The organism is Arthrobacter sp. 2MCAF15, from assembly GCF_052115605.1.
Lineage (GTDB): Bacteria > Actinomycetota > Actinomycetes > Actinomycetales > Micrococcaceae > Arthrobacter.
In genome coordinates this window covers 55,772-113,442 of sequence record NZ_JBFRGZ010000007.1, presented here as the reverse complement: position 1 = coordinate 113,442, position 57,671 = coordinate 55,772, and the positions used below count along the sequence as shown (strand labels likewise).

Sequence of the window (57,671 nt, the reverse complement as noted above, 5' to 3'; positions counted from 1 at the left end):
TTTTCGCTGCCGGCGACGTCATTGACCCGACCTACCGCCAGGCGATCACTGCGTCGGGTTCCGGCTGTGTTGCGGCTCTCGACGTCGAGCACTACCTCGCAGATTTCCACGCCTAAACGGCGCGCAGCAAACCACCGAAGAGAGAGACAAGGGTTATGAGCAACGCAAAAGACGTAACTGACGCAAGCTTCAGCACTGACGTGCTGGCCTCCGACAAGCCTGTCATCGTCGATTTCTGGGCCGAATGGTGCGGCCCCTGCCGCAAGCTTGGACCGATCCTTGATGAGATTTCGGTCGAGTACAGCGAAAAGGTCGATGTGGTCAAGGTGAATGTTGACGACAACCCGGCCATCGCCGCCGAATACGGCATCACCTCTATCCCGGCCGTCTACCTGTTCCAGGGCGGCGAGGTCAAGAGCACGGTGATCGGCGCCCGGCCCAAGCAGTTCTTCGAAAAGGAATTCGCGGACGTCCTGTCCTAGGTCCAGCTTGTAGTCAGCCCGCTGTGGGCTGACTAAAAGTGGCCCCTGCTTCTCGCGGGGGCCACTTTTTTGTTGTGCTCCAGTGCCCCGCAGAGAGGAGTGGTCGGGTACTGGTGGGCCCGAGGTCGCTTGTCGATCCCACCGGGCCAAATTGCAAGCGACGAAGGTTGCCCTTGGAGATGGTTTTCTGTAGGCCGACCATTCTCGCTGAGCGATCGAATTTTGCGTTGAGGGAGGCTCCGATCCACCATCTTTTTCTGTTGGTCGGGCAACGGACTTCCTTGATTACATGGCCTGTCGGCGTGTTTCACGTGAAACATGATTCAGTCCCCGAATTTTCGCGGCTTGTGACATCCTGGACGGTCAACGGAGCACTTGTATCGGATACTGATTGGCTGCCGGCACGAGATCGTGCTCCGATCAGCAAACCGGTGGTTTCCGGCAGTCGAGGTCTCTTCGCGGAATCCGGGCGGATCTGGGTCGAATTGGGCTAGAAGTGTACTGGCCCCGCGGTGATGGAATACGCGGGATCGGTGCTCGTTTCACGTGAAACATTCACTGCTCACGACTGACTGCATTGGCGGAAGTGGTTGTCGAGCGCTGGGCGTGCCGCTGCTCCGGCAGTGTTTGAAGCAGCGGGCGATGTGACATGTAAGGCCTATCGCCGTGACCTTCGTTTGCACATCGTATGTTTTGCAAGTGATTTCGAGGGCGCCTTTTGTCCGGTTCCTCACTTCGGGATGGAACCGAACTATTGCGAACGCGCCAGCAGCTGATCGACATTCGGTGGTGAGATTCGATCGTGCTTTGAACTTGCAACCGGAGGGCCCTTCGATCCGCACCGCCCAGGCCTGATCGATCTCGGTCCTCCGGCAGGTCTGGGGGAGACTGTATAAGTGAAGTTCAGACCATAAGCGCTTCAATGCGACGACAGTATCCGTCACCACACCGGACGCACGGGCCGAATGGTTGACGATGTTTCACGTGAAACACTGCCACACGGTGGCGGAGAACTGAGAGGGGAATCCACGGACAAGTGCACCTTCTCGGACAGTGGTGGCTACAAAAAAGGGGGCAACGGAGCTTCGACATCCTATGTTTCACGTGAAACAGTCATGCAGTCGGCCGCTAAGCGGCTAGGGACCTCGAATGCAAGTGACAGTTGACTCTTAGATAATCCAGTGGCCATATTCTCTGTTTTGTTGTCCAGCGTATTTGTCGGCCGGGTGGGAAGCTTGGACTCATCAAGCCAATGCCTACCCGTTAGTTCTCCACGACTATCCAGGGGAGAGCTACTCCCGGGGGTGCAACCACGCAGTCCGCGGGAGCGGACACTGACAAAGCCACGACGAAGTGCGGGCGAAGTAGAAACTCATGGCCCGCAGTCGATGTCTCACAGCACTATCTCTCACCTATCCCAGACTCCGTTCCTCCGATTTCCAAGCCCACTTTCAATGCTGCTCCACGGGAGAAGCACGCTGCTCCTCCACGGTTCAGGGGCAGAAAGTTGGCGCTGCTCCGTTTCACGTGAAACATGGCGACCGATTCGGCCCGGCCTGAAGGTAGGCAGGCGCATACACAGGCCGTTGCCGCGGCGCGGCCAGCATCAATCTCTGTCCGGTTCTGGCCGCCGCGGACCAGAGCGAGCCAGGGAGAGTTGGCCCGCAAGCGGAGTCAAAGCGGCCACCCAGGGGGAGCACTCGGCCTGAGCTCAGGCCGCCGCCTACACCTGCGGGCCATCCCACCCTCGGCCAATGCAGGAGCCCTCAGGCCAGGACAACTCCGCACCTGGGCTCAGCAGCAAGAGGCGGACCGTGGGCCGAATCCGTCAGGCAGAACAGTATCGACCGCCGGTTGCTCCTCGGCGTCAGTGTTCCCTTGCATCCCGAAATGCCAGAACCTCTACGGCTTGCGGATCCAGCCCACGAACTCCGGCGTTCGCACTGCTGAAGCAATGTCCACGGCGCTCGGCTCCCTTTCAGTCCATCGCTGATGGGCGACCGGCGGTTGGCCTTCCTTAGTGGTTTGCGAGCAATCACGTTCACTCCGGCTCCCATGATCAGCATTCAGCGTCCGGCTTTCAGCAGTTTGGCCGAACATCGCGCCGCCGGCTCACGCGAGTTCGGGTCGCGATCCTCGTGAGTCTCCGTCTAGATGACCGGTAGTTGGGGGACCGCCTCGACTGCATCTGCCTCGACCGCGGTCCAACGGGTCCGTCCTCCCACCTTGTCGATCACAGTCTGAGCTCCCGTCGACAGCCAGTTCAGCACCGGTTGGTAGATCAAATGCTGGGTCCAGGCTCCCAACCAGTTCAGCAGAGGTTCGTCGATCAAGGGCTGAGCTCACGTCGTCAACCAGTTCAGCAATGACTGGTCGATCAAGTGCCGGGTCCAGCTCTCTCATCCGGTCAGCAACGGTTCGTCTATCAGCGGCGTACTTTCGACCGGACCATCGGGGCATCCTCGTCCCTGGACTAGTTCGCTAGCGGTCCCGTCCCCACTCCGCCTAAGCTCTGTCACGGCCCATGAACCCAGGCTTGCTCCGGCGGTCAATTTGCTCCGGGGCTGATGAAGAGCGCACAGCCCCTGCCGGTTCGTCTCCCGAACAGTGCCCGGAGTTCCTCTGCGGTGGACAGAGACGACCTTGACTCCTCCCCATCTCCCAGTTCACGTCAATCACCCTCGCCGCCGAATGGCACTCTCGAACGGCCCTCCGACAACACAGTCATGGCATCACGTCTTCCTTCGCCCTGCCAATCTTTCACGACCATCTCGGCCCTCGGGAGGGGAGACTACGGATTCCTGCGCGTCCAACCGCGAAGAACCAGGGGCTTCAGAAGCAAAGGGCTGGTGCTCCGCGGTCATCGCCCGGACCATGGCCGCTGCCCACCAGGACGGGAAATTAGGGGTCACGGAGGCCCCTCGCTCATGCAGTCCGGGCGCGTCCAGACGACCGGGACTCTTACCGACTCGCCGATTTCCACCGTGTTCTCCACAGAAGTTATTCACATGGTTATCCACAGGGTCTGAGAGATTATTCACACCCGTTTCGAACTGGCCAGGAGCCGTCAATCGATACCCCCGACGCTGCCTCGCAGGCGAGTGCCCTCGACGACATAAAACGGTCGGAAGAAGACGCTAAGCGTTCGGGCGGTGCCGCGGAGAGAACAGGCCTTAGAGAGCGGGTATTTAACCCTAGGACGGCGATTTGGTACGTACTCTCCGCTGTTTCTACGGTAGCTGGCACAGTGGGGGATCTTGTTTCACGTGAAACATGTCACGGGCAGGGATATCCAACGCTTACGCAATTGCCTCGATCTCGAAGGGACCTCCGGTACGACCGTCGTAGCGGGCCGGAGCCTGTGGGTAATCCACAAAGTTATCCACAGCAATATCCACCGCTGTATCCACCGCCGAAACCGCCCACGTCAGACAGGGGCACGTACCCGAAACGACCCCTGGCGCTCACTCGCTGCTCCGCCCAAACCGCATGTCGCGCGCCCCGGGACATCGAAGTGACAGCTCATTTTTGCAGCGGCGGACCGCAGTCCCCGCACGCACGTCGCCGCTCCAGACGGTGAGGCCGAGATGCGCCCCGTCTGACCGAGCCGCTTCGCAAAGCGGCGTGGGCACCACATCGGTACACAGCCCCAAGGGTCGGAGGCACCAGGAAGATGAGCGGCTTCAACCCCAAGGCCAGACTCATGGATGCCCGCGTCCCGACCCCATGCGGGGACGCTATCTGCGTGGAACCCTCGCAGTGCGACGTCGCTTCAAGCGTCGACCGCTACTCTCGTTGGCATTGTTCGATATGGTCTCGCCGCAGACGGGAGCTGCGACGCGGCCATCAGGAGAGTGGCATCCCCGCCCGCCGCACCGTCGAACAGGCGGCCGCGGAGTACAAGCATTGGACGGGGCGCTGCCCTCGGAAGGGAGCGGATGTGCGCTGCCCTCGGAAGGGGGGCGGATTCGTGCTGCCCTGGGAAGGGGGTGGATGCCGGTATGCCTGCCGGACGCCATTCGCTCGCTCAGTCATCTGAAGGCTCCCTTTGCCTTGCACCGCCAGTCGATGGCCGGTACAGAGGGATCACGCCATCCGCGGCTTTGCCCAGACTGCATAGCGCCTCGAGGCTGATCATCGCACCGACAGGTCAGGTGGCCAACCTCCCAGCCGTCTCGAGAGCAGGTATGACCCCCGTACCTTTCTGCTCAGTGATGAGCACCATCGTTCGGCACGGCGACGGCGCCTACCGTAAGTGCTCAACCAGCGCTGCGGGGGAGGCACACATGCCACGGCTCCTCGAGTCGTCCACCTCCCGGCCGGCTCGGCTTGTCACTGGGGGCATCGTCCGACGCCTCGTTGTGGTCAGAGGTGCCGGCCCCGAGGGTGACCATTCTTGCTCCACGGTCCCACGAGGTCTCGTGGCAAGGAGACCATAGGAGCCATCGTCCAAGGGGAAGGAACGCCGTTCCCCGGTGGTGGGCTGATGCGTAAAGTTCGATCGACGGACTTATGGAACGAACAGGTTCCCGGGACAAGAGTTGCCTAACGAAAGGCGATCGCCGACCCAGCCCGCGAGTCGGGGGACAGGGAGCTACCGAGCAGAACGCGATTGTGGACCCAATCGGGGAGTCGGGGCCTGCAGATCCATCCGGGCGTATCAGCCAGGCGCCAGACGAGTCGCGACACCCCGGACCGTCAAGTGGGTGACCATCTCCCGGGGGCATCGAAGCCGTCCTGGCATCTCCATAGGGGGCTCCCGTCCGGCCCACTAGACCGACGATCAGAGCCAAACGGAGACCTGACCAGGAAGGGTCCCAACATCAAGAACAAGCAGAGTTGGCACATGGCCTCTGGGGCGGTGTGGTGACGGAGGGCTTGCGGCCATGGGCAGGAAGTCGCGGACTGGACGAATGGATTGAAACCTCAGCTCTCGGCGCGTGGTCGATAGTAGTGATTTACGGACGGCGGAGGCTGGCGGATAGCAGGTGGGCGAGAGCTCCGTGTCTTGCTTGTCTCAACTCTGGGCACGTAGACGAGAGTTGCCGGCTTGGGGGCGCGACGGGAAATCAGCGTTCGGCACTGTGGCGAGACTCAGTGTTATTCGTGGGAGTATCGACTCAGGGCACGAGGGCTACAGCCTGGTGTTTTACAGAGGAAGCGTAACGCTGGTGAGTTCTCCCTACTCTGCCAGACCGTAGCACCCACACGCAGGCTCAACCTCATTCGACCAGCGCCTCGAACGCCTACCGTTTGGGTCTGCTCGGCCGGCACACATCAAGCGACTTGCAGGCCTTGGGGGGTCTCCACGGGCGCGTCTCGGCATAAGGGAACGCTGGAGGGCACGCTGGAGGGCACGCACGAGAGGCGAGACGTTGCCCGCTCCATTGCCCTCCAAGACTGACCACACTCCGTGGGCCGCCGGCATGCGCCGCATCCACTGGATCCACTTCGCCCCCTTGCGGTCCACAGGTGCAACGCAATACAGCCAGCGCACTACGACGAAGTGCAGTTCAGTCCAGCTCCATCCAGACCAGACCGGCGCAATGCAGTCGAGAGTCCATTGAACTTCGCTGGACTCTGGACTGTGCTGAATGTATCCAGGTAACGGCGACCGACGCCGTTGTGGAGGGAATCATGGGTCGACTGCGGCGGAATACGCCACAGGGGGAGTGTGCGCACAGGACGTCTACGCATGTCGATTCAGCCGTCCCAAGTTGGTCTACTCTGCTCTGCAGTTGCCCCGCAGGTATCCGCGGAACTGCTGTGGCTATTGATTGGCCTGTCCCGTACCCGCGTCGGCTGGAACGGACGAAGGATGTGTTGTGGAGGGCGCAGGAGTAACCCCGGAAGGCGTGCCATGTCGCCCCAGTTCCCCGGCAGCTTCCACTCTCCTGGGAATAGAACTCCTTTTCGCGACCAGCAGAGGCATGGTTTGCGGTCCAAGGAAGTCGATTTTAAGAGAAGTAGATTTCAAAATCTGCCTCACCGGCCAGAAGTGCGGAGGAGCCTTTCCAGCCGGTTCGCGCCCTCCCGGCTCGATCACTGACAACCGGAGGAAGTCCGTACGCTGACAAGGGCGACTAAGGGCCGGCGGGTCATACGCTCAGAGAGTTCCGCAATCGCATGTTGGGCGGGTCGACTACCCACCTAGTGTCCGCGTCCAAAAGGGTCCGTTAGGCGGGTTCATCCTGCTTGGTTTCACGTGAAACGGGGGCGATCCTGTTTCACGTGAAACATGGATCCTTCAGTTCGGATCGCAGGGACACGACGCCAGGAGTGGCGCCCGGTTACGACAGCAGGGCCCCCGGCGCCGATTTCATACAGTAGTTCCTGGCCGGCAATGGCCTGCTGCAGCTCGCGGCCTACATCGAAGCGTACAGGGACGCAATTGCCCTAGGCGAAGCGATCTGGCCGCACAAGCAGCAAAACCAAGGGCCGCATCCTGTCCCACAGGAAGACCTGGCCCACCTAGTTCAAAAGGCGACCATCCCCAAGGCAGGCGACGCGCCCCCAAGGAGAGCGACCACCCCCGAGGCAGGCGACGCGCCCCCAAGGAGAGCGACCACCCCCGAGGCAGGCGACGCGCCCCCAAGGAGAGCGACCACCCCCAAGGCAGGCGACGCGCCCCCAAGGAGAGCGACCACCCCCAAGGAGAGCGACCACCCCCAAGGCAGGCGACGCGCCCCCAAGGAGAGCGACCACCCCCAAGGCAGGCGTCGGGCCACTCCAATGAGGGCGTTTCGCCCCCATTCACCTCATAGCGCTGCGCCGCAATTGTCTCGCCATGAAGTTGCGCGCACACGTACGAGAGCAGGCCGCGCCCAGGGCGGGATCGCAATCAGTATCCGTGCCGTCAACAGGTCCCGACGGCAGCTTGGGGTTACCTCGCCACCAGCACGAGTTCCGTCCCCAAACTGCAAGGACAACACTGAGACGCGGTTTGCCACCACTATAGAGACCGGGGCATCCCGGCAGCTGGGCCAAGGGCGGGGACAAGCGGAGAGTCCTCCACGGAAATCGGCGATACAGGCGGAACATCGTCAACGGCACACCATCACCACCAGCAAGAGCATGGGCGCCAACAAAAAGGAAGGTCTGTTTCACGTGAAACAGACCCTCCAGGGACTACGAAGCTGTCGGTGACCTAGCTGGGCGTCCCGGGCGTCAGGACATCCATGATGCGGTTCAGGTCCTCGACGCTGGCGAACTCAATGCTGACCCGTCCCTTGCGTGCGCCGAGGGAGATCTTGACATTCGTATCAAGGCGATCGGAGAGCGACGATGCCAGGTAATCCAGGCGCTCGTGGCGGGCGCCCGGTCGCGGGATGTTGTTCTTGGTCGGCGCGGCGGGGCTCTGATACAAAGTCACGGCTTCTTCGGTCGCCCGGACCGACATACCTTCCGAAACAATCTTCTGCGCCAGCCGCTCCATGGCCGCAGCATCCGGGAGTGCCAGCAATGCGCGTGCGTGGCCTGCCGAGATCACGTTTGCGGCAACACGACGCTGGACCAGCGGCGGAAGCTTCAGGAGACGGAGCGTGTTGGACACCTGGGGCCTTGAACGCCCGATCCGGTCCGCAAGCTGTTCGTGTGTGGTCCCGAAATCTTCAAGAAGCTGTTGGTAGGCCGCTGCCTCTTCGAGGGGATTCAGCTGGCTGCGGTGCAGGTTCTCCAGCAGAGCGTCGCGTAGAAGGTCATCATCGGTGGTGTCACGGACAATCGCGGGAATAGTTTCCAGCCCCGCGGCCTGTACTGCCCGCCAGCGGCGTTCACCCATGACGAGCTCGTAGGGCTCGCCACCCTCTTCGGTTGATGTACGGACCACAATTGGCTGGAGGACGCCGATTTCCCGGACAGAGTGCACCAGCTCGGCCATGTCGTCCTCATCGAAGACGGAACGGGGCTGTTTACGGTTGGGGTGGATGTCCGTGACCGGAATTTCGGCAAACCGGACACCGGGCACGTCCACGAGTTCAACGGCGTCTTTGTCGCGCTGCTCGGAAGATGACTCGAACGGCAACTGTTCGTCGGCGTTGGGCTCAGCAGGCTTGGCAGCAGCAGGTGAAGACTTCGGGGCAGCAGTCTTGCGGGCCGGTGCCTTCTTGGACGCAGCCGACCCGGCGCCGGCGCCAGCGCCAGAAGCGCCGTCAGCGCCGACAATCTCGGCGGCACCGTCGGCGCCGTCGGTCACGTCGTCTGCAGGAGCTTCAACAGTCGCAGCAGAGGACGCGCGGGTCTTGGCGGCCGCCTCGGAAACTGAGGCCTCGGGGACAGGAGTGTCCAGGAACGGCTCGGCGTCGGATGTCTTCTTGCGGGCTTCGGGAAAGAACAGATCCACAGGCCTGGATGGGGCGGCACCGTTTCCGGAGGCGCTGGCCGCGGCGGAACTTGGAATGAGTGCGCCAAGTCCACGGCCGAGGCCGCGTCGCTTATCGCTCATGGATAGATCCCTCCAGTGGAAGAGCCGGGATTCACCTGGCTCTGGTTAGTGCAATTCTTGAAAAGATTCTAACGTTCCGCGATTTCCGCTGCGGCTTCCAGATAGGACAGGGCACCGCTGGAAGAAGGGTCATACGTCATGACAGTCTGCTGGTAGCTCGGCGCTTCGGAAATACGGACCGAGCGCGGCACCACGGCACCGAGCACCTGCTGCGGGAAGTGCTCCCGGACCTCGGCTGCCACCTGGGCGGCGAGGTTGGTGCGGCCGTCATACATGGTCAGGAGAATCGTGGAGACAACCAGATCGGCGTTCAGGTGCTTTTGGATCATCTCGATGTTCTTCAGAAGCTGGCTGAGGCCCTCGAGCGCGTAGTACTCGCACTGGATCGGGATGAGGACTTCGCCGGCGGCGCAGAAGGCATTCACCGTCAGGAGTCCAAGGCTCGGCGGGCAGTCAATGAAGATGTAGTCCAGCCGCTCTTCGCCATTCTTGGCGCGCTCCTTGGAATACACATCGATGGCGCGGCGCAGCCGCTGCTCCCGGGCCACCAGGCTGACGAGTTCGATTTCGGCGCCGGCAAGGTGGATGGTGGCGGGAGCACAGATCAGGTTGTCAATGTCCGGGCACGGGGCCACAACGTCCTTCAGCGGGACATCATTGATCAGGACATCGTAGATGCTGTCGACGTCGGCGTGGTGCTCGATTCCCAGGGCAGTCGAGGCGTTGCCCTGCGGATCGATGTCGATCACGAGCACGTTCAGGCCGGCGGCCGCCAAGGCAGCGGCGATGTTTACGGTCGTCGTCGTCTTACCGACGCCGCCCTTCTGGTTGGAAACGGTGAAGATGCGGGTTTTCTCAGGCTTGGGCAACTTCCGGCCGAGCAACCGCTCGCGGCGCTTGTTTTCGTGCGCGAGCTCCCGGGCGATGGGACTGGAATCGTCAATGGAGTCCAGGACGTTGCCCGTGTGGGTAAGAGATGTTTCACGTGAAACACCGGCCATCCCGGAAGCCTTTGCAACCGAAGACGTGTGATTTCCGCCGAAGTCAAAAGCGGCTGAAGGAGCGGCAAACGCCCGTGCGGACCCCAGGGACATAAACGGCGGGATCCGTTGTGTGGAGGCCTCGCTACTGCTCACTATGACACGCTCACTCTCATTCGGCTTTTACTGCCGGTTACTAGCCTAACCTCTTCCCCTCAGACTCCCCGGGCACCGGGGCCGGTGCTAGGCAATCTTTTGAGGCTTGTTCACTACTATTCGGACAACAGTGGTGGGTTCCTCGAGCAGGTCCTCACCCACCACAACCACGGAAGTCTCAATGCCACCCAGCTTTCGGATAACCTTGGCGGCCTTTTCGATTTCCTCGCCGGCGCTGCGTCCCTTGATGGCAACAACTTCGCCCTTACCGGCCAGCAGCGGAATGGTCAAGCCCGCGAGATTGGACAGCGCGGATACCGCACGGGCAGTCACGACGTCGGCGTTCACGAGTCCCACAGCCAGTTCGGCACGGGTGCGCATGATGGTGACGTTCTCGAGGCCGAGATCATCCACAACTTCCTGGAGCCAGATGACACGGCGTTCCAGCGGTTCGATCAGGGTCAGTTCCAGATCCGGCCGGGCGATGGCCAGACACAGGCCGGGCAGTCCGGCCCCGCTGCCGACGTCGGCGACGTGGCTGCCGTGGGCAATCTGGCTCTCGATGACGGCGCAGTTGAGCACGTGCCGGCTCCACAGCCGCGGCACTTCGCGGGGACCAATCAGTCCCCGCTCGGTGCCGGATGTCGCCAGGTGTTCCACGTAGCGCTTAGCCAGGTCCAGGCGGTCACCAAAGATGGACTCTGCTGCTTTGAGTTCCGGAGCGGTAATTTCAACCATCAAGCTAGTCAACGGTTCAGTCTGCGGAAACAACGATGTGCCGGTCTGCGCCTTCGCCTTCGGACTCGCTGACGAGCCCCAAATCGGCGACGGCGTCGTGCACGATTTTGCGCTCATAGGCACTCATCGGAGCCAGGGCAACAGCCTCGCCGGATTCCTTGACCGCGGCGGCGGCGTCTTCGGCAATCTTCTGCAAGTCGCCGGCACGCTCGGCGCGGTAGCCGTTGATGTCCAGCACCAGCCTGGACCGGTTCTCGGTGGCGGACAGGACGGCGAGCCGCGTCAGCTCCTGGAGCGCCTCAAGGACTTCTCCGTCGCGGCCCACAAGGCCTTCCAGCCCGGCTGATTCCTCTTCGGCCACGATCGAGATGTACGTGCGCCCGTTGCGGACCTCGATGTCGATGTCGCCGTCGATGTCAGCGATGTCCAGCAGTTCCTCGAGGTAGTCCGCGGCGACGTCGCCCTCTTCTTCGAGGCGGCTGGCGGTGACGCTCTTGCCGGCGCCGGCCTCCGCACCCTTCGACGAGTCCTGCGACCCGTCCAGGACTGCCTCCTGGGCGTCGTCCCGGTCGTCCTCAAACTCGGCGGAAATAGCGTGTTCGGTGCTCTCGGCGGACATTACTTCCTCTTCCTGTTCTTACGTTGCGGCTGGACGCGCTGGGTCTTGGCTTCCACGGCGGTCGCAGCGGAGGCCTCCGCTGCCTCGGCGTCGGCCTTCTTTCCACCCAGGAGGGGCAGTGCGGGAAGGCCCCTGGCCGCCCGGCGCTCGGCGAGAGCCTTGGCGGCTGGGGAACCCGGCGTCGGCATCCGGCGGATCACGAAGAACTGCTGTCCCATGGTCCAGAGGTTGGTAGTGGTCCAGTAGATCAATACGCCGATGGGGAAGTTGATGCCACCCACGCCGAACACGATCGGCAGGATGTAGAGCATCATTTTCTGCTGGCGCATGAACGGGCTCGCCAGGGCCTCTTCGGACATGTTCTTGGCCATGATCTGCTTTTGCGTGATGAACTGCGAGGCCGTCATGGCCAGGATCATCACGATGGAGAGAATCCACACGGACGTTTGGTTGCCGCCGCCGCCGTGCAGCAGCGATGCCGAGAGCGGGGCACCGAAAATCGTGGACTGGTCGAACTGCACTACCTGCTCGTGGCTCATTGCCCCGATTCCCTCGCCCTTGTTGGCGGCCGCCGTGATGCCCGAAAGTACCTGGAAGAGCGCGAAGAAGAACGGCATCTGGATCAGCATGGGCAGGCAGGCCRAGAAGGGGTTGGTGCCGTGCTTCTTGTACAGGGCCATCTGTTCCTGCGCCATGGCCTGGCGGGACAGCTGGTCGGTCTTGCCCTTGTACTTGTCCTGCATTTTCTTCAGGTCCGGCTGCAGCAGCTGCATTCCACGCTGGGCCTTGATCTGCTTGACGAAGACGGGAATCAGGGCTGCGCGGATCACCAACACCAGCCCGATGATGGCAAAGGTCCACGTCCAGCCACTGGCCGCCGGCATGCCGATGGCGCTCAGCCCGTCGTGGAAGCCCACCATGATGGCTGAGACCAACCATTTGAACGGGGCCAAGAGTGTTCCAAAGATATCCATACGATTCCCTATTCGTCAGGCCGCAGTGCGGCCTTCTCCATCAGGCTGAGCAGCCAAGTACTTGTCCGGATTGTTCAGCACAACAATTGTGGGGGTGTGGTCGGCCGGCCATTCCCGGTGCCCGGCGGGGACATGGTCCACTCCGCCGGCATTCCATGGGTGGCAGCGCAACAGGCGCCTGGTAGCCAGCCAGCTTCCTTTCACGGCTCCGTGCACCGTGATCGCCTCAAGGGCATAGGCCGAGCAGGAGGGAAAGAAGCGGCAGACCTGGCCGTACAAGGGTGAAATCACCTTGCGGTAAGCCATCAGCAGCAGGATGAGGATGTTGCGGGGCAGGTTCCAGACGGCAGTGGCCAGCCGGCTCAGGACCGTTCCGGGCATTGCAACGAGCAGGCGGGGGACGACGGCGGCAGTTGAGTTACGCACGCGGGGTCCCTTCCTGTGTTGTCTCGTAAGAACCTGGTGATGCAGCCTGTGGAAGGCGGTTGCCCAGCCGTTTCATGGTCGTTTCCAACGCGGCGTCATAGTCGGCGAGCAACTGATCCCAGCTGGCCCCCGCCGCGGCGGGCAATGCCCGTACGACGATGGCGAACCCGCTGCCGTATTTCTGCAACGACAATGCACCGGCTTCTCTCAGTCTCCTCTTAACGAGGTTCCTGACAACAGCGTTCCCGACACTCTTGGAAACGATGAATCCGATCCGGCTTGGTTCATCGGCAGCCAGAGCTGCCGCATATAACACTACGTTCCGGCGTCCATTGCGGACACCGGAACGTACAGTTGTTGAAAAATCGGTTGATGTCCGCAGTCGGTTCCTGGTGGCTAGCACCGTTCAACTCGCACAGGGATACAGACCGACGAGTCAGTTATTTAGGCCGACAGTTCGGTGCGGCCCTTGCCACGACGGGCTGCCAGGATGGCACGGCCGGCACGGGTACGCATACGAAGGCGGAAGCCGTGCTTCTTGGCTCGACGGCGGTTATTCGGCTGAAAAGTCCGCTTGCTCACGTTAGTTACTCCAGTGGATCAAAGGTGCGCCCACCCGATCAAGGGGAAGAACTGGCCGACGCTAAGTTTTGGTATGTGCCACTTCCCTCGTAACTCGCACGACGCGGGCGTCGGGAAAGATTCAGATGAGGCGAAAAGCGTACACATGGGACTTCACAACGTTAGGGCTTGCCGCCCTCCAGAGTCAAACCGGCGGGGGTTCGGCAACCTTTCCCCAGCTGTGGCTAACCCACCTGCCAGCCTGTGGATGAAGTGCGTCACGCGCCCCGTTTGAGAACAACAACGGTGTAATTATCCACAGGACTGAACCCAGCTATCTTCTAGCGTTTTCATCCCCTACAGTGTCTCAGTAACCCCTTATCCACGGACTGTGCATAACCCTGTGGATTGAGCCGGGCCGGCGTACAGCTCCGGACCGCGTGGATGCACGTAATGCAGGCCAGCAAGTTTGAGGAACTGATTGATGACAGTAGACGAAGCCAACCAAGCCAACACTGTCGGAAGTTCCTGGCGGCGGGTTGTGAGCCTCCTGGAGAACGACCACCGTGTCTCTCCCCGGCAGCGCGGCTTCGTTATCCTCGCCCAGGCCCAGGGCCTGATCGGTTCCACCCTTCTGGTGGCCGTCCCCAATGAACTCACCCGCGAGGTACTGCAGACCCAGGTCAAGGAAGCGCTCGACGACGCGCTCCGCAGCGTTTTCTCGGACGAGATCCGCTGCGCGATCGACGTCGACACCGATCTGGTGCCCCTGCACACGGAACCCGAACCCGCCGTCGAACTTTCCCTGGCCGCCGACCCCACCGTGGAGCTGAAGCCGCAGCCGATGCTGCCGAGCACCTCCCACGAATTCGGCCGCCTCAATCCGAAGTACGTCTTCGACACCTTCGTGATCGGGTCCTCCAACCGGTTCGCCCATGCGGCGGCCGTGGCTGTGGCCGAAGCGCCGGCCAAGGCATACAACCCGCTGTTCATCTACGGCGACTCAGGACTGGGCAAAACCCATCTGCTGCACGCGATCGGCCACTATGCGCGCCGGCTCTACAGCGGGATCCGGGTCCGCTATGTCAACTCCGAGGAATTCACCAACGACTTCATCAACTCCATCCGCGACGATGAAGGCACCAGCTTCAAGACCACGTACCGCAACGTGGACGTGCTGCTGATCGACGACATCCAGTTCCTGGCCGGCAAGGACCGGACGCTGGAGGAGTTCTTCCACACATTCAATGCCCTGCACAACAACAACAAGCAGGTGGTCATCACCTCGGACCAGCCGCCGAAGCTGCTCGCCGGTTTCGAAGACCGCATGAAGTCGCGCTTCGAGTGGGGCCTGCTGACTGACATCCAGCCGCCCGAACTCGAGACCCGCATCGCGATCCTCCGGAAGAAGGCCCTCAGCGAAGGCCTTTCCGCCCCGGATGATGCCCTGGAATACATCGCCTCGAAGATCTCCAGCAATATCCGCGAGCTTGAGGGCGCCCTCATCCGCGTCACCGCCTTCGCCAGCCTGAACCGGCAGCCCGTCGATGTGGCCCTAGCCGAGATGGTCCTCAAGGACCTCATCACCGACGACGGTGCCCAGGAAATCACCTCGGCCCAGATCCTCACGCAGACAGCCGACTACTTCAAGCTCAGCATGGAAGAGCTCTGCAGCAAGTCGCGCACCCGCACGCTGGTGACGGCGCGGCAGATCGCCATGTACCTGTGCCGGGAACTCACCGATATGTCCCTGCCCAAGATCGGGCAGGAGCTGGGCGGCCGCGACCACACCACCGTGATCCACGCCGACCGCAAGATCCGCGAACTGATGGCCGAGCGCCGGGTCATCTACAACCAGGTGACCGAGCTGACCAACCGGATCAAGCAGCAGCAGCGCAATTCCTGAGCCGTCCCTCGGCGCACTCTTACCTTATTAACAGGGCCCTGTGGACAACCCTGTGGATACTTAAGGGGACAACCGCGGTTAATGGGCTTAAAACCCTTAAGGCGCCTGTGGATCGCCGAATCGGCCGAAAATCTTGTCCCCATCCACACCCTGTTTAAAACCTGCTCCACCCACAATCCATGAACAGGGCTTAACCGCGGATTTCCGAGGCCGGATCGAGTTATCCACAGTTTCCACAGCAGTTATTAACACTACTAATCCCAAGAAAATGAAATTCCCTCAAACAACAATCTCCTTCCCACCCCCGGACAGCGCCCAGGCCCGTTCCGGACCGGCGCAGGAGACCGGCCCCGCGAACAACACTGTTGTAAGCCGGGGATGGGAGAAACGCTCGCCTTGGGGCTAAGCTGTCTGCAGTGCGTCCGTCCCGGACATCTTTTGTGGTTCCCTACCGGGCCATGAGACCCGGGGTGGGCGGGCGATTCCCTTGTTGACGGCTTTCGGCATCCCTGCCGGGGTCCGCGGCAGCTTGAGCAGTTCCAGCTATTTTCAGCACTAACAGAAGCAATGAAAGGCGGCACCCTTCCGTGAAGTTCAGAGTCGAACGGGACGTCCTGGCAGAAGCCGTGACATGGACCGCCCGGTCGTTGTCTCCGCGGCCGCCTGTTCCCGTCCTTTCAGGCCTGCTCCTGAAGGCTGAAGCCGGCACCGTCAGCCTCTCGAGCTTCGATTACGAGACCTCCGCAAGGCTCGAAATCCCTGCTGACATCACCACCGAAGGCACCATCCTGGTCTCCGGCCGGCTGCTCGCGGACATCTGCCGCAGCCTTCCCTCCGCCCCCGTCGAGGTCGAGACCGATGGCAACAAGGTGACACTCACCTGCCGCCGAAGCAGCTTCCACCTAGCCACGATGCCCGAGGCCGAATACCCGCCGCTGCCGGCCCTGCCGACCATCAGCGGCACCGTTCCCGGAGATTCTTTTGCCCAGGCGGTTTCCCAGGTGATCATCGCGGCCAGCAAGGACGACACGCTGCCCATCCTGACCGGCGTGCGGATGGAAATTGAGGACGATCTCATCACCCTCCTGGCCACCGACCGCTACCGCCTGGCCATGCGCGAAGTCCCGTGGAAGCCGGTGACCCCGGGCATTTCCACCAGCGCCCTGGTCAAGGCCAAGACACTGAACGAAGTAGCCAAAACGCTTGGCAGCAGCGGCGACATCAACATCGCCCTGGCCGACGACGACAGCCGGCTGATCGGTTTCGAAAGCGGCGGCAGGACCACCACGTCGCTCCTGGTCGACGGGGACTACCCCAAGATCCGTTCGCTCTTCCCGGATTCCACGCCCATCCATGCCACCGTGCAGACCCAGGAACTGGTGGAGGCCGTGCGCCGCGTCTCGCTCGTGGCCGAGCGAAACACCCCTGTCCGGCTCGCCTTCACGCAGGGCCAGCTGCACCTGGACGCCGGCACCGGCGAGGACGCGCAGGCCTCCGAAGAGCTCGAAGCCCAGTTGTCCGGTGAGGACATCACGGTGGCCTTCAACCCGCACTACCTGATCGAGGGCTTGAGCGTCATCGAAACCAAGTTTGTGCGCTTCTCCTTCACCACCGCTCCCAAACCGGCCATGATCACGGCCCAGCAGGACGCCGAGGGCGAGGACCAGGGCGACTACCGCTACCTCGTCATGCCCGTCCGGCTGCCCAACTAACTCGCAGATAAGGCCGTTTTGAGTCCTCAAAACGGCCCCAGCTGCCAGTCAGTTCGGTGACGTCACCCCCGAAGTACCCCAGCGCAGAAAAGAGTTCATCCAATGCACATCGGACTAATCGGCCTTGGAAAAATGGGCTTCAACATGCGCGAACGCCTGCGCAACGGCGGGGTCGAGGTCACCGGATTTGACCGCAACCCCGACGTCACCGACGTCGCCAGCGTGGACGAACTCATCGCCGCGGTGCCGGCTCCGCGCGTCATCTGGGTCATGGTCCCCTCGGGCGACATCACCGACGCCGTGATCACCGAACTCGGCAACAAGCTCGACGCCGGCGACCTCGTGATCGACGGCGGCAACTCCCGGTTCACCGAGGACCAGAAGCACGGCGCCGCGCTGGCCGAAAAGGGCATCCGCTTCGCGGATTGCGGCGTATCCGGCGGAGTCTGGGGCCTCCAGAACGGCTACGGCCTCATGGCCGGCGGCGATGCCGCGGATATCGAGCGGGCCCTGCCGGTTTTCGACGCACTCCGTCCCGCCGGTGAGCGGGCCGACAGCTTTGTGCACGTGGGCGGCATCGGCGCGGGCCACTACGCCAAGATGGTCCACAACGGGATCGAATACGGCCTGATGCAGGCCTACGCCGAGGGGTACGAACTCTTGGCCGCCAAGGAAATCGTCGCTGATCTTCCCGGGACGTTCCGGGCCTGGCAGAAGGGCACGGTTGTCCGGTCCTGGCTCCTGGACCTCATGGTCAAGGCCCTCGACGAGGATCCCGGACTGGAATCGATCTCCGACTATGTCGAGGATTCCGGCGAGGGCCGCTGGACCGTCGAGGAGGCGATTGCCAACGCCGTGCCCGCACCGGCGATCACGGCTGCGCTGTTCGCCAGGTTCTCCTCCCGCGAGGACAACTCGCCCGCCATGAAGATGGTGTCCGCGCTGCGCCACCAGTTCGGCGGCCACGCGACACGGCCGGCCAAGTAATTCTGCCGGGCCAATTGATCTTGCGTGTGAAGTCCTGAATCCCGCGTGTACCTAGAAAAACTCTCGCTCACAGATTTCCGTAGCTACGCCCAGGTCGATCTCAGTTTTGAGCCCGGGGTCACCGTCCTGGTGGGCTCCAACGGCATCGGCAAGACCAACCTGATGGAAGCGATCGGCTATCTGGCCACGCTCAACTCGCACCGGGTCAGCACGGACGCGCCGCTGCTGCGGTTTGGTGCCGAACGGGCCATGATCCGGGCCAAGCTGGTCCGTGGCGAGCAGTCCACCGTGCTGGAACTGGAAATCAATGCGGCGCGGGCCAACCGGGGACGGATCAACCGGAGCAATCCTGTCCGCGCCAGGGACCTGCTCGGCATCTGCCAGACAGTGCTCTTCGCTCCGGAAGATCTGGCGCTGGTCAAGGGCGATCCGTCCAACCGCCGCCGTTTCCTGGACGAGCTCCTGGTCAGCCTCATGCCGCGCCACGCCGCGACCAGGAGTGACTATGACAGGGTCCTGAAGCAGCGCAACGCACTGCTCAAGTCGGRCCGCGCCGGAAAATTCAGTGCGGGCCATGAGGCAACGCTCGATGTCTGGGACCAGCACATGGCGCGGGCCGGGGCGGAACTGCTCCATGCGCGCCTCGAGCTGGTGGACCGCCTGCAACCTCACCTGAACAAGGCCTATGCGCAGCTCACCGACGGTTCCAAAGAGGCCTCTGCCGTGTACCGCTCCACGCTGCAGGACATCCTGGATGACGACGGCGCTTCGGCGGCGGCAGACGCCGGCGACGGCGCCGCGCCGTCAGAGGACCTCCGGCTGCTCTCGGTCGATCAGCTCGCAGACCGCTACATCCAGGCCTTCGCGGCAGCGCGCCGCAAGGAACTGGAACGGGGAATCTCGCTGGTGGGACCGCACCGCGACGAGCTTGAGCTTGTGCTGGGATCGGCGCCGGCCAAGGGCTACGCCTCGCATGGAGAAACGTGGTCCATGTGCCTGTCCCTGCGGCTGGCCTCCTACTACGTCATGCTCGACGACGCCCGCACCGGCGGGTCGCCTCCGATCCTGATCCTGGACGACGTGTTTGCCGAACTGGACGTCCAGCGGCGGCGTAAACTGGCCGCAATAGTATCCGGCGCCGAGCAAGTGCTGGTCACTGCCGCCGTCGAGGCCGACATCCCGGCGGAACTGACCGGACGGCGGGTGAAGGTCATCCCGGGAGGAATCGATGAGCAGGAAAATCGATGAATAAGGATACCGACGGCGGCCTGCAGCCGGGCCGTGATCCCGACGCCATTGATGCCGCGCAGGCCGCACTGAACAGGATGCGCGACGCTGCCGCGGCCCGTGGCGAAATCCGGCGCGCGGTTCCGCGATCGGGTACCAGCGCCCAGAAGCCGGCCCGCGCCGCGCGGGGAACCCGAGGATTCTCCCAGTTCCATGGCACCGGCAGGGATCCGCTGGGCTTGGGAAAGGTCGTGGGGCGTCTCGTGGCCGAGCGCGGCTGGAGCTCGCCCGTGGCCGTGGGCTCCGTGATGGCGCAGTGGGCCGTCCTGGTAGGCCCGGAAATTTCGGCGCACTGCACGCCTGAGAGTTTCACGGACACCACCTTGCACGTGCGGACCGATTCCACGGCCTGGGCCACCCAGCTGCGGCTGCTCAGCAGCAGCCTGCTGGAAAAATTCCGGACCGAGCTGGGCGAGGGCGTCGTCACCAGCATCCAGGTCCTCGGACCCGCCGCCCCAAGCTGGCGCAAGGGCCTCCGGACCGTCAACGGCCGCGGTCCGCGCGACACCTACGGATAGCCCAAAGCCGATCTCGTTCAGGGGATATGAAGCACTTCTTGCAAAAACCCTTGAAATATCCGCGAACGGCGTGTAGGGCGCTCGAACGCCCGGGAGCCGTATAGGAACCCTAGGGCTGGACCCTGAATGCCTTGCAGGGGGAGCCAGCGGCCTCCCAGCGGCACTTTCCCGCCCGTTTAGGGCCCTGGAATGCGGGTTTGGGTCCTATAACACGATAGAATCGATGTAGATAACTGGGCGCCGGTGAAGCGTTGACTGAGTCCGTTTCCGACGCAATTTCGGCGTGCGGCGGACGGGATCCCATGTCAGCGGAACACGCCGGCGCCGTCAGTGACGTGCCTGTTGGCAGGACCCTTTTCCACGGAAGAGGCAAGGGCCGGCCTTCAACGAACATAGAGGAGTCGAAAGCGCCTGTGGCTAACGACAATGCAGAGATCCCGGCAGTGGAAGACGTAGCGGAAGCGGTAGTGCCAGAGGCGGCGGCGTCGTCCGGGACCGCGACAACGCGCGAATACGGCGCCAGCGACATCACCGTACTTGAAGGCCTGGAAGCTGTCCGGAAACGTCCCGGCATGTACATCGGCTCCACCGGACCCCGCGGTTTGCACCACCTGGTCTACGAGGTGGTGGATAACTCGGTGGACGAGGCCCTGGCCGGCTACTGCACGCACATCGAGATCGTGCTGCAGGCCGACGGCGGGGTCAAGGTGGTCGACAACGGCCGCGGCATCCCCGTGGACATGCACCCCACTGAGCTCAAGCCCACGGTGGAGGTCGTCATGACGATCCTGCACGCCGGCGGCAAATTCGGTGGCGGCGGCTACGCCGTCTCCGGTGGCCTCCACGGCGTCGGCATCTCCGTGGTCAACGCGCTCTCCAGCCGTGTCGACACCGAGGTTCGCCGCCAGGGACACGTCTGGCGGATGTCCTTCGCCGACGGCGGCAAGCCCCAGGGCGGCCTGGTCCAGGGTGAGGAGACGTCCGAGACCGGCACCACGCAGACGTTCTACCCGGACGCCAGCATTTTCGAGACCACCTATTTCGATTTCGAAACCCTGCGTGCCCGCTTCCAGCAGATGGCCTTCCTCAACAAGGGCCTGCGGATCACGCTGACCGACGAGCGGAGCGCTCCGGCGGAACCGTCCGAGGACAACGACCTGGACCTGGACACCGTGCCCACCGAAGGTGAGGTCCCGGCGGAATTCCACACCGTGGTGTACCAGTACGACGACGGCCTGCTGGACTACGTCAAGCACCTGAACTCCGGCAAGAAGGTTGATGTGGTCCACGAGGACGTCATCGCCTTCGAGACCGAGGACACGGAACGGCACATTGCCCTGGAAATGGCGATGCAGTGGACCAACGCGTACTCCGAGAGCGTCCACACCTACGCCAACACGATCAACACGCACGAAGGTGGCACTCACGAAGAGGGCTTCCGCGCCGCGATGACCTCGCTCATCAACCGCTATGCGCGGGAGAAGAACATCATCAAGGAAAAGGAAGACAACCTCACCGGAGACGACATCCGCGAGGGCCTGACGGCTGTCATTTCAGTGAAGCTCTCGGAGCCACAGTTCGAGGGCCAGACCAAGACCAAGCTCGGCAACTCCGAGGTCAAGGGCTTTGTCCAGCGCGTGGTCACCGACGGGCTCGGCGACTGGCTCGAACGCAACCCCGGCCCCGCCCGGGACGTCATCCGCAAGGCCATCTCGGCAGCCCAGGCACGCATGGCCGCGCGGAAGGCCCGGGACAACGCCCGCCGCAAGAGCCCGCTGGAATCCTTCGGCATGCCCGGCAAGCTCTCTGACTGCTCCTCGAAGAACCCGGAACTGTGCGAGGTCTACATCGTGGAGGGTGACTCCGCCGGCGGTTCCGCCAAGCGCGGCCGCAACCCGGAGACCCAGGCCATCCTGCCGCTGCGCGGCAAGATCCTGAACGTGGAACGGGCCCGCCTGGACAAGGCGCTGGGTAATGCCGAGGTCCAGTCCATGATCACGGCCTTCGGCACCGGGATTGGCGAGGACTTCGACCTCGCCAAGCTGCGCTACCACAAGATCGTGCTCATGGCCGATGCCGACGTCGACGGCCAGCACATCACGACCCTGCTCATGACGCTGCTGTTCCGCTACATGCGCCCCCTGATCGAAAACGGCTACGTCTACCTGGCCCAGCCACCGCTGTACCGGATCAAGTGGTCCAATGCGCCGCACGACTACGTCTACAGCGACCGTGAACGTGACGCGAAGCTGCTCTCGGGCGCGGCCGCCGGCCGCCGTATTCCCAAGGACAACGGCATCCAGCGCTACAAGGGCCTCGGTGAAATGGACTACACGGAACTGTGGGACACCACCATGGACCCGGACCACCGGACCCTGCTGCAGGTCACGATGGACGATGCCCTGGCGGCGGACCAGATCTTCTCTGTCCTGATGGGCGAGGACGTTGAATCGCGCCGAAACTTCATTCAGCAGAACGCCAAGGACGTTCGGTTCCTGGACATTTAGCGGGCTTCCACGCCCCGAATATGCCCGGACTGATATATACCTGAAACGGAAAATATAGACTATGAGTGACGAAACACCCGAGGTGCCGGCCGGCTCCGAGCCCGTCCTTGAAGGCGCCATCCTCGACGGCGACGTTCTGACCGACCGCGTCGAGCAGGTGGACCTGCAGACCGAAATGCAGCGCTCCTACCTCGACTACGCTATGGCCGTGATCGTGGGCCGCGCCCTGCCGGATGTCCGCGACGGCCTCAAGCCCGTCCACCGCCGCGTGCTCTACGCGATGTTCGACGGCGGCTACCGCCCGGAGCGCTCCTTCAACAAGTGTGCCCGCGTCGTCGGCGAAGTCATGGGCCAGTACCACCCCCACGGCGACACAGCGATCTACGATGCCCTGGTCCGCCTGATCCAGGACTGGACCATGCGCTACCCGCTGGCGCTCGGACAGGGCAACTTCGGCTCTCCCGGCAACGATGGCGCGGCCGCCCCGCGGTACACCGAAACCAAGATGGCCCCGCTGGCCATGGAAATGGTCCGGGACATTGACGAGGAAACCGTCGACTTCCAGGACAACTACGACGGCAAGAACCAGGAACCCACCATCCTGCCGGCGCGGTTCCCGAACCTCCTGGTGAACGGTTCCTCCGGCATCGCCGTCGGCATGGCAACCAACATCCCGCCGCACAACCTCCGCGAAGTAGCCGACGGCGTCCAGTGGTACCTCGCGAACCCGACGGCCACCCGAGAGGAACTGCTCGAAGAACTCCTCCTGCGCATCAAGGGACCGGACTTCCCGACCGGCGCCACCATCCTCGGCCACAAGGGCATCGAGGATGCCTACCGCACCGGCCGCGGTTCCATCACCATGCGCGCGGTGGTCAGCGTCGAGGAACTCCAGGGCCGCACGTGCCTGGCGGTCACCGAACTGCCGTACCAGGCCAACCCGGACAACCTGGCCATCAAGATCGCCGAACTGGTCAGGGACGGCAAGATTTCCGGCATCGCCGACCTCCGCGATGAGACCTCGGGCCGCACGGGCCAGCGCCTGGTGATTGTGCTCAAGCGCGACGCCGTGGCGAAGGTGGTGCTGAACAACCTCTACAAGCACACCCAGCTGCAGGACAACTTCGCCGCCAACATGCTCGCGATTGTCGACGGCGTGCCGCGCACGCTGAGCCTCGACGCGTTCATCCGGCACTGGGTCACGCACCAGATGGACGTCATTGCCCGCCGCACCCGGTACCGGCTGAGGAAGGCGGAGGAGGAAGCGCACATCCTGCGGGCCCTGCTCAAGGCGCTGGATGCCCTCGATGAGGTCATTGCCCTGATCCGTGCGTCCACCACCACCGAAGCGGCCCGCGACGGGCTGATGGAACTGCTGGACATCGACGATGTGCAGGCCCGGGCCATCCTGGACATGCAGCTGCGCCGGCTTGCGGCCCTGGAGCGCCAGAGGATCCAGGACAAGCATGCCGAACTCGAGACCCTGATCACCGAGTACAACTCGATCTTGGCCTCCGAGGAGCGCCAGCGCGAGATCATCAGTACCGAACTGGCCGAAATCGTCGCCAAGCACGGCGACGACCGCCGCACCAAGGTGCTCATGGGCTTCGACGGCGACATGTCGATGGAGGACCTGATCCCCGAAGAGGAAATGGTGGTTACCATTACCCGCGGCGGATACGTCAAGCGCACCCGCAGCGACAACTACCGCTCCCAGCAGCGCGGCGGTAAGGGCATCAAGGGCGCCCAGCTGCGCGGCGACGACGTCGTCGAGCACTTCTTCGTCACCACCACGCACCACTGGCTGCTCTTCTTCACGAACCTCGGACGCGTCTACCGGGCCAAGGCCTACGAGCTCGCCGAAGCCGGACGCGACGCCAAGGGCCAGCACGTGGCCAACCTGCTGGCCTTCCAGCCGGATGAGCACATCGCCCAGGTGCTGGACCTTCGGGACTACCAGCACGCCCCGTACCTGGTGCTCGCCACGAAGCGCGGCCTGGTCAAGAAGACCCGGCTGGAGGACTACGACACCAACCGGTCCGCCGGCGTGATCGCGATCAACCTGCGCGACGGCGACGAGCTCGTCTCGGCCCAGCTGGTCTCCGAAACCGACGACCTCATGCTGGTCTCCCGCAAGGGCCAGTCGGTCCGTTTCACCGCGACAGATGATGCGCTGCGCCCGATGGGCCGCGCCACCTCCGGTGTGACGGGCATGAAGTTCCGGGAGGACGATGAACTGCTCGCGGCCGACGTCGTCAAGGACGGCTCGTTCGTCTTCATCGTCACCGAGGGTGGATTCGCCAAGCGGACCGCAGTGGAGGAATACCGGCTCCAGGGCCGCGGCGGTCTCGGCATCAAGGTCGGCAAGTACCAGGAAGAACGCGGGCACCTCGTGGGCGCCCTCATTGTCCAGGAAGAGGACGAAGTCCTGGTGGTCATGGAGGGCGGCAAGGTGGTCCGCTCTTCGGTCACCGGTGTGCCGGCCAAGGGCCGCGACACCATGGGCGTGATCTTTGCCAAGCCGGACAAGAACGACCGCATCATCGCCGTTGCACGAAACAGCGAACGCGGGCTGGAAAGCGAGGACTTGGCCGACGGCGAAGCGGCGGGTGAGGACGCAGAAAATCGGGCTTCCTCGCCGGATGACGTAACGTTGGCTGAAGATGGCGGACAGCAGGACGAGTCCGCAACGGCAGAATCAGTACCGGCCCCGGAGTCAGATGAGTCATCAGGCAATGCCGAGCTGGACGAAGACAACACCGGAGGTAACGAGTGAGTAATTCCGACTCATATCCCAAGCCGAGCAGCGGCGTGCCGGGCGGGGTGCGGCAACCCGCCGCTGCGCCGCGCGTAGGCGCCCCCTCGCGTCCGCAGCAGCGCCCCGGCGTGTCCGGCGCAGCCACCGGAATGGGACAGCGTCCCCCCGCCCCCGGCCAGCGCCCCACGGTCCCCGGTCAGCGCCCCACGGTCCCCGGTCAGCGCCCCGCCCAGGCGGGCGGCCAGGGCGGGCTGATCAAGCCGGCACCCAAGGCCAAGGTGCGCCGTGCCAGGCTGCTGGTCAGCAAGGTGGACCCCTGGTCCGTGCTGAAGATGGCCTTCCTGCTCTCTGTGGCCCTGGGCATCGTCACCGTCGTGGCGGCGATCGTGCTCTGGACCGTCCTGGACCTGACCGGGATCTTTGACCAGGTGGACAGCCTGCTGGGTACCCTCGCCGGCTCCGAGGGAGGCGGCTTTGAATTGAAGAAGGTGGCATCCCTGGGACAGGTGGCGTCCTTCGCGACCATCATCGCCGTGATCAACGTGGTGCTGCTGACCGCCCTGTCGATGCTTTCCGCGGTGCTGTACAACATTGCCGCGACGCTCGTGGGCGGCATCGGCGTGACCCTCACGGACGACTAATTCCCGTACTTTTCCCCGGAATTCCGCGGGAAAAAGCCTCGATTTGAGATCGGGCCGGGATGTGCTGTACAGTCATATCTCGGCCCGATGAGGCATCGGGGCGTATAGCTCAGGCGGTTAGAGCGCTTCGCTGATAACGAAGAGGTCCCAGGTTCAAGTCCTGGTACGCCCACGGAACCTGTACTGGTTCTGGCAGAGGTTAGTGAAGGTTCGTCGAAGACTGAACCGGAACGGGGTGCATGTGAAGAAGTTGCTGGTTATCGCAGCCACGGTCGCAGGCGTCCTCCTCTACAGGAAAGTGCAGGAATCCGAAGCCCGGAAAGTGATCTGGAGCAATTCAACCGATACGGTTGACTAGCCCGGAGCCTGGGGATCGACGCTGGAGATCAGCGCTCCGGTCCTAGGGTATGATTGACGGGTTGCTTCTTATGGGGGCATGGCGCAATTGGTAGCGCACCTGCTTTGCAASCAGGGGGTTCGGGGTTCGAGTCCCCGTGCCTCCACCATAGGAAAAGCCCCGGACCGCGGAAACGCGGTCCGGGGCTTTTTGCATACGCTTTTGTATACGCTTTTTGCATGCGCGGCGGGCACGGCAGGAGCCTGTCCCCTCACTCCTTCGGTTTGGCGTAGTCGGCCATCCCTTGCCAGTCGATGTACACATACGGCTCGTCGCCGAGCACCCAGGCGTCATGCCCCGGCGGGATGACGCCGAAGTCGCCGGGACCGAATTCGAGTTCTTCGCCGTCGTCCATGACCACCTTAATGCGGCCGGAAATCGTGTACCCGATGTGGCTGGCCATGCAGCTGTCCGTCTTGGCGATCGGCTTGACGTGATCCGACCATTTCCAGCCCGGAAGGAACGTGGCCCGCCCAACGGGGCCGGAGTCGAGGTTGACGAGGTCCACCCGGCCCATGCCTTGGGCTACAGGACGTGATTCTTCTGGTTCGTCCAGGCTCTTGCGAATCATTGACGCCATGATGGTCTCCTTCTTCGATATTGGCGAGATCGGGATGTGAGACCGCGACTTAAGGTTGGCACCGGGCCCTACGCCGGTCAAGGCATAGGCACAGCTATGGGGACGGCATAGGTCCAGGCCGCAGTAAGGGCGCCGAGGTCCGTCCCATTAGTGTTGGAGCGTGAACTTCTTCCTCGCAGCCGTGGGTGTACTGGGCGTGGCGTCCTCCGGGCCTCTCATCGCCGCCACACTGGGTGCCACATCGGTCAGCGCCCTCGCCATTGCCTTCTGGCGCAACGCCATTGGAGCAGTCGTGATGGCCGGCCCGGTGGTGGTCCGCAATCCGCGCCAGTTCACAAGCGTCACCGGAGCCGAGTTCCGCTGGTCGCTCGCCGCGGCGGTGGCCCTGGCCCTGCACTTTGCCTGCTTCATCACCTCCCTGCAGTTGACGTCGGTCGCGGCGGCGACGGCACTGGTGTGCCTGCAGTCCGGCTGGATCGCGATCTTCCAGCTCTTCCGGGGAGTCCGGCTCCGTTGGCCGGTCCTGGTGGGGCTGGGGTTGGCTTTCGGCGGTGTCGTGACGATCACCGGGTTTGATATGGGCACCTCGCCGGGGGCGCTCGTGGGCGATCTCCTGGCGGTCGCCGGCGGAGCCCTGGCGGGCATCTACACGCTCGCGGGAGGCAAGGCGCGGCAGAGCATGGGCACCGGCGTCTACACCACCCTGTGTTACGGCATGTGCGCCGCGATTGTGGCGGTCCTGGCGCTGTTCGTAGGGGCACCGCTGGCAGGGTTCGACTCCGGCGGCTGGCTGGGAATCCTGGCCATTACTGTGTGCGCACAACTGGTGGGGCACACGGCCTTCAACCACTTGCTGGCGACCATGAGCCCGCTGCTCGTCTCCATGATCATCCTGCTGGAAATTCCGGGCGCAGCACTCTTGGCCGCGGCGTTCCTGGGCGAGACGCTGCCGGCCGGAACCTATGCCGGACTGGCGATGATCCTGGTAGGGCTCGCCGTCGTTCTCCTGGGCCAGCGCGGCTCAGGCTCCGCCATGGGCGCTGCAAAGGGGCGCACAGCGGAGGGGGCCGGCCCGGAGCGGCTGGCGGAGCTCGGCACCGACTAGGCCGCTGTTATTGGCCGCCGCGGCGGGCTGGCTGGGCAGTGTTGACCGTGTGGATGGCGCGGAGCAGTTTCGCCGGGAAATAGACCGAGAAGAAGACAACCATGGGTGCCTTCAAGGCCATCTTCTTGACGTTGTGGGCCTTGTACGTGCGGTCAAAGCGCGTCACGTAGTACCGGTAGTCCCGTGGCGAGTCCTCGAGCCGCCGGGCCGACATCCCCGAGACCATCTGCGGCCAGTACTGGATCCGGAGCTCGTGCTCGGCCAAATGCAGCGACAGATCAATGTCCTCGTGCATCTCGTCCCGCTCGTCCCGGCAGGATTCTGCACGGATGGCTTCCCAGGCAGAGCGGCGGAGCGCCATGTTGGAGCCGAAAAGAAAGTGATACTGGTGCTTAGCCAGCCTGAGCATCAGCTGGCGCATCCTGTCGTCTGCTTTGAGCCCGAACCGGCGCAGGGGCATGTCGTAGTAGACCACCGGGCCGGTCGCAGCGTGGACGGATTCGTCGGCGAACGCTTCCTGGACTTGCTCCACCCAGTCCGGTTCCAGTACGGAATCGGCGTCAATCCTGCCGAGGATATCGCCGGTGGCATGGTCCAGACCGAAATTGCGTGTCGGGATGAGCCCCTGCTCACGGTCCTGGCTGAGCAGGATGATCGGACTCTCCGGGTACTCCAGCTGCATCTGCCGCACGATCTCCGCCGTGCGGTCCTTGGACATGTTGTCCACGACGATGATTTCGTGGGCGGGCACTGACTGGTAGACCGCGGCGATCAGGCACTGCCGGATGACGCTTTCCTCGTTGTACGCCGGGATCACAACAGATACAGCCGGCGGCGGAGCAACGAGCATGGCATCTTGGGGTGATCTATGGGGTGACATCACCACAAATTTAGCACCTAGCCTGCCGTTTGAAGCCGGACGGCGGCGCGGCGACGGGCATGGCGGATGAACAAAAGGAGGGATCCCGCCCGGCGGCGGAATCCCTCCCTGGGAGAGTTGCCAGCCGGAATTAGTTGGCCGGCTTGTCGGTGCCGTTGTTCAGGCTGGCCGCGATGTTGCGAACGGCCGTCTTGGCATCGGTGGCAACCTTGGCGGCGGCGTCCGCGGCGGTGCCGGCAGCATCCTTGGCCGCCTCCGTTGCCTTGTCCGCCGCGGCAGCCACGGAACCGGCTGCATCCTTGGAAGCATCGGCCGCGGAGTCCGCTGCATCAACGGCTGCGGAGCCAGCCTTGTCGGCGGCGTCCTTCAGCGTTTCGCCGGCAGGGGTGGCCGCGGGGGCCGGCGTTACCGGCGTCGGAACCTTCCACGGGTCCTCCACCGGCCGGGACGCCTTCCAAGCGGCGACGCCGGCGGCAACTGCGGCAGCGATGACGGCGAAAATCAGCAGGCCGCGGTGCTTGGGCTTCTGCTGCTTGGCGAGCTTGGCATTCGCGGTCTTGCTGACCTCGTTGGCGGCCGCCTTGATGTTCTTTCCGGCCTTCTTTGCGTGTCCCTTGGCAGTCTCGGCCTGCGCCTGGACGGTGTGGACCACGCCGGAATCAACAAGCTTCTGTGCAACGGCGTCCACGTGGGCCGGGGCATTTTCCAGTGTGCGGTGGACAACGACGGAAGCCTGCCCGATCTGGTCGGAAAGCCTGGGAAGATACTCGACAACCACCCGGTCGCGTGCGTTGAGGATCACCGGTGCTGCCTTGTCCACAGCGTCGTGCAGGCGCGGAGGGGTGCTTTCCGCGACCTCATGGATCTTCGGCGCAAGCTGGGCCAGGCCATCCTGAAGGCGCGGGGTAACCGTGGCAACGCTGCCGGCCAGATTGTGGGCCGCCGACTTGAGCCCCTCCTGGATCTTGGGAGAGGCGGTATCCAGCCCGTGCTGCAGGCGGGGAACAGCCCAATTCACGGCAGCCTCAACCCGCGGGGATGCCCAATCCTTGGCGATGTCTACTCCAGTGCTGACTGACTGCTCCAGGTCACGGGCAATACGATCCGTTTTCTTCACAACTACCTCCCGATTAATGTGACGGTTCTGCTGTTAGCCTACGTGTCTAGGAACGCACCGGCTATTCTTCAGACCGATTTCCAGTGGATTTCACCCAGCGCGGAACTGACTGTGCGGCCCTATACGGGCAGAGCCGTCATGGAAGAATAGGCCCTATGACTGCCAACGCAACAGCAAAAGCCACCATCCACACGAGCCTCGGCGACATCGTCGTCAACCTCTACGGCAACCACGCGCCGAAGACCGTCGACAACTTCGTCGGGCTGGCCACCGGTGAGAAGGCCTGGACCCACCCGGAATCGGGCGAGGACAAGACCGGCACGCCGCTCTACAACGGCACCATCTTCCACCGCATCATCAAAGACTTCATGATCCAGGCCGGGGATCCCCTGGGCCGTGGCACGGGCGGACCGGGCTACACGTTCGACGACGAAATCCACCCGGAACTGACGTTTAACGAGCCCTACAAGCTGGCCATGGCCAACGCCGGTGTCCAGATGGGCCGCGGCACCAACGGTTCGCAGTTCTTTATCACCACCATCCCCACCGGCTGGCTGCAGGGCAAGCACAGCATCTTCGGTGAAGTTGCAGATGACGACTCCAAGAAGGTCGTCGACGCGATCGAGGGCGTCCGCACCGGCATGGGCGACCGCCCCGTCGAGGATGTCACCATCAACAGCATTGATATCGAAAAGCTCTAGCACCACATCATGAGCTACGGAATTCCGGCGGCTGAGCCGTCCGCGGAGGTCCCGGTATGCCCCAGGCACCCGGACCGGCCCGCCTATGTGCGCTGCCAGCGGTGCGGGCGCCCGGCGTGCCCCGACTGCCAGCGGGCGGCCGCCGTCGGATTCCAATGCGTTGACTGTGTCAACGAAACCAAGCGCACGACGCCGGCCGTCAGGACCGTCTACGGCGGCGCCGTCACCGCCGGCAAGCCCGTCGTCACTTACGTGATCATCGGGCTGTGCGCCCTTGTCTATGCATTGCAATGGATTGTTCCCAATGACGGGATCTATCAGCAACTGGCCTACGCGCCCGCCCTGACGGACAGTGAACCCTGGCGGATGCTCACCTCGGCGTTCCTGCACTCACAGGGATTCCTGCTCCACATTGTGCTGAACATGTACACGTTGTGGATCTTCGGCCAGATCCTTGAGCCGCTGCTCGGCCACGCCCGCTTCCTCGCGATCTACCTGCTCTCGGCCGTCGGCGGCTCGGCGGGCTTCCTCCTGCTGACCCCGGTTTATCCCCTGAACGGCCCCGTGGGCCTCGTAGGCGCCTCCGGCGCCATCTTCGGACTGTTCGGCGCCCTGCTGGTGGTCCAGCGTCAACGCGGCGGAGACGTGCGCCAACTCCTGGTCCTGATAGCCATCAACGGCGTCGTCGGCTTCATGGTCCCCCAGATCGCCTGGCAGGCCCACCTCGGCGGCCTCGTCACCGGTGCGCTGAGTGCCGCTGTCATCGCCTACACCCCCCGCGGCCCCCGGCAGACCCTGCTGCAGGCCATCGGCCTCGTCGGTGTCCTTGCCGTTGTGATCGTCGCGTCTGTCGTCCGAATGGCCGGCGCCGCCGTCTAGCCCGCTCCTGGAGATCTCCTCTGCGGAGATGTTCCCAGCATGATATTTCCAGCCGTAGCCTGCTGCCTGGGACCCCTCACCCTCCCCTTGGTTACCACGGGGTGTGCTCCCTTTTGCGTGCAAAACCCCTGGCCTGGCCCAAGCGCCCCAACCCACAGGTGTAGGCTCCAGGGTTTTCCACAGGGGTTATCCACATTGTTAATAACTTACAAGCGTGTAGTTCATGCCCTCATCCCCGATCTGATAGCCCGGGCTGGCGATTTTGCAGCGCACGGACGAGGCTGCCGGCTCGATCTCCACACCTGTGGATAACTTCTGTGGGTTGGCCTGTGAGTAAGTGGAAAACTTCAGGCGCTGAGGCTGAAAAGTTGAGTTTCACTGTCTGGCGTGATCGTCCGTTGTCTTTTCGCGGCTCCCGGCCGCGCAGGCTTCGACCCACTGTCCTTGGCGCCCTGCCTTTCGGCGCACTGTCCTTGGCACCCGCCCTTGGCACCCCGCCACCGCGTTGGGGTCCTGCGGGCACAACCTTGACGACACAGCGGACTTGCGCCTGCCTGGGGCTGGAGTGCGCCCATACAGGCGGTGCTTGCTGCATGGGTGTGCAGCGGAGCCCGCCTGTGTTTCAACAGGGTTATTCACAGTGTTAATAACTTGATGGTCCAAGTGTCACCGCGAATCAAACCCGCCTAGGGCGGCACAGCAGGGTTCGCGGCCCCGCGGCCCGGGGTGTTATCCCCAGCTGTGGATAACGTGTGGGTAGTGGAGTGTTATTAAGTGGATAACTTCCCCAGCGCCTTTCCTGCCCTGTCAGGCCGCTCCGTTCGGGGCCGGGCCTGCCCTCAGAGCGGCGCCCGGCGCCCAACACCAGCCCGATGGCCGGCCAGCGGGACTTGTCCACAGGCAATCCACACTGTTAATAACTTACAGCCCTGTAATTCAACCCCTGACGGGAATGCCGCCGTCGCCTGTGCGCCCTGCCATGGCCGTAGAACTGGCCCGAAACGCGCGGCTGGAGCGAAACTTATGAACAGTGTGGATAAGTTTCCCCAGACTTGTGCACAGCTGTGGATAAAGGCGAGGACGGTGAAACCGCCGTGCCGTCACGCAGGCATCAGTGCGGCCAGACTCCAGAAGTGCCGCGCCGGTGGCTGTCCACCAAGTGGGTGTCCACCATTCCGATAGCCTCCATGAGGGCGAACATCGTGGTGGGCCCGACGAACGCGAAGCCCTTCTTGCGCAGCGCCTTGGAAAGCGCCACGGACTCGGCCGAGGTGGTGGGGACTTCGTCGAGGGAACTGGGGCGCGGTGTTGTGGACGGCCGGAACGACCACACGAAGTCAACCAGGCCGCCGTCGTCCCTCATCGCCAGAGTGGCCCGGGCGTTGGTGATGGTTGCCTGTATCTTCAGCCGGTTCCGGACGATTCCGGCATCGAGCATGAGGCGTTCGACATCGGCGTCCGTGAAGAGGGCGACCAGTTCCGGGTCGAAGTCCTTGAAGGCGGCGCGGAATGCGGGCCTCTTCCGCAGGATCGTCGCCCAGGACAAGCCCGCCTGGAAACCCTCGAGGCTGATCCGTTCGTAGAGGCCCTGCTCATCCCGGACGGGCATGCCCCACTCCGTGTCGTAGTAGTCACGCAGCATGGGATCCACGGATGCCCACACGGGCCGTGCCAGTCCGTCGTCACCTATTGTTGAGCCGCTTACTGCCGGGGTCATCTGGAATCCTTCGCTGGGGTAAAGCCTCTCCCAGCATTATCGGTCACAAAGACCTCGCCGGTCGGCGCCGGATCGGCCGGACACGGGAGCGCCGGGAGCAGTGCCGGAGATCAATACTGGGGAGCAGCGCCGGGATTAACGCTGACGGGCCGGCACACACTGTGTGCCGGCCCGTCAGGGAATTGCGTCGCTGGGACTTGGTTCAGGAACGCCAGCGTGTGGTCATCAGGAAGCCGATGATCGCGATGCCGAAACCGGCCACGATGTTCCACGAGGCCCATGCCTGCACCGGGAAGGCGCCCTCGGTGATGTAGAACGTGATAATCCACAGCAGGCCAATGATCATCAAGCCAAACATGACGGGCTTGAACCAGACCGGGTTGGGCTTGTAGGCCTGCGCAGCAGAAGTCTGCGGCGCCACACGGGCAGTCCTCTTACGCGGCTTCGACTCGGGCACTGATCCTCCTTGGCGGGCTGGAACAAGAGCGGCAGCGTTGCTTGATATCCTGCAGGAACTGAGCCCCGGCGGCCGACACGCTCTTGGTCGAGTTTGAATTCTTTTGTCGCACAATTCTAGCTGTAGTTCAGGCCGCACCGTCGGACCCCGCATCCGCCCCCCCGAGGAGAACCCGCAGTGCCCCGGGGACCGGATCTACGTCCAGACCCGCGAAGGCTATTATGTCTACGTGTTCAGGAACAGCCAGATAGTCCTCCCCTCGCGGACGGATGTGCTGTTGCCGCTGCCGACGCGGCCGGGTGCCGCGCCGACGGGGAACTACCTGACCATGTATGCCTGGCTTTTCCGCCGCCTTACCGGCCCCTTGCGGCTCAAGATTGCGACTGCGCTGGTGCTGGCGGCCGGAGCACTGGTATTGATGGTTCAGTTCCTTTTTCCCTGGCTGGCGCAATTCACCCAGTTAACAGATTCAACGATTGGTTCAGCAAAGCACCCATGAGCACAACCAAGATCTTGGTCGTAGACAACTACGACAGCTTTGTCTACACCCTGGTGGGCTATCTCCAGGAGCTCGGTGCGGAGACCTCCGTGGTCCGCAACGACGACGTCACGCTCGCCGAGGCGATCGAAATGGCCGAGGCACGCGACGGGGTCCTCATCTCTCCCGGCCCGGGGAACCCTGCAGGGGCCGGGGTCTGCATTGAGCTGATCAAGTGGTGCGGCAGCCATGACAAACCCATGCTGGGAGTGTGCCTGGGCCACCAGGCGCTGGCAGAGGCCTACGGCGGAACGGTCACGCACGCTCCCGAGCTGATGCACGGCAAGACCTCGCTGGTTGAACACCACGGAACAAGTGTGTTTGCCGGGCTCCCCTCGCCCCTCACGGCCACGAGGTACCATTCACTGGCCGCTGTCCGGGAGAGCATCCCGGAGGTCCTGGAGATCACCGCGGAAACGGGCACGGGTGTTGTGATGGGCTTGCAGCACCGCACCGCGCCGCTATGCGGTGTGCAGTTCCACCCGGAGTCTGTCCTGACCGAGGGGGGCTACCAGATGCTGGGCAACTGGCTTGAGTCGCTCGGCATGGCCGGCGCCGCCGAACGGGCAGCGGACCTGAGCCCGCTCATCAAGCACTGAGCCGGTAGATACAGCACAGCCGGCCGCGCGGTAGGAGGCCCTGCCGCGCAGCCCCGCCGGGACTAGGGGAACAGCCCGCCCAGGACCGCGTCCTCCTTGGACGTGGTCTTGCTCGGAGTCGGCGTGGGAGATGGCGGGGGCGGCGGTGCAGGTGCCTTCGCCACCGTCACCGTGATGGTCTTGCCCTGCTCCACGAGCGAATCCGCGGCGTCGGCCTGGCCGGTGACCTTGCCCGGTCCGACCTGCGAATTTTCCACCTCTGTGGCGTTGAGCTTCAGCCCCTGCTCTTTCAGCTTGGCCTCGGCTTCCGCCAGCGGCAGGCCGATCACCTGCGGCACCGCAACCTTTCCGGTGGACACGACGATTTCAACGGCATCGGCTACGGCCACCACCTGGCCCGGGGCCGGATTCGTGGTGATGACGATGCCGACGGGGACCGTGGGGTTGTTGGACATCTTGGTGGTGAGGGAACCGGTCAGTCCCGTTTGGTGCAGGAGATCGCGGGCCGCCGCCTCCGTCCGGCCGGGCAGGTCGGTGGGAATGGTGATGGCGCTGGGCCCCTCGGAAATGTTCAGGATGATGTCCGAGTTGGCGTCCATCGAGCTTCCCGATGTCGGCACCGTACCGATGGCGGTGCCCTTCGGTATGGTCTGGTGCTGCAGTCGGCTGAGTTGCGGCTTGAACCCGGCGTTGTAGAGCCTTTGCAGGGCCTCTGATTCCGTCAAGGACGTCACGGTGGGCACCAGGACCTTGGCTGCCTGCGGCGGGGCCTGGTTGGTGAGGCTGTATAGCCACAGACCGCCCCCGGCCAGCACCAGCAGTGTAAGGACCACCAGCGTCGCGATCCAGGTGCGGCGGCGGGACTTTTGGCCCGGCGTGTGGTCGCGTTCGGCCGGCAGCGCCAAGGGCAGGCTTCCGGTGTCCGCGGTGCCATACAGCTCGGTGTCGGCGGGCAGCAGGAACGGATCCTCGTCCGGTGCTTCTTCCTCCGCGGGCCGCAGCCTGCCGCCGGGAGTATCGTCGAGGAACTTGGCCCCGGTCAGGGAGAAGACCGACGTGGGTGCCGAAGCGTCGTGCCGGGGAACGGCGTTCGTGGGGTCGGTAGGGGCCTCACTGGCGGTCGGCGCGGCCACGGGGACGCCGCTGCGGGCGGCCCGCAGGGCACGGCGGAAAGCGGCAGCGTCCTGGAACCGGTCCGCCCGGTTCTTCTGCAGGGCCTTCATCAGCACACTGTCCAGCGCCGCGGAGACTTCAGGGTTGAGGCTGCTGGCCGGCTCGGGGATCTCACGGACATGCTGGTACGCCACGGAGACCGGGCTGTCCCCAATAAAGGGGGGCCGGCCGGCAAGCATTTCATACAGGAGGCATCCGGCGGAGTAGAGATCGCTGCGCGCGTCAACGGCCTCGCCCCGCGCCTGTTCCGGGGACAGGTACTGGGCGGTACCCACCACGGCCTGCGTCTGCGTCATGGTAGCCGACGAGTCAGCGATGGCACGGGCGATCCCGAAGTCCATGACCTTGATGCTGTTCGAATCCGGGCAGAACATTACGTTGGCGGGCTTGATGTCGCGGTGCACAATCCCGGCCTTGTGGCTGTAATCCAGCGCGGAAAGCACGCCCAGCGTGAAATCGATCGACTGGTCGATCGTGACGTCCTTGGCCCTGACCATGTCCCGGATGGTTTTGCCGGAAACGTATTCCATCACGATGTACGGCACCCGGACGCTGTCGTCGTGGTCACCGGGGACCGCATGGTCCCCGGTGTCGAAGACAGCCACAATCGAGTGATGGTTGAGCGCTGCGACAGCCTGGGCCTCGCGCTTGAACCGTGCCTGGAACTGGGGATCCCTCGCCAGGTCCGGGCGAAGCAGCTTGACGGCGACAGTGCGTCCCAGCCTCGTGTCGACGCCGCGGAACACGTCCGCCATGCCGCCTCGGCCGATCAGTTCACCCAGCTCATAGCGCCCACTGAGGACGCGCTGCGTGTTCACAGGGCGATCCTCCCTGTGCGACGGTGTGCGGGGTGTATTGCTCATGATTGCTTAGGGTCCGGACTTGGTAGGGGAAGGAGTTGTGGCCGAGGCCTTGGCGAGATGATAGGTCACGACGCTGCCGGAGGCCACCTTGCTCCCCGACGGAGGCTCCGAGCTTACGAAAGTGCCCGGATCTTCGTTCTTGTTCGTGGGACTGACGTCGGCTCCCTTGGCCCAGCGAAGCCCGGCATTCTGGATGGCCTGCTGAACCTCACCCTCGCTTGCGCCGGCCTTGATGGACGGAACGGAAACCATTTCCGGGCCCTTGGAGTAGCTCACGGTGATGGTGGTCCCGGGCTGGACCGGACCGGACGGGTCAATATTGGTGACCGTGCCAGGTGTCGCGTCGTTGACCACCTCGGCGCCGGTGACTTGCAAGCCCTTGCCGATCAGCTCGTTGCGGACCTCGTTGTACGGCCGCCCAAGGTAGGCGTCCGGGATCAGGTTGATGGCAGCCGGCGTGGACTCCGTGGGTGTCGCGGAGCTGGCGCTGGGAGTTGGAGTCTCCGAGGGCGACGCGGACGACGCCGTCGGGGTGGCGCTGCTCGGCCTCGCGGAGGTGGAGATGGCGCCGGTCGTGGCCGGTGCCTGCGAGGGGAAGAGATTGCCGGCCTGGCTCAGCACCACACCGGCGAGCACGAACACGACCAGCAGGATCAGGGCAATCAGAGGCCAGGTCCACGGGCTTCGGCCGCGACGCTTCGGCGCCTCCTCCGGCTCGTCGTCGTAGTCTTCCTGTTCCTCATCCTGCGCCCAGCTGCGCTCGGCCGCCAGGGCATCTGCGCGGTTGAGCGCGTTGCGTGCGCCGTAGCCACTGGCGGCGGCCGCACCGGCCGCCAGGCCAGCCGCCGCACCCGCGCCGGCCGCGCCGACGACGGGCAGCGCAGACGTTGCCGACCTCGACTTGTCCTCCGCGGCGCTGGAACCGATGACGCTGGTCGCTGCCGTGGGGACATCCACTGGGGCCGTGATGGGTCCGGTGGCCGCCTCGAAGAGCAACATGCCAGGCACTGCCGCGTGCGCGGCGGGGATGTCACCATTGCGGATGGCCTCGGCTGCCTCGGACAGCTTGATGGCGTCAGCCGGGCGGTTCTTCGGATCCTTGGCCAGCATGGACATCAGCAGGGCCCGGACGGGCCTGGGCAGTGTGTCCGGCAGCGGCGGCGGCGCGTCGTTGACCTGGGCCAGGGCGATGGCGATCTGGGATTCCCCGGAGAACGGCCGGTGGCCCGTGAGGCACTCGTAGCCGATCACGCCAAGGGAGTAGATGTCCGAGGCTCCGGTGGCAGTCTGGCCCGTGGCCTGTTCCGGCGCCAGGTACTGGGCGGTGCCCATGACCTGTCCGGTCTGGGTCAGCGGAACCTGGTCGGCCAGGCGGGCGATGCCGAAGTCGGTGACCTTGACCCGGCCGTCCGGGGTGATGAGCAGGTTCCCGGGTTTGATGTCCCGGTGCACGAGCCCCTGGGCGTGGGCGACGGCCAGGGCACGGGCTGTCTGCGCGATCATCGAGAGGGTCCGGTCCGGGGAAAGCACCTGCTCGTGCTCGATGATGCTGCTCAGCGGCTGCCCCGGAACCAGTTCCATGACGAGGTAGGCCGAACCCTCCTCTTCGCCGTAGTCGAAGACGTTGGCGATGCCCACGTGGTTCAGGAGTGCGGTATGGCGGGCCTCGGCGCGGAAGCGCTGCAGGAATCCGGGATCACCCGTGTATTCCTCCTTGAGCACCTTGATGGCGACAATGCGGCCAAGGATCAGGTCTTTGGCTTTCCAGACTTCTCCCATGCCGCCGATCGCTATGCGCGTGGTCAGCTGGAATCTGCCGCCGAGGGTGATTCCCGAAGTAGGCCTCACTTATTCAACACCGCCTCAAAAATCTTCTTCGCGTTCGGACTGGTTAGGTTTGCGCCAGTGGTGATGTCTACGCCTTCCATGACGATGGTGACAGCCACTTGCGGGTCATTTGCCGGGGCAAACCCGGTAAACCACGAGTTGTTCAGGCCGTTGCCGAGTTCGGCGGTACCGGTCTTGCCGGCCACCTGCACCCCGGGCACGGCCGCCCTCTTGGCGATGCCGTCGTCGACGACGCTGACCATCCACTCGTTGATCTGCCGTGCGATCTCCGGGCTCGTGGCGGTGCGCAGGGCCTGCGGCTTCGGCTCGCTGATCGCCCGAAGGTCCGGCGCGCGGACGGCCTTGATCAGGTTCGGCTGCATCTGCACACCGTCGTTGGCGATCGCGGCCGTCATTGTGTTGATCTGCAGGGGTGTGGCGCGGACGTCGCGCTGCCCGATCGAGGACTGCGCCAGCCCGGCCTCGTCCAGCGGCTCGGTCGGGAAGAAGCTCGGCGCGCTGTCCAGCTTGAGTTGGCCGCCGAAGTCCTGGCCGAAGCCGAATTTCTCCGCCTGGTCGGCGATGGACTTCTGTCCCAGGTCCCGGGCGATGCTGGCGAACGGGGTGTTGCAGGACTGCTGCAGTGCAAAGGCGAACGACGCCGTGCTGCGGGTGTAGCAGTTTCCTCCCGCGTAGTTGGGGAGCTTGTAGTCGATGCCCGGGAACGACATTTCCGCCGGGTTGGGCAGGACGCTGTCCTTGTTGTACTTGCCTGAGTTGAGCGCCGCGGCCGTGTCGATGAGTTTGAACACCGAGCCGGGCGCCAGCAATGCGCCCGTGGGTCCGCTGACGTTCTGGTTCAGGTTGATCCCGGGAACCTGGTTCAGCTGGGTGTAGTTGGCCTGTTCGGCAGCTGCATCCTGGGTGGCAATCAGGTTGGGGTCATAGGAGGGTTTGGAGACCATGGCCAGGATTGCGCCGGTCTTCGGGTTGGTCACCACGATGGACCCGCGCTGGCCGTCCGGAATCAGGTCGTAGGCAAGCTTCTGGATCTTGGGGTCCAGGGTCAGCTCCACGGACGCTCCCTTGGGCTGGTTGCCGAGGAACAACTGGCCCACGCGGTCCAGGAACTGCTGGTCCGAGCTGCCGGCCAGCTCATCGTTCATCGACTTCTCAAGCCCGGTGAGGCCGTAGTTCTTCGAGAAATAACCGGTGATGCCGGCGTAGAGCTCAGGCTGGGAGTAGGTCCGCTGGAATTTGCAGCTCTCCGTGGCAGGCACGGACTCGGCCACCGGGGTGCCGCCGACAATGATTGCGCCGCGGTCGTTGCAGTAATTCTGCAAGATGGCGCGCCTGTTCCAGGCGTTGGCTTTGAGCTCGTCGGCGCCAACCACCTGCACATAGCTGAGCGCGCCGAAGACCAGCACGAACATCGCGATCGCGGCGATCCATGAATTGCGGATGGCCTGGTTCACAGCTGTTTCACCGCCTCAGTGGGTGCGTCGGGACTGGTTTGGGGGGCAGGTGCCGGTTTGGACGGAAATGCGGGGAGTTTCCTGCCGGCGCCCGTTCCCTGGCCGGGCGGCAGCGGCGTCGTGTCCACCGGACCTCGTGCAGAGTGCGAAATCATCAGCAGCAAGCCCACAATGATCCAGTTCGCCAGGAGCGAGGACCCGCCGGCGGCGAGGAACGGTGTGGTGAGCCCGGTCAGCGGGATCAGTCGGGTCACGCCGCCGATCACCACGAAGCACTGCAGCGCGATCGCGAAGGAGAGCCCGGTGGCGAGCAGCTTGCCGAACGCGTCGCGGGTGCCCAGCGCGGCGCGGAAGCCCCGGGTGAACAGCAGCAGGTACATCAGCACGATCGCAAAGACGCCGATCAGCCCGAGTTCTTCACCGAAGGAGGCGATGATCATGTCGCTGTTGGCGAAGGGGACAAGGTTCGGGCGGCCCTGGCCCAGGCCGGTGCCGACCAGGCCGCCGTTGGCCATGCCGAACAGGCCTTCGACAATTTGGAGGCTGCCGCCGAACTCCCGGCCGTAGACCTCAGGGGTGAAGGCGTTGAGCCAGCCGTCGATCCGGAGGGCCACGTGCGAGAACGCTTTGGCTGCCACGAAGCCGCCCACCACCATCAGGACGAGGCCGATGATGACCCAGCTGATGCGGCTCGTGGCGACATAGATCATGGCGAGAAACAGGCCGAAGAACAGGATCGAGGTGCCGAGGTCGCGCTGGAAGACCAGCACGCCGATGCTCACGAGCCAGGCGGTGATCATGGGACCCATGTCCTTGAACCGCGGGAACTGCAGCGGGCCGATCTTGCGGCCGGCCAGCAGGATCAGGTCCCGGTTCGAGGACAGGTACCCGGCGAAGAAGATGGCCAGCGTGATCTTGGCGATTTCGCCCGGCTGGAAGGTGCTGGACCCGATCTTGATCCAGACGCTGGCGCCCAGGACTTCTCCGGCCGAAATGCCGGGAACGAGCGGCAGGATAAGGAGAACGGCGCTGACGGCCAGCGAAATGTAGGTGAAGCGCCGCAGGATCCGGTGATCCTTGAGGAACCAGATGACCGCGATCGCGACCGCCATGGCCACGACTGTCCAGCGCAGTTGGTTATTTCCGGTGTCCTCGCCCACCCGGTCCAGCCGGTGGATCATGGCCAGGCCCAGTCCGTTGAGGGCCACCACAAGGGGAAGTATTACCGGATCTGCATATTTCGCGCGGATCCGCAGCACGACATGGAAGGCGAGGGCGGCTGCTGCCAGCAGGCTGGACTGGAACCAGAAGTCGGTGTCGAACGCTTTCTGCCGGTCCACACCCACGAGGGCCTGGGCGCCGATCCCCACCGCGAGGGCCAGGACCAGAAGGACCAGCTCCACGTTTCGTCTTGGCTTGGGCACGGGGTCGATGGCTGTCATTTGGCCCCCTCGCAATTCGTAGTCGGGGTGGCGGACGGCGACGGCTTGGCCGTTCCAGGGGAGGCCGTGGAACCCGGCGTCGCCGCGGGACTTGGCGTGGCTGTGGCGCCCGGGGATGGCGTGGTGCCGGTGGCTGTTGCCGTTGGCGATGCCGTGAGGCACTCATCGGCCGGGGCGGTGGTGCCAGTGCGCTCGAGATTCTTGACGATCCGCTGCGCGTCATAGAGATCTCGGGCGGGCACGGTCTGACGAACGCGCTGCTGGGAAAATTCGGGAAGATCGGACATCTTGATATCGGTCACCGCTTCAAGGGTGGAAAGCTGGATGGGCCCAAGGCGCTGGGAGACGCCGTTGAAGATGGCCACATGTTGATCGTGCTCGCCGATGTAGTACCGGGTCTGGGTCCAGGCGTAGCCAAGCCACAGTCCGATGCCCAGCAGTGCGACAATCGCGGCGGCGATGGACACCGTGAGCCACCGGCGCGGGCGGCCCGTGGGCCTGTCCTCTTCAGTGTCCTCGCGGGCCTGTTCCGACTTGTGCGTCAGGACGGTGGCCGCGCGCCGGGCGACGGTGCGTCCGGCGATTGAAGGGATGGACCCCGAATCCGCTGCTGCCGCGGCGGCCCCGACAAGTTCGTGCGGGCGGGAGGAGAGTTCTTCACGCAGGACTTCGGCCGAGAGGTGTTCGCCCAGGTGCGGGTCGGTGGTGGTCTCAGGCTCTTTGTTTTCGGCAGCCTTCTCGGAGGCGCCGGCCGTCGTGCCGTCGGCCGGAACGCCGGGGACAAGTTTGGCGGATGCCTGGGGCGTCGCAGCCCCGGAAGAAGCTCCGGCGGCACTGCCGGCGTCGTCGGGCTTTCCCGGGCCGCCGGGGGACTTCGCGGCACCAAACGTGCTGCCGGTCGGCGGTGCGGTCGATACCGCGGGCGACGATGCCGCCGCTGCCGGCGCGGGGACGACGTCGACGGCGGCGGTCCGGACGTCGTCGCGCGTCTCTTCGGCGATATCGAGTACCACCACAGTGACGTTGTCCGGGGCACCGGCCTCCAGGGTCAGATCGATCAGCACCTCTGCGCATTCCGCGAGGTCCTTCGTCTCCCGCACCGTGCGTTCCACGACGTGGCCGGCCACGTAGTTCAGGCCGTCCGAGCACAGGAGCCAGCGTTCCCCGGCGTGGACGGCCAGTGTGTCAAGGTCCAGCTCCGGGCTGGCATCGACGTCCCCCAGCACGCGCATGAGGACGTTCTTGTGCGGATGCGTTTCGGCCTCTTCGGGGCGCAGCCGGCCTTCGTCGATCAGCCGCTGGACAAAGGTGTGGTCGATGCTGACCTGTTCAAACTCGCCATCGCGGAGGCGGTAGGCGCGTGAGTCGCCGATGTGGGCGAAGTGGAGCTTGCCCTCGGCGAGCAGCAGCGCCGTGACCGTGGTGCCCATCCCTGCCAGTTTGGGATTGACATGCACCAGCTCGGACAGCAGGGAGTTGGCCGTTTGGATCTCATCCGCGAGGACGGTGCCCGCGTCGCCGTCGTAGTCGTCATGATCCAGGTGGATCATGTCCAGAACGGTCGCGGCGGAGGCGACGTCACCTCCGGCGTGGCCGCCCATGCCGTCGGCAACGACGGCGAGGTGCCGGCCCACGTAGGCGGAGTCGTCATTCTTGGCACGCACTCGGCCGACGTCTGATCGCGCGGCATAACGCATGATGAGCGGCCGCTTGGGGGCAGTTGTTTTGCCTTCGGCCCTGTCTGCGGGAATATCCGGGGCAGCCATGGCTACGGCCTCAATTCGATGACCGTCTTGCCGATTCTCACGGGGACGCTCAGCTCCACCGGGAGTGCCCGGGTCAGCTGCTGGTCTGCCAGGTATGTGCCATTAGTCGAGCCGAGGTCCTCGATGAACCAGCGGCTGCCCTGCGGAAACAGGCGGGCGTGGCGGCCCGAGGCGTAGTCGTCCTCCAGGACAAGGGTGGCCTCCTGCGCCCGGCCAAGGAGGATGGGGCTCGCCGCGAGGGGGATGGTGGTGCCCTTGAGCGGACCCTCGGTCACCACCAACTGGCGGGCCTGTTGCTTGACCGGCGCGGGCGGGGGCTCGGCGAGGGCTGGATTCTTGCGGACCTGGCGCGCTGTGGGAGCCCCGGCGGCTGCCTTGCGGCCGATCATCAGATCGCGGCGCATGGCGGAGACAATGCTGAAGATCAGCACCCATAGAAGAATAAGGAACCCGAAGCGAAGGGCTGTGATGGTCAGTTCGCTCATGCGCGGCCGCCTGTGTTGGCGGTCAGTAGGCGGAAGATGATTTTGGTCCGTCCCATCGTGATCGTGGCGCCGTCAGTAAGTTCCGAACTGCCCACGATCTTTTGGCCGTTGACATAGCTGCCGTTCGTGGAGCCGAGATCGATCGCCTGGGCTGTGCCCGGCCCGGTCCGGATTTCCAGGTGACGGCGCGAAACGCCGGTGTCGTCAATGAGGATGTCTGCTTCCGAGGACCGCCCGAGGACGATCGAGGGCGCGTTCAGCGAGTAGCGCTGACCGTCGATGTCCAATACGGGTTGCAGCTGTGCCGGCTGGCGCGTCGGAGCCGCCGGTAGGTTGCCTTGGCCTGCCGGCTGGGCCGGGGCGGAAGGGGCGGTGGCTTTCTCGGTCCGCGATGTGATGTCGAAATTCCCGGCGCGGTGCTCTTCGTCGCGGCGGAAACTGATCCGGACCGGCCCCTGGAGGGTGTAACCCTGGCTGCGGACGTGGTTGATGACGACGTCGCACAGTTCTTCCGCCAGCGGTGTGCCCCATTCCTGGGCGCGCTGGAAGTCGTCACTGCTGAGGAGCACGTCAAAAACATTCGGGGCAAGGGTGCGTCCCGCGGCGATGGTGATGGCTTTGTTGTCCACCTCGCTGCGGAGCCGGCTTGCGATCTCGACAGGCTCAACCTGGGCGCGAGAACCGGTGGAGAAGACTCCGCGGACGGCCTTTTCGATGCCGCGCTCGACTTTGTCCAGCAATCCCATGGTCCCTCTCCTTTCCTGATGGCTGCGGGGCAGCGTTCGTTTCCGGAACTCGGTTTCCAGCTTTTGCGAGCCCGCGATCAGCAGACACTCTTACATCAGATACTACTGGGCGTGTCTGGGAATGGCCTCAACGCGCACCGCCGGGCGGGCGCCCAAATGGGGGCAGATCGCGCCCTGACGTGCGCGGACATCCCCCGCCCGGCCCTGTCGGAGCTGCCCGACGTAACGTTCGGCAACCGGGCCCGCCTGGCTGGGAAGCGACCGTGATCCGGGGCCGCTCCGGCCCGATTGGTGTTTTCCGGCAATTGTCCGTTATGCTTGATCTCGCTGCTTTTACGAGGTTGGCGGTCCGGGAAACCGGCCCTATCCGAGTGGAAGAAGTTGCGCGCGAGTGGCGGAACGGCAGACGCGCTGGCTTCAGGTGCCAGTGTCCGAAAGGGCGTGGGGGTTCAAATCCCCCCTCGCGCACGCAAATCAAAAGAACCCCGGTCTTGGACCGGGGTTCTTTTGTTTAACCCATTGCTGCCACCCAGGTTTAACCCGTTGCCGCCTGCAACGGACGGCCTCTTACGCCGTCCGCAGCGCACCCAGCCCGGCGAGGAGTGCCTCCAGTCCCAGGCTGAAGGCGACGTCGGCCGGTCTTTCATGGCTGTCCTCGGCCAGGCGGTTGACGGCGGAGGTGAAATTGGGGGTCGACGCCGCCATGCTGCCGGAATCGAAGATGTCCGGCGGCGCCGTGACGTCGTAGGCGGAACCAAAGATGAAGGATTCGAACGCCACGATGGCCGGGACGATGCGCTCCTGGGGAAAACCCGCACGGCTGAAGCCGGCGCTGACGGTCTCGTACATGGCCAGGGTCTTCGGCGCATCCGCTACGGGGAGGACGGCGATGACGGGGATCAGCGGCGTGTGCTTGGAGAACACATCGCGGTAGCTCCAGGCCCAGTCCCTCACGGCCTGCTCCCAGGGCCCGTTTTCGAAGGCGGTGACGTCCACGAACGAGGTCAAGTGGTCCTGGACGAGGACCAGGACGTCCCGCTTGGAGGAGACGTGGTTGTACAGCGCCGACGGCGCCACGTTCAGGGTCCGCGCCAGCGCAGCCATGGTGAAGCCGTCGTAGCCGCTCTTGCCGATCAGCTGCAGCGCGGCCGCGGTGATGCCGTCCTGGTCCAGCACGGCTGCGGCGGGCCTGCCCACGCGGCGGCGCGGCCCGGCGGCGGGGCTGTGCTGGTCTGCCGGGCTGTGCGGGCCGGCGGGGACGCTGGTTGATGCCGTCATTCCGGACTTCCTACTAACTCTGCGGGCGGTTTCTGGGTCATCCCATTCTGCCCCTACTTTACTGGCCAAATTCCCTGGGCATGGGTCTTCCCGGAAGCGGACGGAAGGTCTATCATTCTAAATGAACGACATTCATTTAGTGGTCCGCATCACTCTAGCGGCCACAGGGAGGACATCATGCTGGAACTTGAACGCGACGTCGTAATCGTAGGGGCCGGGCCTTCGGGACTGACCGCAGCCCGCGAGCTGAAGAAGGCGGGGCTGAGCGTGGCGGTCCTCGAGGCACGGGACCGCGTGGGCGGCCGGACCTGGACCGACACGATTGACGGGGCCATGCTCGAAATCGGCGGACAGTGGGTCTCCCCGGACCAGACGGCGCTCCTGGGACTCCTCAAAGACCTCGGGCTGCAGACTTATTCCCGCTACCGCGACGGCGAATCCGTCTTCATCGGCGCAGACGGCAAGCGCACCTTGTACACCGGCGACACCTTCCCCGTCAGCGAAACCACCGCGGCCGAAATGGACAAGCTCACGGCCCTGCTCGATTCCCTGGCCGCGGAGATCGGCCCCGAGGAGCCGTGGGCGCACCCCAAGGCCCGCGAGCTGGACACCGTTTCCTTCCACCACTGGCTGCGGCAGAACTCAACGGACGAGCAAGCCTGCAACAACATCGGCCTCTTCATCGCCGGCGGCATGCTGACCAAGCCCGCCCACGCATTCTCCGCCTTGCAGGCCGTCCTGATGGCTGCCTCCGCCGGATCCTTCAGCAATCTCACGGATGAGGACTTCATCCTCGACAAGCGGGTTGTCGGCGGGATGCAGCAGGTTTCGCTGCTGCAGGCCGCGGAACTGGGTGAGGACGTCGTCCTGGACAGCCCGGTCCGCACCATCAACTGGGCCGAGGACGCGAGCGGGGGATACCGCGTCACGGCAGTCTCCGAAAGGGCCACCGTGAACGCCCGCTTCGTCATCATGGCCGTGCCGCCGAACCTCTACTCCCGGGTGTCGTTCAATCCGCCGCTGCCCCGCCGCCAGCACCAGATGCACCAGCACCAGTCCCTTGGCCTGGTCATCAAGGTCCACGCCGTATACAGCACGCCTTTCTGGCGGGAGGATGGACTTTCAGGTACCGGCTTCGGCGCCGGCGCCATTGTTCAGGAGGTTTACGACAACACGAACTACGAGGACCCCCGCGGCACGCTGGTGGGCTTCGTCTCGGATGAAAAGGCCGACGCTATGTTCGAGCTCAGCGCAGAGGACCGCCGCCGGGCCATCCTCGAATCGATTGCGTCCTTCCTCGGCGAAAAAACCCTGGATCCCGAGGTCTACTACGAGTCCGACTGGGGCTCCGAGGAATGGACCCGCGGAGCCTACGCCGCCAGCTACGACCTCGGCGGGCTGCACCGGTACGGGAAGGACCAGCTGAAGCCGGTCGGGCCCATCTACTGGTCTTGCTCCGATCTCGCGGCCGAGGGCTACCAGCATGTCGACGGCGCTGTCCGGATGGGACAGGCCACGGCAGCACGGATCGTCGCCGCCGCGGACCGTGCGTCCGTCGCGTCGCCGGCGTAGAAATCCCAACAATTCACGTCAATTCAGTTAGGAGAGCGGCCAGATGCGTTACGTAGTGGGGTACTCAGCCAATGCCAGGGGCCACGATGCGGTCAATCTGGCCGTCTCCCTGGCGCTCGGACGTGGAGCGAGCCTGGACCTTGTGCTGGTGGTGCCCGAAGTGCAGCACTCCGGGCACGCCCTCGCACCTACGGCTGGCTTCGAAAATCTGCTCAATGAGCAGGCCCAGGAATGGCTCGACCAGGCGCTGGCGCTGGTTCCGCCCGGTGTCCCGGCGCAGGCGCACGTCCGCGGCCATGATTCCGACGCGCACGCACTGATCGAGGCGGCCGAGGAACTGGGCGCGGACATGCTCATCATCGGCGCAACCAGCAACGGGATCTTCAAACGCTTCACCATCGGGTCGGTGGCCAGCGCGTTGCTCCACGCCTCGACCGTTCCTGTGGCCCTGGCACCGCACGGCTACCACCGCCAGGAGGCCCTGACCCGGATCAGCTGCGGACTCGGAACCCGGGCGGGCGCCGAAAAGCTGCTTGATTTCGCCCTGGGCATGGCGTCGAACCGGGACGTGCCGCTGCGCGTGGTGTCGCTTCTGGCGCTCGACGGCGGCGATGAGGCCGATGCGGCCGGTAACGCCGAGGCGGCCCGCGAGTACGCGGCGAAACGCCTGGCCGCCGCCCTGCCCGGCGACGAACAGGAGGTCCGGGAGGAGGCGAAGACGGAAGTCGTCGTCGCGCACGGTCGCAGCATCGAGGAAGCTGTAGACCGTCTGAGCTGGGAAGACGGCGAGGTCCTGTTGATTGGTTCCAGCCGGCTTGCCAAGGGCCGGTCCATCTTCCTCGGCAGCACGGCCAACCGCATCCTTCGCGCCCTGCCCGTGCCGATGATCGTGGTGCCCAGCGACTATGAACTCAAGCGGCTCAACCATTCAGCGTCGAATGACGTCCCCCGAGAGGCAGAAAAATGAGTACCGAACCCGCGATGTCCAAGGCATCGCAGCCCGGACAGCAGCACGACCAGAAGCACGACCAGCACGGGCTCAGCGAGAAGGGCCTGAAGGCCGGATCGGTGGGCCTGATTGGCGCCGTCGTCATCGGCATTTCCTGTATCGCCCCGGCGTACACGCTCACGGCGGCACTGGGCCCCACAGTGGCCGAGGTCGGCGTGCACCTGCCCGCGATCTTCCTGGTGGGCTTTGTCCCCATGCTGCTGGTGGCGCTCGGCTACCGCGAACTGAACAACGCCATGCCCGACGCCGGAACCTCCTTCACCTGGTCCACCCGGGCCTTTGGCCCTTGGATCGGCTGGATGGGCGGGTGGGGCCTGATTGCTGCGACCATTATCGTGCTCTCAAACCTGGCGGCCGTCGCGGTGGATTTCTTCTACCTCATGCTGGCGCAGCTGACGGGTAACCCGGACCTCGCTGACCTCACCACGAACCTGCCGGTGAATATAGCCACCACGCTGGTCTTCATTGCCCTCGCGTGCTGGATCTCCTACCGCGGCATGGAAACCACCAAGAGCGTCCAGTACGTGCTGGTGGGATTCCAGCTGCTGGTCCTTGGCTGGTTCTCCGTGGCGGCGTTCAGCCACGTGGCCAACGGAACGGCCTTTGACGCGACTGCCATCGCCCCGGACTGGTTCAACCCCTTCGCGGTGGGATCCTTCTCTGCTTTTGCCGCCGGCGTTTCGCTGTCCATCTTCATCTACTGGGGCTGGGACGTCACGCTGACCATGAACGAGGAGACCAAGGATCCGGAGAAGACCCCGGGCCGTGCCGCCACAGTCACCGTGCTGGTCATCGTGATCATCTACATGACCGTTGCCCTGGCCACACTGTCCTTCGCCGGAGTCGGCGATACCGGCCTGGGTGCCGGCAACCCGGAGAACCAGGGCAGCATCTTCGCGGTCCTCGCGGGGCCGGTGATGGGCCCCTTCGCCATCCTGATGTCGCTGGCCATCCTGAGCAGCTCCGCCGCGTCGCTGCAGTCCACGTTCGTCTCGCCGGCGCGCACCCTGCTGTCCATGGGCCACTACAAGGCCCTGCCGAAAAAGTTCGGCCGGATCAGCCCCACCTACAAGTCGCCGAGCTATGCCACGATCGCCTCGGCTGCGGCAGCCGCAGCGTTCTATGTCATTACCCGCACCACGTCGGAAAACGCGCTGTGGGACACCATCACGGCCCTGGGCATGATGATCTGCTTCTACTACGGCATCACCGCGTTGGCCTGCGTCTGGTTCTTCCGCGCCGAGGCGTTCAGCGGGGCGAAGGCGTTCTTCTTCAAGTTCCTTGCACCTCTCCTGGGCGGAGTCATCCTGCTGGTCATGTTCGTCAAGACCGCCTATGACTCCTTGGATCCCGCGTACGGTTCCGGTTCGTCAATCGGTGGCGTGGGCCTGGTCTTCATCCTGGGCATGGGCGTCATCCTGCTGGGCGTGGTGCTCATGCTGGTCATGGCCAGGGTCCGCCCCGAGTTCTTCAAGGGCAAGGTCCTCTCCCGCGGAATCTGATCCGCGGCCGGGTCCGGGAGGTCCCCGTCCGGCAGCCGTATGGAAAGTGAGCGTACTTACCAAACGGCTGGCCGGAGGGGGACCTTCCTGCGTTGGAGGCAGGTTCCGGCCGATCAAGTGATTCCAAAGGTCTTCGACGCATAGTGAGGGGGTCAGCGGCGGAGGGCCAAGCGAAGCTGAGCCCGCAGGGTAGGGAGTTTCCTCGTGATCACTCTTCATTTCACGCAACGATGCGCACGGGATGGCGTCCGCAGGCCTCAGGGCGGCCATACGACCCCATACGAAGGGGACGGGGACTCGTGATGGATAAGGATGAAGAGGCAGGCAGGGTGTCCCGCCGAACCCTATTGAGGTTGGGGGCGGCCGGGGGCGCCGGTGCCGCCCTGGTTGCCGCGAAGGGCTTGGGCGTGCCGTTTCTGGCGCAGCGGGGCCTGCTCACGGCCGACGGCGCGTTCGCCGCGACGTCGGCAGCGCTCAGTGACGCGTTGTTCTACATCGAAAAGTTCCCGACGAGCCCGCTGATCCTCGAACCGTTCCGCGACCAGCTGCCCATCCCGAGGGCGCTCACCCCGGTGCCGAGGTCGGTGTACAGCGCCTGGCCGAAGCCGCCGGGGCCAGGACCCGGGCAGCAGAACTCGCTGCTCAACGAACGGCACCAGATCTGGCCAAGCCAGATCGGCTACCCGGATCCCATCGTCTACAAGATCGATCTACTGCTTCGGACCCACTCCTTCACCAAGTCCCAAGTGCTGCCGATCGACTCGGAAGGACAGCCGACAGTCTCGTACGACTCATCCGGCAAGACCTACGCGGCCGGGACGAAACGGACATTGCCGCCGAGCACAATCTAYGGTTTCAACGGCATGCTCCCCGGACCGATGATCAACGCCGAGTACGGCAAGCCGGCGCTCATCCGCTTTGAAAACCATCTGGACGAGAACCCGCTCCACCTCGACCGTCAGGATTTTGGCTCCCCGGACTGGTCCTTCCTGACCCACCTGCACAACGGTCACACCGCGCCCGAGAGCGACGGCAACCCGCACTACTCGATGGTGGCCGGGCCCAAACATCCGGGCTTCAGGCCGCAGATGTTCGTCGACAACCTGTACCTGAACTGGCCGGCCGGCGGAGACGACCGGGAGAAGCAGAGTTTCTTCTGGTTCCACGACCACACGATGGACCACACCGGCTCGAACGTCTACAAGGGCCTGATGGGCCTCTACCCCATCTACGACCCGAAGAACGGCCTGGACATGGGAGACGAGCGGCGGGGCCTCCGGCTGCCGGGCGTCCGCAAGGACAACTCGGATGGCTCCTTCGATGTCAAGTACGACATCCCGCTGGCCTTCTCCGATCTGCGCCTTGATGACGGCGACACGGTACACAAGGACATCCACGACGTGCAGGGCGAGTTCCCGGCCGCCAAGAACCCGGCCAAGCATCCCGAGTGGTGGGGCAAGACGTTCTACAAGCATTTCCCCAACCACGGCTTCGTGGGCGATATCTGCGCGGTCAACGGGACGGCCTTCCCGGTGCTGGAGGTCAAGCGGCGCAAGTACCGCTTCCGGTTCCTGGACGCCTCGGTCTCGAGGATCTACGAATTCAAGCTGATGAGCTCGACGCAGGGCCCCAAGTCCTCGGCGTCGCTCGGCTTTGTCGATGACGAACTGGAGGGCCAGTACCGCATCCCTGACGCGCAGCAGTGCATGCAGTTCACCCAGATCGCCTCAGACGGTGGGCTCCTGCCGTTCCCCATCAAGCGGGACTCGTTCGAGCTGTGGCCAGCCAAGCGGCGCGAGGTCATCATCGATTTCACGCGGTACCAGGACGGCACGCCGACCACCAAGGGCGACGTCGTCTACCTCACCAACGTCTTGAAGATGCCCAACGGGCGGATGTGGTCCAACTCGTCCCGCTTCTTCCCCGATCCGGCCTATAGGGTGCCGTTGCTGAAGTTCGTGATCGGCGACACCGCTCAGGACGACAGCCGGATGCCGGCGGCCCTGACGCCTCTGCGCCCGCTTCCGCCGCTGCCGGGCAACTGGCGGAACCTGTTGGACAACCGCCTGATCTTCGAGGTGAAGCGGGGTGCCCTGGGCGGCGAGATCGAGTGGCTCATCAACGGCAAACCCTTCGACCCGACGACGGTGGCGACGAGCCTGAGAAACAATGCTGGCGCGACGCCGCTGGCCGCGCCGAAGAAGAACAGCTTCAACCTCTGGGAGATCCGCAACGGCGGCGGCGGATGGGTGCACCCCTTCCACCTGCATATGGAGGAACACCGCACCGTCATGCGCAACGGCAAGGACGTCACTGTTAAGGCAGATGCCGGGCACCCCGACGACGTCTCGAAAGAGGATCTGGCGGCGCTTGACCCGAACGAGTCGGTGATCCTTTACCGGGGATTCCGGGACTTCGTCGGGCCATACGTGGCGCACTGCCACAACCTTGCGCATGAGGACCACTCCATGATGTTCGGCTGGGAGATCCGGCCATGAAGCAGAGGGAAGTGATCGAGAAGGCAAAGTTCGCCGACGCCCACATTGAACGCAACGGCCTGAATCCCGGCCCGGCAGCCGTTCCATGGTTGACGGTCGCATCCCTCGCTGTTGTGATGGCCTACGCTGACGGCTTCTGGATGATGTCGCTGCGCGGTGCCGTGGGTGCCATTGAACGCACGCAGGAGCCATTCGTGAGTTGGCTGCGTGAGTCCACCCTGGTTCTGCCGGTTTTCGTCGTCGCGGTTCTTGGCGCTCTCGCGCTGGCGCTCCATCTGTTCGGGCCGGAACCGCGCAAGTGGAGCACTGTCCTGACGGCACTGCTGGTAGCCGCCGCCGGAACCGGCGTCGGCATTGCGCTCATCACCGTCAGCTCCGCCTACGATTACCGGCTGCAGTCCGATCAGCTGCAGCTGATCGGCTCGATGAGCCATACTTGCCCGCAGGACGGGTGCGTGGCGCTGCAGGAGCAGGCGTCGCTCGGACTCCAGATGCGAGCCGTGGTCTATGGCAGCGGGATGCTCCTGGTCACCAACCTTGTCCTCGTGGGCTGGGTGGTGGCGATCCGGGGCGGCCGGTTGGACGTCAGCAGCATCCGACGGCGAACTGCCCGGTTGGGAAAGGACCACCGGCGGATTTTTCTGGCCGCAACGCTGTTCGGCAGCGCAGCCATCCACGCCGCCGTCATACCGGAGCATCTCAGTGAGTGGGCTGCCGCCGGTATGTTTTTCGCAATTCTCGCTGCGGCCCAGCTTGCCCTTGGCCTCCTGTCGCTGGGCCGGCGGCACCGCGCCCTGTTCCCGGCGGTCGCGGGAGCCTCGATTGTTCCGCTGGTGCTGTGGCTGTGCTCCCGGACCGTCGGACTGCCGTTCGGACCGGCGGCCGGCACCCTCGAACCGGCCGGTCTGGCCGACATTGCTGCCGGGGTCCTGGAACTGGGCGCACTGCTGGCTGCCGGCGCCCTGCTCCGTGACAAAGACCAGCTCCCCAGGCGCCCACTGGTATCAGCCCACATCCGATCGCTCACGGTTGTGGCGGCGATCGCCGTTGGCGTCTTGGGTCTCGCCGGCACCGCCCCGGCCTGGTTCGGCAACCCGGATAGCTCAGGACACGAGTCGGTCACCGTCCCTCACCAGTGAGGTGCACGGGTCCGGCCGGTTTTTGAGGCGGGCTCTAGTCGATGATTTTCAGGCTGGTGCCCCAATTGAAGGTTGGATACGCGGGGTTGACCTGCAGCGCCATGACCAGCTGCTCGAAGCCCTCGAGTTCACGGGCGTGGCGCAGCCCGCCCACCTGGATCGGACGCAGCCCGGCGGCTTCGGCGAAGGCGGCGACGTCGTTGCGGGCCTCCTCGGAGTCAGAGGCGATGAAGACATCCACTGGCAGGCCACCGGCAGCCCCTGCGCCGAGCGGGCCGGCAAAGGTGGTGTTGAAGGCTTTCACCACCCGTGCGCCCGGCAGCAGCGCAGCAATTTCTTCGGCCGCCGACGTTCCCGGGGCGACCACCAGCGAGTCAAAGGTTTCCGTGTCGATCGGGTTGCTGATCTCCACCACCGTCTTGCCGCTGAGAGTATCGCCGAAATGTGTGGCAACCTCCTTGGCCGGTCCGAAGTAGAGCGCCAGGACCACGATGTCGCCCTCGGGAACTTCACTCAGGCCGCCGGAGGTGGTGTTGGCGCCAAGGTCAGCAGCGAGCTTGGCGGCATTATCCGGTGTCCGGTTCAGCACCTGGACGGAGCGGCCGGCGGCGACAGCACGGGTGCCGATTGCCCGTGCCATGTTGCCGCTGCCAATGATCGTGATGTCAGTCATGATGGAACCTTTCCGAGGTGGCCGGTAACTGCCGGATCAACAATTGAAGGAATCAGTTGTGCGCGCGGTCCGGGCCAGGCAGCGCTGCGGGGTTGACGCCGGCCGCACGTTCAGCCTCAGCCAGGGCATGTTCCAGCCGGTCCACGGCCGGGGCGTAGGCGGCATCCGAACACGGGCGGTCCGTTGAGCTGCCCAGACGCTCGGCGGCCTTGATTGCCCGGATCAGCGCGGCAGTTTCCGGGCGCCGGGTATCGATCATGGCGGGGTAGTCAATCGAAAACCGCGGATCCAGTTCGTAGCGCTGCCACCGGGCGAGGGCGTTCCGGTGCCGTGCGGCCGCCGCCGCGTTCAGGAGTTGGGTCTCGCGGCTGGCCCGGCGGGTTTTTTGCCGGCGGAGCAGCCGGGGTGCAGCGGCCAGAGCCGCCAGGGCTGCGCCGCCGGCCAGCATTCCGAGCGCCAGGCCGGCCCAGGGCCACGTGAAGGATGCAAGGACGATGGCGGGCACAACGACGGCGAGTCCGGCGAACACGTCCCAAAACGCGCCGTCCGCGCCCTCTGACGGTCCGTCTTGAGCCGCCAGGTGTTTGCGGGCGAAGTAGACCGAGATGAACGCCGCCCCGACGACGAGGACGGCGAGGGCGAGGAACTGCCAGACCGCAAGGGCTCCGGAGTCTGAAAGCGACGTCATTGCACACCTCCGGCGGAACCATCCCGGGCGGGCGCTGTTCCGCTAGTTCCATTGGAATCCCTTGCGGCGGGGCCGTCAATGCCCCGCGCGGGACGTTCCGTCACGGAGCGTCCCGGCGTAGCCTAGGGGCCATGCGACTGAAAATGTGCAGTATTCACGTCAAGGATCCCGCCTCGGCCTATGAGTTCTATACCGGCATTCTGGGTTTCGAGACCCTGATGGCGATGCCGGAGCACAACCTCTTCATCGTCAAGGATCCAGGCGGCGCCGGTGGCGCCGGGCTGCTGCTGGAGCCCAGTGACAACCCGATCGGGGCGACGTACATGAACGGACTGCACGACGCCGGAATCCCGGCGGTCGTGTTTGGCGTGCCGGATGTGCGGGCCGAATATGACCGGTTGGCTGCCAAGGGCGTGATGTTCCAGGGCGAGCCGTCCGAGGGGCCCGGCGGGACGTCCGTGGTGATGGATGACGGCTGCGGGAACTTCGTGCAGCTGCACCAGGACTAGACGCGGGCCTGGCCGCACCCGGCGCCACACCGGACCCAGGGCCTAGCGGTTTACTTTGTCCTTGTCCGGGTGCTCGTCGCCGATGTGGCCAGGTGCGTTGGCGGCCAGGACGCGCGCGACGAAGGAGGCATATTCCTCCATGTAGTGGCCCAGCAACTTGGCTGTTGCCTCGTCCTTGACCTCGCCGTCCTCGCCGTAGACCTCCGGGGTGAAGCGGATGTAGGCCTCCGGCGCATTGAGCTGCGGCGCATCAAGGAAGCTCAGCACGCTCCGGAACGAGGACTGCATCACGGCGGTGCCGATGCCGCCGGGGGAAGCGCCGATGATCCCGGTGGGCTTGCGCGCGAAGGAATTGGTGCCCCAGGGCCGGGATCCCCAGTCGATGGCGTTCTTGAGCGCCCCCGGGATGGACCGGTTGTATTCAGGGGAGACGAACAGGATGCCGTCGGAGGCGGCAACGGCGTCCTTGAGGGCCTGACCTTCGGGCGGAAAGGCTGCATCGAAATCCGGGCTGTACAACTGCAGGTCCTTGATGGGGATCTCCGTGAACTCCAGCTCCGCGGGTGCCAGCCGGATCAGGGCCTTGGACAGCGTGCGGTTGATGGAAGTGCTGGAGAGGCTCCCGACAAAATACCCGATCTTGTAGGCCATGGCCTGTTCCTTCCCGGTGCTCCGCCGGAGGCTGGTGGATTGGGATACAGAGGCGGTCGGGCCGGCGGACCCGACTCATTCCGCGAGCATAGCCCTGCGTCCGCGGGATGAAAATAGGTGCCGGAAGGAGCCGGGTGCCGCTATTCGGCCTTGGCGCGGGCTTTCTTGGCGTCCTTCTTGGCGGCCTCGTCCTTGACCCGCTGGGCCTCGGCGCGGACGGCGGCGTGGGTGGAGCGCTCGGTAACCAGCCAGGCCGGGGGAGCCTGGAGCAGCGCGGTGATTTCCGCCGTCGTCAGCGCTTCCTCAACGCCGCCGCGGGCCAGGCCGCTGATGGAGACGTTGAGCTTCTGCGCCACCACGGGCCGCGGGTGGGGGCCGTTGCGGCGCAGTTCCACGAGCCACTCCGGCGGGTTGGCCTGGAGCTCGGCGAAGTCAGCGCGGGTGATGGCCGAATCCTGGAACTCCTGGGGTGTCGCCGGCAGGTAGATGCCAAGCTTCTTGGCAACGGTGGCCGGCTTCATGGACTGGGAGTTTGCAGAGGTCATGGTTCAAGGGTATCCGGCCACAAAGCCGCAAGGCACCACACCGGCACCATGCGGACTCCGTGCAACAGAGCCGTACGACGGCGGTGGCGGTACTGTGAACGTGTGTCCGCCGCAGAAGAAACCCCCGAAAACGCCACACCGTCCGAGCCCGAGGTCCGCGAGCTGCGCTTTGCGTACGTTGCCGGTGTGACCCCCGGAAAATGGATCCGGCGCTGGGAGGAACGGATGCCGGACGTGCCGCTGCACTCTTTCATGTCCGACGACGGCGCGCAGCTCGCCGTGCTCCGCGACGGCTCGGCGGACCTGAGTTTCGTCCGGCTCCCCGTGGACCGCGAGGGCCTGAGTGTCATCCCGCTCTACGAGGAACAGCCTGTGGTGGTGGTACCCAAGGGGCACGAGGTCACCGTGTTCGAGGAAGTGGACCTGGCGGATCTGTCCAAGGAGACCTTCCTTGATGTGCAGGAGCTCGGCGGCCCTGCGATGGCCCTGCAGGTGGTGGCGTCCGGTGCCGGACTGGTGATCCTGCCGATGTCCGTGGCCCGGCACTTCAACGTCAAGGACACTGTGGCCCGGAAGCTCACGGGTGCGCCCGGCACGGAGATCGCCCTGGCCTGGCCCAGCGACGCCACGGACGAGGTGATCGAGGAATTCATCGGGATTGTCCGCGGGCGCACCGCGGCGAGCTCCCGCCAGCCCTCGGCGCAGCAGGAGAAACCCAAGCGGGAGCCCAAGCCGGACCGGCGCGGCACGGGATCTGCCACCAAGAAGCCCAAGGTGGCGCAGCGTTACGCGCCGAACCCGGACAAGGGCCGTGGCAAAGGATCACGGAAAAAGGGCAAACGCTAGGGGATACGCGGAGGTCCCCCCGTTGCCGTGGCCGCTACTTGGCGCAGGCGTCCTGAAGGGCCTTGACGGATTCGGCCGGAACCTGGTCTCCGGAATCGGCAATCTGGCGCAGTGGCGTGGTGATCTCAGCGGGTGTGCCGGCGGTTTCCGCGCCGGCAACCAGGCCGCCCAGCAGTTCCTTGTCCTTGACGCTGACGAGGCCGTCCTTCACGAGGGCGCAGGCCTGTTTTTTCACTTCACTGCCAGCCGCCGCAGCAACCTGGGATGCCCCGTCGTTGACGGCCTTTTCGGCGGCGCCCTGCACCTGGCCACAGCCGCT

At 64.4% G+C, this 57,671-nt stretch carries 48 protein-coding genes, 3 tRNA genes and 1 pseudogene (2 of these 52 running past the window's edge); 26 read left to right on the top strand and 26 right to left on the bottom strand.

What is annotated here, in order from left to right; genetic code table 11:
* Both trxB and trxA read left to right on the top strand, forming a co-directional pair.
* Positions 1-116, top strand: partial view of a thioredoxin-disulfide reductase gene (trxB, locus tag AB4089_RS10245; RefSeq protein ID WP_441409175.1) — the 3' end only. 841 nt of this gene lie to the left of the window's left edge; the window shows 116 of its 957 coding nt (coding positions 842-957); its start codon lies off the left edge, out of view; its stop codon occupies positions 114-116.
* Between the two features lie 39 nt (positions 117-155).
* A complete protein-coding gene (gene trxA, locus AB4089_RS10240) occupies positions 156-482 on the top strand; it encodes a thioredoxin (protein WP_091248528.1) in 327 nt (108 codons plus the stop codon).
* A 7,147-nt stretch (positions 483-7,629) separates the two neighbouring features.
* Here the strand turns inward: trxA and AB4089_RS10235 are convergent.
* The 8 genes from AB4089_RS10235 to rpmH form a co-directional block, all read right to left on the bottom strand.
* Complete coding sequence (locus AB4089_RS10235; protein WP_441409174.1) at positions 7,630-8,925, bottom strand: ParB/RepB/Spo0J family partition protein; 1,296 nt, start codon at positions 8,923-8,925, stop codon at positions 7,630-7,632.
* A 68-nt stretch (positions 8,926-8,993) separates the two neighbouring features.
* Positions 8,994-10,061, bottom strand: a complete 1,068-nt coding sequence (locus AB4089_RS10230) for a ParA family protein (RefSeq protein WP_441409173.1) — start codon at positions 10,059-10,061, stop codon at positions 8,994-8,996.
* A gap of 87 nt (positions 10,062-10,148) precedes the next feature.
* On the bottom strand, positions 10,149-10,799 hold the full coding sequence (gene rsmG / locus AB4089_RS10225) for a 16S rRNA (guanine(527)-N(7))-methyltransferase RsmG (protein ID WP_441409172.1): 651 nt from the start codon (positions 10,797-10,799) through the stop codon (positions 10,149-10,151).
* 16 nt (positions 10,800-10,815) lie between these two features.
* Positions 10,816-11,418 (bottom strand): Jag family protein, encoded by a 603-nt coding sequence (locus AB4089_RS10220; protein ID WP_441409171.1) that lies wholly within the window; start codon positions 11,416-11,418, stop codon positions 10,816-10,818.
* Complete coding sequence (gene yidC / locus AB4089_RS10215; protein WP_441409170.1) at positions 11,418-12,392, bottom strand: membrane protein insertase YidC; 975 nt, start codon at positions 12,390-12,392, stop codon at positions 11,418-11,420. The genes AB4089_RS10220 and yidC overlap by 1 nt, the downstream gene beginning before the upstream one ends.
* 15 nt (positions 12,393-12,407) lie before the next feature.
* Positions 12,408-12,818, bottom strand: coding sequence for a membrane protein insertion efficiency factor YidD (gene yidD / locus AB4089_RS10210; RefSeq protein ID WP_441409169.1), 411 nt, complete (start codon positions 12,816-12,818; stop codon positions 12,408-12,410).
* Positions 12,811-13,221, bottom strand: a complete 411-nt coding sequence (gene rnpA, locus AB4089_RS10205) for a ribonuclease P protein component (protein WP_441409168.1) — start codon at positions 13,219-13,221, stop codon at positions 12,811-12,813. Before rnpA ends, yidD begins: the two co-directional genes overlap by 8 nt.
* A gap of 41 nt (positions 13,222-13,262) precedes the next feature.
* Positions 13,263-13,400 (bottom strand): 50S ribosomal protein L34, encoded by a 138-nt coding sequence (gene rpmH, locus AB4089_RS10200; RefSeq protein WP_003800212.1) that lies wholly within the window; start codon positions 13,398-13,400, stop codon positions 13,263-13,265.
* Between the two features lie 463 nt (positions 13,401-13,863).
* On the opposite strand from rpmH, the gene dnaA reads away from it, so the two are divergent.
* From dnaA to AB4089_RS10145, 11 genes are all read left to right on the top strand, one after another.
* The gene (dnaA, locus tag AB4089_RS10195; RefSeq protein WP_018775671.1) at positions 13,864-15,285 is read left to right on the top strand and encodes a chromosomal replication initiator protein DnaA; all 1,422 of its coding nucleotides are present in this window, start codon (positions 13,864-13,866) and stop codon (positions 15,283-15,285) included.
* A gap of 587 nt (positions 15,286-15,872) precedes the next feature.
* Positions 15,873-16,997, top strand: a complete 1,125-nt coding sequence (dnaN, locus tag AB4089_RS10190; protein ID WP_441409167.1) for a DNA polymerase III subunit beta — start codon at positions 15,873-15,875, stop codon at positions 16,995-16,997.
* A gap of 102 nt (positions 16,998-17,099) precedes the next feature.
* Positions 17,100-17,984 carry a phosphogluconate dehydrogenase (NAD(+)-dependent, decarboxylating) gene (gene gnd / locus AB4089_RS10185; RefSeq protein WP_441409166.1) on the top strand — a complete coding sequence of 295 codons (885 nt, stop codon included), beginning with the start codon at positions 17,100-17,102 and terminating at the stop codon, positions 17,982-17,984.
* Between the two features lie 45 nt (positions 17,985-18,029).
* Positions 18,030-19,232 (top strand): DNA replication/repair protein RecF, encoded by a 1,203-nt coding sequence (gene recF, locus AB4089_RS10180; RefSeq protein WP_441409165.1) that lies wholly within the window; start codon positions 18,030-18,032, stop codon positions 19,230-19,232.
* Positions 19,229-19,789 (top strand): DUF721 domain-containing protein, encoded by a 561-nt coding sequence (locus AB4089_RS10175; protein ID WP_441409164.1) that lies wholly within the window; start codon positions 19,229-19,231, stop codon positions 19,787-19,789. Before recF ends, AB4089_RS10175 begins: the two co-directional genes overlap by 4 nt.
* 413 nt (positions 19,790-20,202) lie before the next feature.
* The gene (gyrB, locus tag AB4089_RS10170; protein WP_441409163.1) at positions 20,203-22,296 is read left to right on the top strand and encodes a DNA topoisomerase (ATP-hydrolyzing) subunit B; all 2,094 of its coding nucleotides are present in this window, start codon (positions 20,203-20,205) and stop codon (positions 22,294-22,296) included.
* Between the two features lie 61 nt (positions 22,297-22,357).
* Positions 22,358-25,072: a DNA gyrase subunit A gene (gyrA, locus tag AB4089_RS10165; RefSeq protein WP_441409162.1), complete on the top strand. Its 2,715-nt coding sequence runs from the start codon at positions 22,358-22,360 to the stop codon at positions 25,070-25,072.
* On the top strand, positions 25,069-25,695 hold the full coding sequence (locus tag AB4089_RS10160; RefSeq protein ID WP_441409161.1) for a DUF3566 domain-containing protein: 627 nt from the start codon (positions 25,069-25,071) through the stop codon (positions 25,693-25,695). The genes gyrA and AB4089_RS10160 overlap by 4 nt, the downstream gene beginning before the upstream one ends.
* Before the next feature lie 98 nt (positions 25,696-25,793).
* A tRNA-Ile gene (locus tag AB4089_RS10155) sits at positions 25,794-25,867 on the top strand.
* Positions 25,868-25,897: 30 nt separating this feature from the next.
* Positions 25,898-26,053 (top strand): DLW-39 family protein, encoded by a 156-nt coding sequence (locus AB4089_RS10150; RefSeq protein WP_441409160.1) that lies wholly within the window; start codon positions 25,898-25,900, stop codon positions 26,051-26,053.
* Between the two features lie 72 nt (positions 26,054-26,125).
* A tRNA-Ala gene (locus AB4089_RS10145) sits at positions 26,126-26,201 on the top strand.
* 102 nt (positions 26,202-26,303) lie between these two features.
* On the opposite strand, the gene AB4089_RS10140 is transcribed toward AB4089_RS10145, so the two are convergent.
* A complete protein-coding gene (locus tag AB4089_RS10140; protein WP_441409159.1) occupies positions 26,304-26,672 on the bottom strand; it encodes a cupin domain-containing protein in 369 nt (122 codons plus the stop codon).
* Between the two features lie 160 nt (positions 26,673-26,832).
* Here AB4089_RS10140 and AB4089_RS10135 point away from each other — a divergent pair, with 160 nt between their 5' ends.
* Positions 26,833-27,777: a DMT family transporter gene (locus AB4089_RS10135; protein ID WP_441409158.1), complete on the top strand. Its 945-nt coding sequence runs from the start codon at positions 26,833-26,835 to the stop codon at positions 27,775-27,777.
* Positions 27,778-27,784: 7 nt separating this feature from the next.
* Here AB4089_RS10135 and AB4089_RS10130 read toward each other — a convergent pair whose 3' ends face one another.
* A complete protein-coding gene (locus AB4089_RS10130; protein ID WP_441409157.1) occupies positions 27,785-28,657 on the bottom strand; it encodes a glycosyltransferase in 873 nt (290 codons plus the stop codon).
* A gap of 130 nt (positions 28,658-28,787) precedes the next feature.
* Entirely contained in the window at positions 28,788-29,774 is a 987-nt protein-coding gene (locus AB4089_RS10125; RefSeq protein ID WP_441409156.1) for a hypothetical protein, read from the bottom strand.
* Between the two features lie 155 nt (positions 29,775-29,929).
* Here AB4089_RS10125 and AB4089_RS10120 point away from each other — a divergent pair, with 155 nt between their 5' ends.
* Positions 29,930-30,475 (top strand): peptidylprolyl isomerase, encoded by a 546-nt coding sequence (locus tag AB4089_RS10120; RefSeq protein ID WP_441409155.1) that lies wholly within the window; start codon positions 29,930-29,932, stop codon positions 30,473-30,475.
* 9 nt (positions 30,476-30,484) lie between these two features.
* A complete protein-coding gene (locus AB4089_RS10115) occupies positions 30,485-31,354 on the top strand; it encodes a rhomboid family intramembrane serine protease (protein WP_441409154.1) in 870 nt (289 codons plus the stop codon).
* Positions 31,355-32,465: 1,111 nt separating this feature from the next.
* Here the strand turns inward: AB4089_RS10115 and AB4089_RS10110 are convergent.
* Positions 32,466-33,071 carry a DNA-3-methyladenine glycosylase I gene (locus AB4089_RS10110; protein ID WP_441409153.1) on the bottom strand — a complete coding sequence of 202 codons (606 nt, stop codon included), beginning with the start codon at positions 33,069-33,071 and terminating at the stop codon, positions 32,466-32,468.
* 202 nt (positions 33,072-33,273) lie between these two features.
* Complete coding sequence (locus AB4089_RS10105) at positions 33,274-33,528, bottom strand: cell division protein CrgA (RefSeq protein WP_390201411.1); 255 nt, start codon at positions 33,526-33,528, stop codon at positions 33,274-33,276.
* 181 nt (positions 33,529-33,709) lie between these two features.
* Between AB4089_RS10105 and AB4089_RS10100 the strand changes: the two are divergent.
* Both AB4089_RS10100 and AB4089_RS10095 read left to right on the top strand, forming a co-directional pair.
* Positions 33,710-33,859: pseudogene (locus tag AB4089_RS10100) on the top strand (class E sortase); the annotation flags it as partial.
* Positions 33,860-34,023: 164 nt separating this feature from the next.
* Positions 34,024-34,665, top strand: coding sequence for an anthranilate synthase component II (locus AB4089_RS10095; RefSeq protein ID WP_441409152.1), 642 nt, complete (start codon positions 34,024-34,026; stop codon positions 34,663-34,665).
* A 62-nt stretch (positions 34,666-34,727) separates the two neighbouring features.
* Here AB4089_RS10095 and pknB read toward each other — a convergent pair whose 3' ends face one another.
* Genes pknB through AB4089_RS10060 form a run of 7 tightly spaced genes read right to left on the bottom strand, consistent with a single transcriptional unit; the run spans position 34,728 to position 44,442 of the window.
* Complete coding sequence (gene pknB / locus AB4089_RS10090; RefSeq protein WP_441409151.1) at positions 34,728-36,701, bottom strand: Stk1 family PASTA domain-containing Ser/Thr kinase; 1,974 nt, start codon at positions 36,699-36,701, stop codon at positions 34,728-34,730.
* A 6-nt stretch (positions 36,702-36,707) separates the two neighbouring features.
* On the bottom strand, positions 36,708-38,549 hold the full coding sequence (locus AB4089_RS10085) for a protein kinase domain-containing protein (RefSeq protein ID WP_441409150.1): 1,842 nt from the start codon (positions 38,547-38,549) through the stop codon (positions 36,708-36,710).
* Positions 38,546-40,003, bottom strand: coding sequence for a peptidoglycan D,D-transpeptidase FtsI family protein (locus AB4089_RS10080; protein WP_441409149.1), 1,458 nt, complete (start codon positions 40,001-40,003; stop codon positions 38,546-38,548). The genes AB4089_RS10085 and AB4089_RS10080 overlap by 4 nt, the downstream gene beginning before the upstream one ends.
* Positions 40,000-41,445, bottom strand: coding sequence for an FtsW/RodA/SpoVE family cell cycle protein (locus AB4089_RS10075; RefSeq protein WP_441409148.1), 1,446 nt, complete (start codon positions 41,443-41,445; stop codon positions 40,000-40,002). The genes AB4089_RS10080 and AB4089_RS10075 overlap by 4 nt, the downstream gene beginning before the upstream one ends.
* Positions 41,442-43,211, bottom strand: coding sequence for a PP2C family protein-serine/threonine phosphatase (locus AB4089_RS10070; protein WP_441409147.1), 1,770 nt, complete (start codon positions 43,209-43,211; stop codon positions 41,442-41,444). The genes AB4089_RS10075 and AB4089_RS10070 overlap by 4 nt, the downstream gene beginning before the upstream one ends.
* Positions 43,212-43,213: 2 nt before the next feature.
* Positions 43,214-43,696, bottom strand: a complete 483-nt coding sequence (locus AB4089_RS10065) for an FHA domain-containing protein FhaB/FipA (protein ID WP_441409146.1) — start codon at positions 43,694-43,696, stop codon at positions 43,214-43,216.
* Entirely contained in the window at positions 43,693-44,442 is a 750-nt protein-coding gene (locus AB4089_RS10060) for an FhaA domain-containing protein (RefSeq protein WP_441409145.1), read from the bottom strand. Before AB4089_RS10060 ends, AB4089_RS10065 begins: the two co-directional genes overlap by 4 nt.
* Positions 44,443-44,827: 385 nt before the next feature.
* On the opposite strand from AB4089_RS10060, the gene AB4089_RS10055 reads away from it, so the two are divergent.
* Positions 44,828-44,910, top strand: a tRNA-Leu gene (locus AB4089_RS10055).
* A 99-nt stretch (positions 44,911-45,009) separates the two neighbouring features.
* Here AB4089_RS10055 and AB4089_RS10050 read toward each other — a convergent pair.
* Positions 45,010-45,720 (bottom strand): TetR/AcrR family transcriptional regulator, encoded by a 711-nt coding sequence (locus AB4089_RS10050; RefSeq protein ID WP_441409144.1) that lies wholly within the window; start codon positions 45,718-45,720, stop codon positions 45,010-45,012.
* A gap of 177 nt (positions 45,721-45,897) precedes the next feature.
* Between AB4089_RS10050 and AB4089_RS10045 the strand changes: the two genes are divergently transcribed.
* The 5 genes from AB4089_RS10045 to AB4089_RS10025 all read left to right on the top strand — a co-directional run bounded on the left by AB4089_RS10045 (position 45,898) and on the right by AB4089_RS10025 (position 53,440).
* On the top strand, positions 45,898-47,292 hold the full coding sequence (locus AB4089_RS10045; RefSeq protein ID WP_441409143.1) for a flavin monoamine oxidase family protein: 1,395 nt from the start codon (positions 45,898-45,900) through the stop codon (positions 47,290-47,292).
* Positions 47,293-47,335: 43 nt separating this feature from the next.
* A complete protein-coding gene (locus AB4089_RS10040) occupies positions 47,336-48,259 on the top strand; it encodes a universal stress protein (protein WP_441409142.1) in 924 nt (307 codons plus the stop codon).
* A 14-nt stretch (positions 48,260-48,273) separates the two neighbouring features.
* A complete protein-coding gene (locus AB4089_RS10035; RefSeq protein WP_441409239.1) occupies positions 48,274-49,803 on the top strand; it encodes an APC family permease in 1,530 nt (509 codons plus the stop codon).
* A 302-nt stretch (positions 49,804-50,105) separates the two neighbouring features.
* Entirely contained in the window at positions 50,106-52,301 is a 2,196-nt protein-coding gene (locus tag AB4089_RS10030) for a multicopper oxidase family protein (protein ID WP_441409238.1), read from the top strand.
* Entirely contained in the window at positions 52,298-53,440 is a 1,143-nt protein-coding gene (locus AB4089_RS10025; RefSeq protein WP_441409141.1) for a hypothetical protein, read from the top strand. Before AB4089_RS10030 ends, AB4089_RS10025 begins: the two co-directional genes overlap by 4 nt.
* A gap of 34 nt (positions 53,441-53,474) precedes the next feature.
* Here AB4089_RS10025 and AB4089_RS10020 read toward each other — a convergent pair whose 3' ends face one another.
* Positions 53,475-54,113, bottom strand: a complete 639-nt coding sequence (locus AB4089_RS10020; RefSeq protein WP_441409140.1) for an NADPH-dependent F420 reductase — start codon at positions 54,111-54,113, stop codon at positions 53,475-53,477.
* Between the two features lie 52 nt (positions 54,114-54,165).
* Positions 54,166-54,801 (bottom strand): hypothetical protein, encoded by a 636-nt coding sequence (locus tag AB4089_RS10015; RefSeq protein WP_441409139.1) that lies wholly within the window; start codon positions 54,799-54,801, stop codon positions 54,166-54,168.
* A 131-nt stretch (positions 54,802-54,932) separates the two neighbouring features.
* Here AB4089_RS10015 and AB4089_RS10010 point away from each other — a divergent pair, with 131 nt between their 5' ends.
* Positions 54,933-55,310, top strand: a complete 378-nt coding sequence (locus tag AB4089_RS10010; RefSeq protein WP_441409138.1) for a VOC family protein — start codon at positions 54,933-54,935, stop codon at positions 55,308-55,310.
* A gap of 42 nt (positions 55,311-55,352) precedes the next feature.
* Here the strand turns inward: AB4089_RS10010 and AB4089_RS10005 are convergent, their stop codons facing one another.
* Together AB4089_RS10005 and AB4089_RS10000 are read right to left on the bottom strand one after the other, a co-directional pair.
* A complete protein-coding gene (locus AB4089_RS10005) occupies positions 55,353-55,961 on the bottom strand; it encodes an NADPH-dependent FMN reductase (protein ID WP_441409137.1) in 609 nt (202 codons plus the stop codon).
* 140 nt (positions 55,962-56,101) lie between these two features.
* A complete protein-coding gene (locus AB4089_RS10000) occupies positions 56,102-56,506 on the bottom strand; it encodes a DUF5997 family protein (protein ID WP_441409136.1) in 405 nt (134 codons plus the stop codon).
* Between the two features lie 102 nt (positions 56,507-56,608).
* Between AB4089_RS10000 and AB4089_RS09995 the strand changes: the two genes are divergently transcribed.
* Positions 56,609-57,352, top strand: a complete 744-nt coding sequence (locus tag AB4089_RS09995; RefSeq protein ID WP_441409135.1) for a LysR family substrate-binding domain-containing protein — start codon at positions 56,609-56,611, stop codon at positions 57,350-57,352.
* A gap of 34 nt (positions 57,353-57,386) precedes the next feature.
* On the opposite strand, the gene AB4089_RS09990 is transcribed toward AB4089_RS09995, so the two are convergent.
* Positions 57,387-57,671 carry the 3' portion of a hypothetical protein gene (locus AB4089_RS09990; RefSeq protein WP_441409134.1) on the bottom strand. 51 nt of this gene lie beyond the right edge of the window, so only the last 285 of its 336 coding nucleotides appear in the window; its start codon lies off the right edge, out of view — the gene reads right to left on this strand; the stop codon is at positions 57,387-57,389.

Coding starts and splice junctions, on each gene's coding strand:
- trxA (WP_091248528.1), top strand. CDS start 156: ATGAGCAACGCAAAAGACGTAACTGACGCAAGCTTCAGCACTGACGTG.
- AB4089_RS10235 (WP_441409174.1), bottom strand. CDS start 8,925: ATGAGCGATAAGCGACGCGGCCTCGGCCGTGGACTTGGCGCACTCATT.
- rsmG (WP_441409172.1), bottom strand. CDS start 10,799: ATGGTTGAAATTACCGCTCCGGAACTCAAAGCAGCAGAGTCCATCTTT.
- AB4089_RS10220 (WP_441409171.1), bottom strand. CDS start 11,418: ATGTCCGCCGAGAGCACCGAACACGCTATTTCCGCCGAGTTTGAGGAC.
- dnaA (WP_018775671.1), top strand. CDS start 13,864: ATGACAGTAGACGAAGCCAACCAAGCCAACACTGTCGGAAGTTCCTGG.
- gnd (WP_441409166.1), top strand. CDS start 17,100: ATGCACATCGGACTAATCGGCCTTGGAAAAATGGGCTTCAACATGCGC.
- AB4089_RS10175 (WP_441409164.1), top strand. CDS start 19,229: ATGAATAAGGATACCGACGGCGGCCTGCAGCCGGGCCGTGATCCCGAC.
- gyrA (WP_441409162.1), top strand. CDS start 22,358: ATGAGTGACGAAACACCCGAGGTGCCGGCCGGCTCCGAGCCCGTCCTT.
- AB4089_RS10140 (WP_441409159.1), bottom strand. CDS start 26,672: ATGGCGTCAATGATTCGCAAGAGCCTGGACGAACCAGAAGAATCACGT.
- AB4089_RS10130 (WP_441409157.1), bottom strand. CDS start 28,657: ATGTCACCCCATAGATCACCCCAAGATGCCATGCTCGTTGCTCCGCCG.
- AB4089_RS10120 (WP_441409155.1), top strand. CDS start 29,930: ATGACTGCCAACGCAACAGCAAAAGCCACCATCCACACGAGCCTCGGC.
- AB4089_RS10115 (WP_441409154.1), top strand. CDS start 30,485: ATGAGCTACGGAATTCCGGCGGCTGAGCCGTCCGCGGAGGTCCCGGTA.
- AB4089_RS10110 (WP_441409153.1), bottom strand. CDS start 33,071: ATGACCCCGGCAGTAAGCGGCTCAACAATAGGTGACGACGGACTGGCA.
- AB4089_RS10095 (WP_441409152.1), top strand. CDS start 34,024: ATGAGCACAACCAAGATCTTGGTCGTAGACAACTACGACAGCTTTGTC.
- pknB (WP_441409151.1), bottom strand. CDS start 36,701: ATGAGCAATACACCCCGCACACCGTCGCACAGGGAGGATCGCCCTGTG.
- AB4089_RS10075 (WP_441409148.1), bottom strand. CDS start 41,445: ATGACAGCCATCGACCCCGTGCCCAAGCCAAGACGAAACGTGGAGCTG.
- AB4089_RS10070 (WP_441409147.1), bottom strand. CDS start 43,211: ATGGCTGCCCCGGATATTCCCGCAGACAGGGCCGAAGGCAAAACAACT.
- AB4089_RS10065 (WP_441409146.1), bottom strand. CDS start 43,696: ATGAGCGAACTGACCATCACAGCCCTTCGCTTCGGGTTCCTTATTCTT.
- AB4089_RS10060 (WP_441409145.1), bottom strand. CDS start 44,442: ATGGGATTGCTGGACAAAGTCGAGCGCGGCATCGAAAAGGCCGTCCGC.
- AB4089_RS10050 (WP_441409144.1), bottom strand. CDS start 45,720: ATGACGGCATCAACCAGCGTCCCCGCCGGCCCGCACAGCCCGGCAGAC.
- AB4089_RS10045 (WP_441409143.1), top strand. CDS start 45,898: ATGCTGGAACTTGAACGCGACGTCGTAATCGTAGGGGCCGGGCCTTCG.
- AB4089_RS10040 (WP_441409142.1), top strand. CDS start 47,336: ATGCGTTACGTAGTGGGGTACTCAGCCAATGCCAGGGGCCACGATGCG.
- AB4089_RS10035 (WP_441409239.1), top strand. CDS start 48,274: ATGTCCAAGGCATCGCAGCCCGGACAGCAGCACGACCAGAAGCACGAC.
- AB4089_RS10025 (WP_441409141.1), top strand. CDS start 52,298: ATGAAGCAGAGGGAAGTGATCGAGAAGGCAAAGTTCGCCGACGCCCAC.
- AB4089_RS10020 (WP_441409140.1), bottom strand. CDS start 54,113: ATGACTGACATCACGATCATTGGCAGCGGCAACATGGCACGGGCAATC.
- AB4089_RS10015 (WP_441409139.1), bottom strand. CDS start 54,801: ATGACGTCGCTTTCAGACTCCGGAGCCCTTGCGGTCTGGCAGTTCCTC.
- AB4089_RS10010 (WP_441409138.1), top strand. CDS start 54,933: ATGCGACTGAAAATGTGCAGTATTCACGTCAAGGATCCCGCCTCGGCC.
- AB4089_RS10005 (WP_441409137.1), bottom strand. CDS start 55,961: ATGGCCTACAAGATCGGGTATTTTGTCGGGAGCCTCTCCAGCACTTCC.
- AB4089_RS10000 (WP_441409136.1), bottom strand. CDS start 56,506: ATGACCTCTGCAAACTCCCAGTCCATGAAGCCGGCCACCGTTGCCAAG.